At 44.5% G+C, this 57,671-nt stretch carries 53 protein-coding genes (2 of these 53 cut by a window edge); 20 read left to right on the top strand and 33 right to left on the bottom strand.

Annotated elements, in window-relative coordinates; translation table 11 throughout:
* The 8 genes from FTT73_RS08975 to FTT73_RS08940 all read right to left on the bottom strand — a co-directional run.
* On the bottom strand, window positions 1-675 hold the 5' portion of the coding sequence (locus tag FTT73_RS08975; protein ID WP_005096049.1) for a hypothetical protein. Its footprint begins 405 nt before the window's first position; the window shows 675 of its 1,080 coding nt (coding positions 1-675); the start codon lies at window positions 673-675; the stop codon falls past the left edge of the window.
* A 142-nt stretch (window positions 676-817) separates the two neighbouring features.
* Window positions 818-1,273, bottom strand: a complete 456-nt coding sequence (locus FTT73_RS08970; protein WP_180191301.1) for a bacteriohemerythrin — start codon at window positions 1,271-1,273, stop codon at window positions 818-820.
* A 285-nt stretch (window positions 1,274-1,558) separates the two neighbouring features.
* Window positions 1,559-2,407, bottom strand: coding sequence for a class II glutamine amidotransferase (locus tag FTT73_RS08965; RefSeq protein ID WP_180191300.1), 849 nt, complete (start codon window positions 2,405-2,407; stop codon window positions 1,559-1,561).
* A gap of 132 nt (window positions 2,408-2,539) precedes the next feature.
* On the bottom strand, window positions 2,540-3,448 hold the full coding sequence (gene argB / locus FTT73_RS08960; RefSeq protein ID WP_005096046.1) for an acetylglutamate kinase: 909 nt from the start codon (window positions 3,446-3,448) through the stop codon (window positions 2,540-2,542).
* A 10-nt stretch (window positions 3,449-3,458) separates the two neighbouring features.
* Window positions 3,459-4,877, bottom strand: a complete 1,419-nt coding sequence (locus tag FTT73_RS08955) for a phosphomannomutase/phosphoglucomutase (RefSeq protein ID WP_074384136.1) — start codon at window positions 4,875-4,877, stop codon at window positions 3,459-3,461.
* 379 nt (window positions 4,878-5,256) lie between these two features.
* Window positions 5,257-5,709 (bottom strand): dUTP diphosphatase, encoded by a 453-nt coding sequence (gene dut, locus FTT73_RS08950; protein ID WP_005172331.1) that lies wholly within the window; start codon window positions 5,707-5,709, stop codon window positions 5,257-5,259.
* Window positions 5,710-5,756: 47 nt separating this feature from the next.
* Window positions 5,757-7,796 (bottom strand): UvrD-helicase domain-containing protein, encoded by a 2,040-nt coding sequence (locus tag FTT73_RS08945; protein ID WP_005096042.1) that lies wholly within the window; start codon window positions 7,794-7,796, stop codon window positions 5,757-5,759.
* Window positions 7,797-7,933: 137 nt separating this feature from the next.
* Window positions 7,934-8,587 carry an OmpA family protein gene (locus FTT73_RS08940; protein WP_005096041.1) on the bottom strand — a complete coding sequence of 218 codons (654 nt, stop codon included), beginning with the start codon at window positions 8,585-8,587 and terminating at the stop codon, window positions 7,934-7,936.
* Between the two features lie 253 nt (window positions 8,588-8,840).
* On the opposite strand from FTT73_RS08940, the gene FTT73_RS08935 reads away from it, so the two are divergent.
* From FTT73_RS08935 to FTT73_RS08910, 6 genes are all read left to right on the top strand, one after another.
* Window positions 8,841-9,767 carry an acyltransferase gene (locus FTT73_RS08935; protein WP_005096040.1) on the top strand — a complete coding sequence of 309 codons (927 nt, stop codon included), beginning with the start codon at window positions 8,841-8,843 and terminating at the stop codon, window positions 9,765-9,767.
* An 18-nt stretch (window positions 9,768-9,785) separates the two neighbouring features.
* Window positions 9,786-10,850, top strand: coding sequence for a hypothetical protein (locus FTT73_RS08930; protein ID WP_005172337.1), 1,065 nt, complete (start codon window positions 9,786-9,788; stop codon window positions 10,848-10,850).
* A 159-nt stretch (window positions 10,851-11,009) separates the two neighbouring features.
* Window positions 11,010-11,720: a septum site-determining protein MinC gene (minC, locus tag FTT73_RS08925; protein ID WP_005096035.1), complete on the top strand. Its 711-nt coding sequence runs from the start codon at window positions 11,010-11,012 to the stop codon at window positions 11,718-11,720.
* A 66-nt stretch (window positions 11,721-11,786) separates the two neighbouring features.
* Complete coding sequence (minD, locus tag FTT73_RS08920) at window positions 11,787-12,599, top strand: septum site-determining protein MinD (RefSeq protein WP_005096033.1); 813 nt, start codon at window positions 11,787-11,789, stop codon at window positions 12,597-12,599.
* Between the two features lie 2 nt (window positions 12,600-12,601).
* Window positions 12,602-12,874: a cell division topological specificity factor MinE gene (gene minE, locus FTT73_RS08915; RefSeq protein ID WP_005096032.1), complete on the top strand. Its 273-nt coding sequence runs from the start codon at window positions 12,602-12,604 to the stop codon at window positions 12,872-12,874.
* Window positions 12,875-13,145: 271 nt separating this feature from the next.
* On the top strand, window positions 13,146-13,433 hold the full coding sequence (locus FTT73_RS08910) for a PA4642 family protein (protein WP_005096030.1): 288 nt from the start codon (window positions 13,146-13,148) through the stop codon (window positions 13,431-13,433).
* Window positions 13,434-13,497: 64 nt separating this feature from the next.
* On the opposite strand, the gene FTT73_RS08905 is transcribed toward FTT73_RS08910, so the two are convergent.
* A complete protein-coding gene (locus FTT73_RS08905) occupies window positions 13,498-16,557 on the bottom strand; it encodes a DNA translocase FtsK (protein WP_180191299.1) in 3,060 nt (1,019 codons plus the stop codon).
* A gap of 250 nt (window positions 16,558-16,807) precedes the next feature.
* On the opposite strand from FTT73_RS08905, the gene trxB reads away from it, so the two are divergent.
* From trxB to FTT73_RS08890, 3 genes are all read left to right on the top strand, one after another.
* Window positions 16,808-17,770 carry a thioredoxin-disulfide reductase gene (gene trxB / locus FTT73_RS08900; RefSeq protein ID WP_005172342.1) on the top strand — a complete coding sequence of 321 codons (963 nt, stop codon included), beginning with the start codon at window positions 16,808-16,810 and terminating at the stop codon, window positions 17,768-17,770.
* A 92-nt stretch (window positions 17,771-17,862) separates the two neighbouring features.
* A complete protein-coding gene (gene aat, locus FTT73_RS08895) occupies window positions 17,863-18,594 on the top strand; it encodes a leucyl/phenylalanyl-tRNA--protein transferase (protein WP_005172344.1) in 732 nt (243 codons plus the stop codon).
* A gap of 21 nt (window positions 18,595-18,615) precedes the next feature.
* Window positions 18,616-19,431: an arginyltransferase gene (locus FTT73_RS08890; protein WP_005096022.1), complete on the top strand. Its 816-nt coding sequence runs from the start codon at window positions 18,616-18,618 to the stop codon at window positions 19,429-19,431.
* Window positions 19,432-19,443: 12 nt separating this feature from the next.
* On the opposite strand, the gene rimI is transcribed toward FTT73_RS08890, so the two are convergent.
* From rimI to FTT73_RS08855, 7 genes are all read right to left on the bottom strand, one after another.
* The gene (gene rimI / locus FTT73_RS08885) at window positions 19,444-19,902 is read right to left on the bottom strand and encodes a ribosomal protein S18-alanine N-acetyltransferase (RefSeq protein WP_005096020.1); all 459 of its coding nucleotides are present in this window, start codon (window positions 19,900-19,902) and stop codon (window positions 19,444-19,446) included.
* Between the two features lie 102 nt (window positions 19,903-20,004).
* The gene (locus FTT73_RS08880) at window positions 20,005-20,889 is read right to left on the bottom strand and encodes a metal-dependent hydrolase (protein ID WP_180191298.1); all 885 of its coding nucleotides are present in this window, start codon (window positions 20,887-20,889) and stop codon (window positions 20,005-20,007) included.
* A gap of 195 nt (window positions 20,890-21,084) precedes the next feature.
* Window positions 21,085-22,275: an elongation factor Tu gene (gene tuf, locus FTT73_RS08875; RefSeq protein ID WP_005095265.1), complete on the bottom strand. Its 1,191-nt coding sequence runs from the start codon at window positions 22,273-22,275 to the stop codon at window positions 21,085-21,087.
* 92 nt (window positions 22,276-22,367) lie between these two features.
* Complete coding sequence (gene fusA / locus FTT73_RS08870; protein WP_005096016.1) at window positions 22,368-24,503, bottom strand: elongation factor G; 2,136 nt, start codon at window positions 24,501-24,503, stop codon at window positions 22,368-22,370.
* 128 nt (window positions 24,504-24,631) lie between these two features.
* A complete protein-coding gene (gene rpsG, locus FTT73_RS08865; protein ID WP_004279240.1) occupies window positions 24,632-25,102 on the bottom strand; it encodes a 30S ribosomal protein S7 in 471 nt (156 codons plus the stop codon).
* Between the two features lie 178 nt (window positions 25,103-25,280).
* Window positions 25,281-25,655 carry a 30S ribosomal protein S12 gene (gene rpsL / locus FTT73_RS08860; protein ID WP_002050319.1) on the bottom strand — a complete coding sequence of 125 codons (375 nt, stop codon included), beginning with the start codon at window positions 25,653-25,655 and terminating at the stop codon, window positions 25,281-25,283.
* 154 nt (window positions 25,656-25,809) lie between these two features.
* Entirely contained in the window at window positions 25,810-27,312 is a 1,503-nt protein-coding gene (locus tag FTT73_RS08855; protein WP_159516626.1) for an EcsC family protein, read from the bottom strand.
* A 275-nt stretch (window positions 27,313-27,587) separates the two neighbouring features.
* On the opposite strand from FTT73_RS08855, the gene FTT73_RS08850 reads away from it, so the two are divergent.
* Entirely contained in the window at window positions 27,588-28,817 is a 1,230-nt protein-coding gene (locus FTT73_RS08850) for a beta-ketoacyl synthase N-terminal-like domain-containing protein (protein WP_180191297.1), read from the top strand.
* A gap of 23 nt (window positions 28,818-28,840) precedes the next feature.
* Window positions 28,841-29,293, top strand: coding sequence for a CopD family protein (locus FTT73_RS08845; protein ID WP_074384131.1), 453 nt, complete (start codon window positions 28,841-28,843; stop codon window positions 29,291-29,293).
* A 57-nt stretch (window positions 29,294-29,350) separates the two neighbouring features.
* Here FTT73_RS08845 and FTT73_RS08840 read toward each other — a convergent pair whose 3' ends face one another.
* The 5 genes from FTT73_RS08840 to FTT73_RS08820 form a co-directional block, all read right to left on the bottom strand.
* Complete coding sequence (locus tag FTT73_RS08840; protein ID WP_373686440.1) at window positions 29,351-30,589, bottom strand: hypothetical protein; 1,239 nt, start codon at window positions 30,587-30,589, stop codon at window positions 29,351-29,353.
* 172 nt (window positions 30,590-30,761) lie between these two features.
* Complete coding sequence (locus FTT73_RS08835) at window positions 30,762-32,201, bottom strand: amino acid permease (RefSeq protein ID WP_180191295.1); 1,440 nt, start codon at window positions 32,199-32,201, stop codon at window positions 30,762-30,764.
* 151 nt (window positions 32,202-32,352) lie between these two features.
* Entirely contained in the window at window positions 32,353-32,715 is a 363-nt protein-coding gene (locus FTT73_RS08830; RefSeq protein ID WP_005172374.1) for a RidA family protein, read from the bottom strand.
* Window positions 32,716-32,760: 45 nt separating this feature from the next.
* Entirely contained in the window at window positions 32,761-33,873 is a 1,113-nt protein-coding gene (alr, locus tag FTT73_RS08825; RefSeq protein ID WP_180191294.1) for an alanine racemase, read from the bottom strand.
* Window positions 33,874-33,896: 23 nt separating this feature from the next.
* Window positions 33,897-35,156 carry a D-amino acid dehydrogenase gene (locus tag FTT73_RS08820; RefSeq protein WP_005095996.1) on the bottom strand — a complete coding sequence of 420 codons (1,260 nt, stop codon included), beginning with the start codon at window positions 35,154-35,156 and terminating at the stop codon, window positions 33,897-33,899.
* Between the two features lie 138 nt (window positions 35,157-35,294).
* On the opposite strand from FTT73_RS08820, the gene FTT73_RS08815 reads away from it, so the two are divergent.
* Window positions 35,295-35,762, top strand: coding sequence for an Lrp/AsnC ligand binding domain-containing protein (locus FTT73_RS08815; protein ID WP_005095994.1), 468 nt, complete (start codon window positions 35,295-35,297; stop codon window positions 35,760-35,762).
* 118 nt (window positions 35,763-35,880) lie between these two features.
* Here FTT73_RS08815 and lysM read toward each other — a convergent pair whose 3' ends face one another.
* The 6 genes from lysM to FTT73_RS08785 form a co-directional block, all read right to left on the bottom strand.
* Window positions 35,881-36,378 carry a peptidoglycan-binding protein LysM gene (gene lysM, locus FTT73_RS08810; protein ID WP_005095992.1) on the bottom strand — a complete coding sequence of 166 codons (498 nt, stop codon included), beginning with the start codon at window positions 36,376-36,378 and terminating at the stop codon, window positions 35,881-35,883.
* Window positions 36,379-36,563: 185 nt separating this feature from the next.
* Window positions 36,564-36,800: an acyl carrier protein gene (acpP, locus tag FTT73_RS08805; protein ID WP_004646101.1), complete on the bottom strand. Its 237-nt coding sequence runs from the start codon at window positions 36,798-36,800 to the stop codon at window positions 36,564-36,566.
* Window positions 36,801-36,883: 83 nt separating this feature from the next.
* Complete coding sequence (fabG, locus tag FTT73_RS08800; RefSeq protein ID WP_005095990.1) at window positions 36,884-37,618, bottom strand: 3-oxoacyl-ACP reductase FabG; 735 nt, start codon at window positions 37,616-37,618, stop codon at window positions 36,884-36,886.
* Window positions 37,615-38,601 (bottom strand): ACP S-malonyltransferase, encoded by a 987-nt coding sequence (gene fabD, locus FTT73_RS08795; protein WP_005095987.1) that lies wholly within the window; start codon window positions 38,599-38,601, stop codon window positions 37,615-37,617. The genes fabG and fabD overlap by 4 nt, the downstream gene beginning before the upstream one ends.
* 222 nt (window positions 38,602-38,823) lie before the next feature.
* Complete coding sequence (gene rpmF, locus FTT73_RS08790; protein ID WP_004279227.1) at window positions 38,824-39,006, bottom strand: 50S ribosomal protein L32; 183 nt, start codon at window positions 39,004-39,006, stop codon at window positions 38,824-38,826.
* Window positions 39,007-39,083: 77 nt separating this feature from the next.
* Window positions 39,084-39,641, bottom strand: coding sequence for a DUF177 domain-containing protein (locus FTT73_RS08785; protein WP_074384127.1), 558 nt, complete (start codon window positions 39,639-39,641; stop codon window positions 39,084-39,086).
* Between the two features lie 97 nt (window positions 39,642-39,738).
* On the opposite strand from FTT73_RS08785, the gene FTT73_RS08780 reads away from it, so the two are divergent.
* From FTT73_RS08780 to rluB, 6 genes are all read left to right on the top strand, one after another.
* Window positions 39,739-40,401, top strand: coding sequence for an elongation factor P hydroxylase (locus FTT73_RS08780; protein WP_005095983.1), 663 nt, complete (start codon window positions 39,739-39,741; stop codon window positions 40,399-40,401).
* An 87-nt stretch (window positions 40,402-40,488) separates the two neighbouring features.
* Entirely contained in the window at window positions 40,489-41,106 is a 618-nt protein-coding gene (locus FTT73_RS08775; RefSeq protein WP_005095982.1) for an L-threonylcarbamoyladenylate synthase, read from the top strand.
* A 41-nt stretch (window positions 41,107-41,147) separates the two neighbouring features.
* Window positions 41,148-41,432, top strand: coding sequence for a hypothetical protein (locus FTT73_RS08770; RefSeq protein WP_005095980.1), 285 nt, complete (start codon window positions 41,148-41,150; stop codon window positions 41,430-41,432).
* A 322-nt stretch (window positions 41,433-41,754) separates the two neighbouring features.
* Window positions 41,755-42,549, top strand: coding sequence for a ScpA family protein (locus tag FTT73_RS08765; RefSeq protein ID WP_180000227.1), 795 nt, complete (start codon window positions 41,755-41,757; stop codon window positions 42,547-42,549).
* Window positions 42,546-43,136, top strand: a complete 591-nt coding sequence (gene scpB, locus FTT73_RS08760) for an SMC-Scp complex subunit ScpB (RefSeq protein WP_005095975.1) — start codon at window positions 42,546-42,548, stop codon at window positions 43,134-43,136. Before FTT73_RS08765 ends, scpB begins: the two co-directional genes overlap by 4 nt.
* Window positions 43,137-43,177: 41 nt before the next feature.
* Window positions 43,178-44,269 carry a 23S rRNA pseudouridine(2605) synthase RluB gene (gene rluB / locus FTT73_RS08755; RefSeq protein WP_074384125.1) on the top strand — a complete coding sequence of 364 codons (1,092 nt, stop codon included), beginning with the start codon at window positions 43,178-43,180 and terminating at the stop codon, window positions 44,267-44,269.
* 54 nt (window positions 44,270-44,323) lie between these two features.
* Here rluB and FTT73_RS08750 read toward each other — a convergent pair whose 3' ends face one another.
* Genes FTT73_RS08750 through FTT73_RS08725 form a run of 6 tightly spaced genes read right to left on the bottom strand, consistent with a single transcriptional unit; the run spans window position 44,324 to window position 53,792 of the window.
* Entirely contained in the window at window positions 44,324-46,060 is a 1,737-nt protein-coding gene (locus tag FTT73_RS08750) for an ABC transporter ATP-binding protein (RefSeq protein WP_180191293.1), read from the bottom strand.
* Between the two features lie 10 nt (window positions 46,061-46,070).
* Window positions 46,071-47,222 (bottom strand): ABC transporter permease, encoded by a 1,152-nt coding sequence (locus tag FTT73_RS08745; protein ID WP_005172399.1) that lies wholly within the window; start codon window positions 47,220-47,222, stop codon window positions 46,071-46,073.
* 7 nt (window positions 47,223-47,229) lie between these two features.
* Complete coding sequence (locus FTT73_RS08740; protein WP_005172401.1) at window positions 47,230-48,168, bottom strand: ABC transporter permease; 939 nt, start codon at window positions 48,166-48,168, stop codon at window positions 47,230-47,232.
* Window positions 48,169-48,180: 12 nt separating this feature from the next.
* Window positions 48,181-50,187 carry a M3 family metallopeptidase gene (locus tag FTT73_RS08735; protein WP_180191292.1) on the bottom strand — a complete coding sequence of 669 codons (2,007 nt, stop codon included), beginning with the start codon at window positions 50,185-50,187 and terminating at the stop codon, window positions 48,181-48,183.
* Between the two features lie 19 nt (window positions 50,188-50,206).
* Window positions 50,207-52,012: an ABC transporter substrate-binding protein gene (locus tag FTT73_RS08730; RefSeq protein WP_180191307.1), complete on the bottom strand. Its 1,806-nt coding sequence runs from the start codon at window positions 52,010-52,012 to the stop codon at window positions 50,207-50,209.
* 22 nt (window positions 52,013-52,034) lie between these two features.
* Window positions 52,035-53,792 (bottom strand): ABC transporter substrate-binding protein, encoded by a 1,758-nt coding sequence (locus FTT73_RS08725; protein WP_180078498.1) that lies wholly within the window; start codon window positions 53,790-53,792, stop codon window positions 52,035-52,037.
* A gap of 724 nt (window positions 53,793-54,516) precedes the next feature.
* On the opposite strand from FTT73_RS08725, the gene FTT73_RS08720 reads away from it, so the two are divergent.
* Together FTT73_RS08720 and FTT73_RS08715 are read left to right on the top strand one after the other, a co-directional pair.
* Window positions 54,517-57,183, top strand: coding sequence for a TonB-dependent receptor (locus FTT73_RS08720; RefSeq protein WP_180078496.1), 2,667 nt, complete (start codon window positions 54,517-54,519; stop codon window positions 57,181-57,183).
* 150 nt (window positions 57,184-57,333) lie between these two features.
* Window positions 57,334-57,671: the 5' portion of an energy transducer TonB gene (locus FTT73_RS08715; RefSeq protein ID WP_180050581.1), read on the top strand. It continues 364 nt past the right edge of the window; the window shows 338 of its 702 coding nt (coding positions 1-338); it begins with the start codon at window positions 57,334-57,336; the stop codon falls past the right edge of the window.

Here is a 57,671-nt window from a genome sequence, read left to right as displayed (position 1 = left end):
AGCAAGCAATTGTGCGATCCAGATCGGCAAGACCGTCTTGCTGGCGACATCCTGCTGTTGTACAGCACTCAGGCTAGACTGCCAGTACAAGCCCATGCCTAGGCCACTTGCAACCAGTGCCAATACGGTGGCATTGCCCCATTCCGAGAATTCAACTGGCGTGACTTGCCATGCAGGTAGCGCAGTTCCCATCACATTTGCCAAGATCAGAGATGCCAGTACGCCAATCGCCGTAATGACTAACAAAATTTGACGCGGCAGCAGTGACAAGACCAGAGCGGCAATTACCAGACCTATAAACAAAAGATTCGGTGCAAGATCAAGAGCAGCAAGCGCCAGAACATTGCTGGCATTGTTCAGCATGGCACCGGCCAGAAAAGGAATAAAGATCACACTGAGCCAGCCGACTATACGCCATTTTTGTGAGGCATCTGCTTCACGGGTCAGCGTTGACAGTGCCTGTAATGCCGTTGTTTTAGAGCGCTTGGCCAAAGCAATTTCCAAGTAGCAGATGGGAAGCGCCAGAATCAGCATAGTGGCTAACCAGAGCATCCAGAAATCCAGCTGACGATCAATCTGTATACCCGTTATCGGTGCGAGCGTCGCGATGATAATAAACGATAAACAGAAAGCCATCAGCGGTGATAACCATTTTGACATAGCATTGTCCTGCATGATGCATTCCTATAAAAATCTAGCGCTATTTTGCCTTGTGAAGCGGTGAAAATCAAAAACAAAAAGCAAACCACCATGACAGTGATTTGCTGCGCAAAATTATAATTAAATTATAATTCTTGTTATCTCATTCTATCTTTTATTATGAAAAGAAACGGGCGAACCAGTTTTTACCGGTTTTCTTTTCTTTTTCTTTGATAATGCCCATCATATTTTCTTTTACAGCCCCAACATAATCAGCGTCATCGTGCTGAATATGATTGATTAGCCATTTTGATAATACTTCATGCAGTTCATTTTCAATTGACTGCCCCAGTTCAAAACGGTCACGATACGATTCAATTTTCTTGATAAACAGATCATGCACACGTTTATGTGGAACCCGATATTTATAGCCGGCTTCTTCCTGAAGAGATTCTTCAAAGGTAAAATGCGACTGGGTATAATCGATAATATTGTCGAGAATCTGTTTAATACGGGCACGTTCGGTACTTGCATCAATTCCATCAATTTCATTGATATAATCGAGAATTCGTTTGTGCTGATCGTCAATCACATCGATACCAGTATTATAGTCTGGAACCCATTTCATTTTCATTACGATCACCTATAACTATTATTAAGGACTTACCACATAAAAATCATCATATAACGTATTGATTTAAATAAAAATGAAGTAAATTAGTCGGCTTTCTTCCTTATTTGGCAAAAATAGATCAACTCCTTGTTTTTATTTGATATATATTTTAAACCCGAGTATAAGAATCAGATATTTTTTAATCAATCTACTATTTTTAATATTATTATTTCTATTTTATTTAAATAAGAAAATATTAAAAAAGCGGGAATTTATTCCTGCTTTTTTTAAATAAAGACTCTGCTTTTAATATAAATCTGCTTTGGTTACACGTTTTAAGGAGGGATCAAGACGTTCCCGCTCTAACCGCTCCACTTGAGTCAGCTGCGAACGATGCTTGGCCCCATCTTTAAACAGAATCATTTCGCCAGGCTGAAAAGAGGTCCATTCTTCATTTTGCGTCAATGGCTCGGTAGTAATGACGGCTACCCTGTCCTTAGGCGTGGTGACCTGACTGAAATCGACTTCAACATCAATATCAATGAGTTGTGCCGGTCTAAACGGGTATTCACGCACCAGCCAATGCAACTTGGTAATGGCATAGCTAAACAGTGCCTGACCATTGGAAAGGCAGAAATTAAAGGTACCATGTTCCGCAATCGTAGGCGAAATTTCGGTTAGCAGATCAAAGACCTGATCCAGACTTGGTTCATCATAACCAAAGCGTTTGACCAGCTGATCGAGCAAATAGCAAAAAGCGCGCTCACTATCAGTATTGCCGACTGGGGTAAAACGGCCACTCAGCACCGGAAAATACTCATGCAAATCGCCATTATGGGCAAAAATCCACTGCCGGCCCCACAGTTCGCGGCTAAATGGATGCGAATTTTCCAGATTGATTTTGCCTTGGGTGGCTTTACGGATGTGCGCAATCACATTACGGGATTTGATCGGATAGTTACGCACCAGCTCGGCAATCGGAGATTCAACCGCAGACTGGTTATCGACAAATAGGCGACAGGCTTTATCCTCAAAAAAAGCAATTCCAAAACCGTCGGCATGATCCGAGGTAATTCCGGCCCGCTGGGAAAACCCACGAAATGAAAAGGTAATATCCGTCGGGGTGGCACAATTCATTCCGAGCAGTTGGCACATGGTCTGGTTTCAGCTTTCTATTTTCTTAGATGCTTATTGTGCATGACTACCCGAGTCATTTCAAATAGCTATCAGTTATAAATAGAGATAAAAAAGAGCCTCAATTGAGGCTCTTTTCCGCAAAAAAACAACTTATGGACGAGGTGGATGGGCACGGTTGGTAATCAGTGTACCAACGCCATGATCGGTAAAAATTTCCAATAAGCTGGCATGTGGCACACGACCATCTACAATATGCGCGCTCACTACGCCGCCTTTGACCGCATCCAGTGCACAGCCGACTTTAGGAATCATGCCACCATAGATCACGCCTGTTTCAATCAGACGGTCAACTTCCTGAGTGCTTAAACCCGTCAGCAGGTTTTTATTTTCATCCAGAACACCTGTAATATTGGTCAGCAGAATCAGCTTCTCTGCACCTAGGGCTTCTGCGACTTTACCTGCCACCAAGTCTGCATTGATGTTATAGGTATTGCCTTCTTCATCCACGCCCAGCGGTGCAATCACGGGAATGAAATCGCTGTTGGTGAACATTTCCAGCACATCGGTTTTTACGCCAACGACTTCACCGACCAGACCCAAATCAATTTGCTGAACCGAACCATCTTCAGCCACTTTTTCCATCAGCAGTTTTTGTGCACGAATCAGGTTGCCGTCTTTACCGGTCAAGCCAATGGCACGACCACCATGCTGGTTGATCAGGTTCACAATCGATTTATTGACACTACCGCCAAGTACCATTTCCACGACTTCCATCGTGGCAGGATCAGTCACGCGCATCCCGTCGATACGGTCTGATTCACGGCCCAACTGTTTCAGCATGGAATCGACTTGTGGCCCCCCACCATGCACCACAATCGGATTAATACCAACCGTTTTTAATAATACGATATCACGTGCAAATGAACTTTCCAGCTCAGGATCGGTCATCGCATTACCGCCGTATTTTACTACCAGGGTTTTACCCGCAAAGCGTTGAATATACGGCAAAGCTTCTGTCAAAATCTGTGCTTTGTCGATGCCTGTTTGTTGATTTGGCATTCGCCTCTCCTTATTGAGCATCTAAAATATCTTGAGCGATCTGTGGATAACGGTCACGCAACATGGCTACAAACAGCTGACGAATTTCATTCAGGCCCTGAGCATCATTGGCATCAAAGCGCACTGTGAAATACTCACCTGTATTGGATGCTCGAATGATGCCAAAACCATCCTCAAAATCAAGACGTATCCCATCAATTTTACTGATTTGCGCACGAATTCTTTCAGATTGCTGTTCAACAAAGTCTAAAAGTTCAACCGGATGCACATGATGCGTTGCAATATAAAGATCTTCGGTCCCATGCCGTTTCGGATAAGCCGCTAAAGCTTGTGCAAGACTTTGACCAGTTTGATCCAGATATTCCATGACTCTGAGCGCTGCATAGAGTCCATCATCATAGCCCCAGCCACGGCCATCATTAAAGACATAATGCCCGGCATATTCTCCACCAAAAATCGCCTGCTGCTGAGATTGTGCCAGATAAGTTCTCAGAAATGAGCTTCCGGTACGAATCATCACCGGCTCACCGCCCAAACGTTGCACGGTGTCTCGCACCAGGGTTGAACATTTGACATCATAAACAAACTTGCGTGGTGCTGAGTCAGTGAGGCAAATTTCGGCAAACAGGCACAGTAACTGATCCGCCGTGATAATCTGGCCCTGTGCATCAATCAAGACCACGCGATCGCCATCGCCATCCAGGGCAATGCCCAGATCAGCCTGCTGTTGCATGATGCTTTGGCGTAAAGTCTCCAGATGTTTGTCTTGCGAAGGATCTGGTGCATGGTCTGGAAAATGCCCATTGGCATCACAACGCAAAGCCATCACCGCACAACCCATTTTTTGAAGCACCAGATTGGCACAGCGCCCGGCTGAACCATTCAGACCATCCAGAACCACTTTAAATGAGCGCTTCAACTGGATATCTTTTAATATACCATGCTGATATTTTAGACAAAATTCTGGAATAACTTGATGAGTCTGTTCGTCTAGGCAAAGCTGCTGATTGCTATAATGTGGTTTGGCCAGATGAGCCACCTGCTGGATCATCTCTGGGCAAGGCGGCTCACCAGAGACAATCCATTTAATACCATTATCTTCTTTGGGATTGTGACTGGCCGTGACCATGATGCCATTGCCATCAAATTGCCGTGCGGTGAAATACAGCATCGGACTGGAACAACAACCGACAATGGTGGCTTCAATCGAATAAGCTTGAAAAATACGGCGAATGGTTTCTGCAAAAGCCGGACTGCTAAGCCGTGCATCATAGCCAATTGCGACACGTGTCTGTCGCGCAGCCTGATATTGCTGTGCTAAACCGTGAGCAATTGCATCGATAATCCCAGCACCCAGTACACTGACTTTACCGCGTATGTCATAGGCTCGAAAAATGTGCATAGGGAATAGATGATTCATAGATCCCATAAAACTGTTCTTTTCACTAAATATAAGGAGATATAAAATGACTTATTTCATCATCATGACTTTAAACATTTGTTTTTGTTTTAAGACCCGCTACTTTTAAACCATTTCAATGTAACAATCAATTATAAAAATATTACCGTTAACTGAATAATCAGAAAATTTCTGTGATGAAATAGTCCTTATTTAATTATATTTATTTTTAATTTCCCCGGCTAAAATTAAAATAAAGATATAAATTTCAATTTTGAATAACTCTATTTATATAGAAAATAAATTTTTATTTTTAACTCCATTTTAAGCGTCACATTATGTTTAGGATTTACTTGTTCCATTTAAGAAATGACCTACATCCATTCATTGTTTGCAGGTCATCTTCTCTTTAGTTTTTACCGGTATGGCCAAAACCACCAGCACCACGCTCAGTGGCTTCAAATTCACTGACCAGATCAAATTCAGCTTGTACTACCGGCACCAGCACATATTGCGCCAAACGTTCACCCGGCTCCAGACTGAAAGCAGTCTGACTACGGTTCCAGACCGATACCATCAATTCACCCTGATAATCTGAATCGATGAGACCTACCAGATTACCCAGCACAATCCCGTGCTTATGACCTAAACCTGAACGTGGCAAAATCAGACCTGCAAAAGCAGGATCTTCGATATAAATCGCCAAGCCTGTTTTCACTAAAACGGTTTGACCCGGTTCAATCACTGTCGTTTCATGGACGCAGGCACGCAAGTCCAATCCTGCTGAACCTGTGGTGGCATAAGTCGGTAATGGCCATTCCTGACCGAGACGCGAGTCAAGGACTTTCACCTGAACTTTCATGTGTTCATTCCTGTTGTTGCATTTAAAATATGTATAAGCGTTGAAGTTTATCGTTTGATAAGATTGCGCAAATTATCCAGATAATGCTGCGCCTGTAATTTCGGATCGATATTACCCGCCAGCTTTTTCTTGCGACCTAACCATTCCAGTTCATCTTCCGGTAATTCATCCAGAAAACGGCTTGGAGTCATTTGCTTCATCTGTCCGCCAGCCTTGCGCTGTTCGGCCAAGGTAATGGTCAGACCCTGACGTGCACGGGTAATCCCGACATACATCAGGCGACGTTCCTCTTCAACCGTCTCCGCAGCAATCGAGTTCTTATGCGGCAGAATTTCTTCTTCCAGCCCGATCAGATAGACATAAGGGAACTCAAGCCCCTTAGAAGCATGTAAGGTTAACAAGTTGACTTTGTCAGTATCTTCTTCTTCCTGTTGCTGCTCCAGCATATCCAGCAGCACCATTTTACGAATCACGCTTTCAATATTTTTTTCATCGACATCTTCAGCGCGGTTAATCAGGCTTTGGATGCTGCTGTAAAGCACTTCAATATTGTCGAGCTTGGTTTTTTCCTGTGCCGGCGTGGCTGCAGTTTCCTTGATGTAATCGATATAACCTGCTTCAATCATCATCTGACGGATGATCGGTACCGGTTCATCATCATCAAGTAAATTGCGGGTAAAGCCCTCAATGAAGTCGGCAAACTCTGCCAACTGTGTGGTGGCCTTTTTCGGAATCGCCATGGTCAAACGCTGATCCGCTGCCGCAGCCAGCAGTGACAGGTTATTTTCCTGAGCAAAGAGACCCAGTTTTTCCAGTGTCACCGGCCCAATGGCACGTTTTGGCGTATTGATAATCCGTAGGAAAGCGCTGTCATCTTCAGGGTTAATGATCAGGCGTAAATAACTCATCATGTCCTTGATTTCGGCACGCGCGAAAAAAGATTGACCGCCAGACAATTTATACGGAATCTGCATCTGACGGAGATGGGTTTCTAAAATACGCGCCTGAAAATTGCCGCGATATAATACCGCATAATCTTTCCAGCTTTTCCCATTCATCAATTTATGCGTGATCAGGTCTTTGACCACGCGTTCTGCTTCATCATCATCATTACGGCAAGTAATCACCCGGATCACTTCACCATGGCCTTTGTCTGACCAGAGTTTTTTATCAAAAATATGCGGGTTATTGCCAATCACGGTGTTGGCTGCTTTAAGAATACGACTGGTCGAACGATAGTTCTGTTCCAGTTTAATCACTTTTAAATTCGGGAAATCTTGTTGCAGCAAGGCCATATTTTCCGGTTTGGCGCCACGCCAAGCATAGATGGACTGGTCATCATCGCCTACGGCGGTGAACTGCCCCATTACGCCAACCAGCAATTTCACCAGAATATACTGTGCAGTGTTGGTGTCCTGATATTCATCGACCAGCAAATAACGCACCCGGTTTTGCCATTTATCCCGTACTTCGGCATTTTCCTGTAGCAGACGTGTCGGCATCACGATCAGGTCATCAAAATCTACGGCATTATAGGCACGCAGATTACGTTCATAAAGCTGATATAAATGCGCAAACTGGACATCTTCGGCAGTTTCACAAGTGGTATGCGCCTGCTCGGGTGGAATCAGATCATTTTTCCAGTCCGAGATCATTTTCATGGCTTTGGCAATCAGTTCTTTGCTTTCTGCACCGGATAAATTGTCACGATGCATCAAATCCATCAGAATACGTTTGCAGTCGTCAGCATCCAGAATCGAAAAATTATTTTTAAGGGGGGTATGTTTCAGCTCCAGACGCAGCATATTCAGGCCAAAGGTATGGAAAGTCGAAACTGAAACGCCTTTACTTTCTTCACGGGTTAACAATTTGCTGACACGCTCTTTCATCTCACGTGCCGCTTTGTTGGTAAAGGTCATTGCAGTAATACGATGCGCAGGAATCCCGCAATGCTTGACAAGATATGCGATTTTTCGCGTGATCACTGAAGTCTTGCCTGAACCCGCTCCTGCAAGTACTAACAAGGGTCCTTGAGTGTATTTCATGGCTTCAAGTTGCTTGTCATTTAACTGACTGGCGAGTGACATATGGCTTCCTCTTCTAGATTCGGCTCCGATTATAGTCATCTCTGCCTCAGTTGCCTAATTTAAAATACGATTAATCAGGTCAATGTTCAGATATAAAAAAACCACCCGAAGGTGGTTTTTTTATATGCGTTTAAAGATTATTGAACAGCATATACCGCGATTTCTACACGACGGTTTTGTTCTTTACCCGCCGCAGTTGTATTGTCTGCGATCGGGTTGGCTGAACCTAAACCTTGAGCATTAATACGTGTACGTGAAACACCTTGACCTGATAAATAAGTTGCTACAGAGTTGGCACGTGCTTGAGACAACGGGATGTTGATTGAGTCATTACCGGTACTGTCTGTATAGCCAGTGACCAAAATACCGCTGTTGTTATCTTCGGTTAATACTTGAGCCACTTTGTTCAAAGTGCCATAGAAGTTTGGTTTGATGTTCGATTTGTTGGTATCAAATGTAATGCTACCTGGCATTACAAGGTTAATCGAACCATCTGCATTACGGTTAACATCTACGCCAGTTCCGGCTGTTGCTTGACGTAATTTTTTCTCTTTGTTATCAAGATACACACCCGCTGCACCACCAACAACAGCACCAATCGCTGCTGCACGGTTGTTTTGACGGCTGGTATTCGCATTACTTTTAGAAACACCGTAACCTGCTGCAGCACCAATTAAAGTACCTAAAGCAGCTTTATCATATTCCACACCACCGAGGTTATTACCAGTTGATTGACAACCTGTAAGTGCTACGGCCCCTGCTACAGCTGCTGAAATTACTAGTGCACGCATCGCATGACTCCTTATTGTATGCTTTGTTGTATAAGCGAAATAATGATTTAAATTGAACGGGATAACCATTGAATTTTTGTTAATAATAAATCGTTTCGCAATATTTTGTAATGTTTATATGTAACTAAAACAATGGACTTCATCACAATATCTTCATAGTTAGGCCTTTAGGCTTTTTTATTTACCTCACTCTCATTATATTATTCAAAATATGAAGAAATTTAAGCGATTAATCTCTGGGGACTGTTTTGATATGTCATCGAATAGCAATAAACAAGCAACTTTAAAAAAACTTACACGTGGCTTGGCTGTCACCTCAGTGATGACAGGCAGTACTTTTTTTCATGGCCCTCCGGTTCTGGCACTGGGTTTTACCAAGTTTTTTAAAAAATCTGCAAAAGTTGATGAAACCAATATCAAGATTACCAACAGCTGGTTAGGCGTCAATAATTGGCTGATTGACAATGTGCTCAACAATACCGAATGGCAAATAACAGTAGATGAATCACTTGATTTAAATATGCAGGGCCGTTATTTGATGACCTGTAATCATCAAAGCTGGGTCGATACCACCGTCAATCAGTACTTCGGCTTGACCCGTATGCCGCTGACGCGTTTTTTTACAAAATGGGAACTTATTTTTATTCCTTTTGTCGGTCAAGCCTTTAAAATTTTAGGTTTTCCGATGATGAAACGGCATAGCAAGGAACAGATTGCTAAAAATCCTGCGCTAAAATACCGCGATATGGAAGAAGCACGTAAAGCCTGTGAGCAGCTGATCAGTCAGCCCTTTACCCTGTTAAATTATCTGGAAGGCACGCGTTTTACCCAAGACAAGCATGATCAGCAGCAGTCTCCTTACAAATACTTACTTAAACCTAAGGCCGGTGGTCTGGCTTTGGCGCTGAGTATTCTCGGCGATAAAATTGATGCGCTGGTCGATATGACCATCGTTTATCCGGACGGTATTCCGGGTTATGGTGAATTTTGGTTAGGTGAAGTGCCACGAATTGCGGTAAATTTAAGAAAAATTGAGATTCCTGACTGGGTACTCGGTGGCAATTATGAAGATGATGCTGAATACCGTGCACGTTTCCAGAAATGGATTGATCAAATCTGGACTGAAAAAGATCAACTAATAGCGCAAATGCAGCAGAACTTTGACCAAAGCGCTGTCTGATTTTTTGCCTGAGTAACTATGAAGAACGACAACCCCGACATCACCTCTAGCTCATTTAAGTTTATTCGTAAAGGCACCTGGGGCTGGAAAGTTGCGCTGATTTACGACATTTTTATGATGGTCTTAATCATCATTAATCTATTTTGTCTCAGTGCCAACGCCATTTTAATGAGCGATTTTGGTCAATGGTTGTTTGACTTCATTCGTTTGCCGGAAATCTTGCAGTTTTATAAAAGTGATTTACGCCCTTGGGTGGTCATTACTGAGGGCTGGTTTACCACCTTCCTGATCTGTGAATTACTGGCACGTTGGGGCATTGCCATTGTTCAGCGCCATCATCGGCGCTGGTGGTTTTTTCCATTCGTACATTGGTATGAAATTCTCTCCATTATTCCACAACTGCGCTTTCTGCGTCTGTTACGTGCGGTCGCGATTGGCTATAACCTGCATAGTCACGGTTATAAAGTCATTCCCGAGCGCTGGTATCGTCAAGGCAATTTTTATTACAACATGCTCATGGAGGAGCTTTCCAGCCGTGTGGTGCTGACTGTACTGGACGGTATTAAGCGTGAACTCAGCACCAGTACATCACATAAAAAATTGATTGATGATTTGGTAGAACATCATCGTAAATTACTGGCAGTTGCCTTGGCAGACATCTTGCAGGAATCTTTGGGTAAAGAGTTGCAGGCACAACGTTCCATGATTGCTAAAAATGTCGGGCAAGTAGTCAATCAAGCCATTGAAGACACCCCGGAACTGACCCAGTTATTGCGATTAATTCCACTTGTCGGTAGCCGGATTGAACAACAAATTCAAAGTATTGGCCAACGTCTAGGGGAAAATATCACCCAAGGTCTGATTGATCCCTTTACTCATACCGGCCAAAAAGAAAATCCGACTTTTACCCTAATTTCAGATAAAATCAGCCAGATTCAGATTGAACATAATCCACATATTGATAAGTTGGTCGAATCGGCTGTTTTTGAAACACTTGAAGCGATCCAAAAACAGGTGAAAGTCAAACAGTGGCAACAGATTTTAGAAGAACATGAGCAAAATCAGCGCTCAATAGATAGATAACATTTAAAGTGCAGAACCAGATAAAATCATCCGGTTCTGTTCGCATAAAAAAATAACTGAGATCGCTAGAGAATTACGCCAATTTGTTCTAGGATTTGCACTATTTACAACATTGCTTCGACATAAAACCAGCAAGTCAGAAGTATTTAAGGAAGAATTATGGCTGATATACGGATAAAAGGCAGAATGGTCAATGCAATACGCATTAGCTTAGATACCAATGATCATGATGCCATCCGCCAGCAACTTAGCCCAAAATTACAAGCTGCATTCCCATCTGGCACTTTGGCCGTCATTGAAAGTTCAGTTGAACAGGAACTGATTGCTCTGATTCAGCTGTTAATCGACTTAGATGTACAGCCAATGGCCGTGACTGAGGGTTTACTGGGTGATCAGGCGCGTTCCATTCAGTTCCCGGTTCTGCCACCCGATCGCCAGTTAGAAGAAGTGAAAGCCACGAAAGAACAGGTGGTAGAAGTTAAGCCAGAAGCAGCGACAAGTGATGATCAGGCAGCTGCTGCCCCGATCGTTGCGCATGTGACCTCATATCATGATGAAATTCTGCGGACGGGCCAATGTATTGTGCAGCATAATGGCGACATTATTATCAATGCCGGCATCAACAGTGGTTCAGAACTGATTGCTTCAGGCAATATCCATGTGTATGGCAGCGCACGTGGTCGTGTCATTGCAGGTGTCGGGGGGAATACGGCAGCTCGTATTTTCTGTCACAGCCTTGAAGCAGAACTGATCTCGATTGCGGGAACCTATTGCGTAGCGGATGATATTCCCCCGCATGTCGTTAAGAAATCAGTGCATATTTACTTGAATGATCAACAAGAGCTTGTATTTGAAGCTCTACAATTTTAATGTATAAATAAATACCAAAAACCCCATTTTAAACAGGGGATTTGAACCATAACAGGAGTGGATTCGGTGGCGAAAATTGTTGTCGTAACGTCAGGCAAAGGTGGTGTAGGTAAAACTACAACAAGTGCATCTTTTGCAACAGGTTTAGCCCTACGCGGTCACAAAACTGTTGTGATCGATTTCGATGTAGGTTTACGTAACCTTGATTTGATTATGGGCTGTGAACGCCGTGTAGTTTATGATTTTGTGAATGTTTTAAATAACGAAGCACGATTACAGCAAGCACTGATTCGCGATAAAGATATTGAAAATTTATATATTTTACCTGCATCACAAACACGTGATAAAGATGCCTTAACAGATGAAGGTGTTGCTCGTGTAATGGATGAACTTTCGCAGGAATTTGATTACATTATCTGTGATTCACCTGCCGGTATTGAACGTGGTGCTATTTTGGCCATGTACCATGCTGATGAAGCCATCATTGTCACCAATCCTGAGATTTCATCAGTACGTGACTCTGACCGTATCATTGGCATGCTTGACAGTAAAACTAAAAAAGTAGAACAAAACGAAGGTCGCATTCGTAAGCATCTGTGTATTACCCGTTTCAACCCGGAACGTGCCGATAAACAGGAAATGCTGACGATTGACGATATTTCTAAAGATATTTTACGTGTACCGACCTTGGGCGTTATTCCTGAGTGTCCAAGTGTTTTACAGGCATCGAACGAAGGTAAGCCGGTGATTCTTTTTACTGAGGCTGCAGCAGGTCAGGCTTATGATGACCTCGTGGCACGTTTCCTTGGCGAAGAACGTCCTTACCGTCATATCGAGGTAAAACCTAAGGGCTGGTTAGCACGACTATTTGGAGCGTAGACATGGCAGGATTCTGGAGTAAACTTTTTAGTGGCGAGGATAAACCATCAAGCGCACGGACTGCTAAAGACCGTTTGAAGGTTATCGTTGCTTCCGAACAAGGCTTGGGTCGTCGCTTGAGCCAGGACAAAATTGATCAGATGAAGACAGAAATCATGCAAGTGGTCAATCGCTATGTACGTGGTGTCGATGAGCAGCATATTCAAATGTCGGTACGTTCTGAAGCCAATATTGAAATGCTTGAGATGAATATCAATTTACCTGAAGAACGATAATCTGATTTTTGATTGGTCAAGCAAATTGATTCAAGGCAAAATATGAGGCCGGATTAGTAAATACTGCTTTACCCGGCCGCAAGTCGAGAAGCTAGGCTTTGAGTGGACTGGATCAGTAAATTAAAGCACGGCTTTTAAGGATTTACTCAATCCCAAGACTAGAAACAATGCTTCTAGTCGACAGAGTCAGCTCAAAAGACACTGTCTCTTGCTCATACAAATTTTGCCTTTTTTCATGCCGAAAAAACTACATTAGATTAAGGAAATTGCGATGGCATTATCTCAACCAGCGACCTTTAACGAAGAATGGTCAGATGAGCGTGTATTTGCCTACCTGAATCAGCTTCCTCCTGCAGGTGTAAATGCTGACTTTCATGTGCTTTATCATGCTTTCAAGCATATGCGTCCATTTGATTATGAACGCCTGTTGACGAAATTTGTCGCTGATGGCCGTGATGTCAATGCAACCAATCCTGAAGGGCAACGCATTCATGACGTGATTGCCACCTTCCCGCGTCAAAGTGCCGAGTTCTTGGCGGTATTGGCGAAGTTTGCCTGATTTTAGCTACCGTATTAAAAAAGCCTGCAATTGCAGGCTTTTTTATGGTTCAGCATAGAGAAACTTAAACCAGAATCTCGCGTTTACCATTGGCACCCATGCCACTGACAATACCGTTCTCTTCCATCTGGTCAATGATCCGCGCAGCACGGTTATACCCCAGACTAAATTTACGCTGTAGCGAAGAGGTTGAAGCCTTACGGGTTTCGAGTACAAATGCTACGCACTGATCATACAGTGCATCTCGATCTGGGCCACCCTCTCCACCCTCTTCAAAACCGCGACTTGATGGTTCCTCATCATACGGCGTCAGGATTTCATCGACATAATTGGGCGCACCACGTTCACGCCATGCATCACAAATCCGGTTCACTTCATCATCGGCAATAAAGGCGCCATGCACACGCTCAGGCTCAATTTTACCAGGCCCCAGGAAGAGCATATCACCATGACCGAGCAAGTCTTCTGCACCGCCTGCATCCAGAATAGTACGTGAGTCAATTTTTGAGTTGACACGCAGTGCCACACGGGTCGGAATATTGGCTTTGATTAAACCGGTGATCACATCCACCGATGGACGCTGAGTGGCAAGCAGCAAGTGAATACCGGCCGCACGGGATTTTTGTGCCAGACGCGTAATCATTTCTTCAGCTTTTTTACCGACCTGCATGATCATGTCAGCAAATTCATCCGCGACAATCACAATCGAAGGCAACGGCGTTAAACGCGGTGCACGCTCACCCACCACTGAATCACTGGCCTTCCAGGTTGGATCGATCAGGTCTTCACCATTGGCAATCGCTTCTTCGACCTTGCGGTTATAGTCACTGAGTTTACGAATTTTCAGGAAAGACATCAGTTTATAGCGACGTTCCATTTCATTGACACACCAATTTAATGCGTTGACTGCATCTTTCATATCGGTGACGACAGGCGTCAATAAATGTGGAATATCATTATAGTTGGCCAGTTCCAGCTGCTTTGGATCGATTAGAATCAAACGCAACTGTTCAGGGCTGTATTTGAGCAACATCGATAGAATCATCGAGTTGACTGCCACCGACTTACCTGAACCCGTGGTACCCGCCACCAGCATATGCGGTGCCTTGCCCAAGTCAGCAATTACCGGATTACCGGAAATATCCTTACCCATTGCCATCGAAAGAATGCTGTTCGGATCAGTGAAGGCTGGAATGGTCAGAAGCTCGATCAAACGTACCATTTCACGGCTGCTGTTCGGCACTTCAATCCCGATATACGGTTTACCGGGAATCACTTCAACCACACGTACCGATGCCATCGACATCGAGCGTGCCAAATCTCGGGAAATATTAGTGACTTTAGAGGCCTTCACACCCGGCGCCAGATCCAGTTCAAAACGTGTCACCACTGGGCCCGGCTGTGCTTCAACCACCTTGGCTTTGACATTGAATTCCTGCAGCTTGATTTCAAGCAGTTCAGATAAACGCGACAATTGTTCTTCAGTGAAATTCACTTTTTTATTCGGATCGACTTCATCCAGCAGGTCGAGACCCGGAAGAGGCGATAAATCTTTACGGCGCTCAGCCACCTGCATCGCACGTGACATCGGACGGCCTGAAGCATCAGTTAAAGGTGCATCAAAATCAAACTCGTCTTCATCTTGTGGTTTTCCAGCCGTTTCTTGCCAGGCTTCTACAAATTCTTCTTTAGATAAAGCCTCGCGTACTGCGGCATGAGTTGCAGAAGAATCAGATACCGGTTGTGCTATAACTTGATGCTGAATCGGGGCCTGTACAAAAGCAGAAGATTGCGCATAGTTAGAGCTGCGTACCGGTTGGCTTGGTCTTGGCTCATCTTCTTCAATCAGCAAATCACCCAGGTCATCCAGATCGGCTTGCAATGCACTATTTTTGACTGCATGTGCTGTTGCGACAGATGCCAGAACCGGCGCCGCGCTTGTAACTTCTTCGGCAAAGCTCTGGGGGTTTGCAGCAGGCGCAGCATTAAATGGACTATGCACATCTGTCGCCGTTTTCCCTTGTGGAACGGCAGCCAGAAGTTCATCAAAGATTTCATCATCATCCCAGTCCAGCCCAGTATGCGTAGCAGGCGCTGTTCTGGCTTGAACATGTTGAGACGGCACAGCTTGAGAAACCGCCAAGTGTGAGGCTGGAGCACTATGCTGCTCTTCTTCGGCAGCTTTAAGTAATGCATCAATATCCTGTTTATGGCGCTGATCTTCACTGGAATGTAAGGCACGCCATACTTCGCCTGTTGCCACGACGCGGTCTGGCTGTTGCGGCACTTGCGGTGCTTGCTTCAATGTCTCGACTGGCTCAGGAGCCTGCTGTACAGCCTCAGGAATATCGTCATGTAACTGTGGCTGCTGCGATTCTTTATCAGCAAAATCATCAAATAAGCGTTCAGCAACCTGATCACGCACTACCGGATCGATGTCTACCAGTTCATGCTCAGGTGCAGGGGTTACTGCGACCATTTTCTTCGCAGCATTCACTGGCTCTTTTTTAACCACAGGCGCAGTCCGGTCAAAATCGGACATACCTTCAGGGATATTGCGATAGAACAGATCCTGTAAATAAGCCGGTGTTGCTTTGAGACTGCTCCAGGTCTTGTTCCACTTCACCCCAAAGGCCAGTGTAAATAACATCACCCAAAATACCAACAGGAAGAATGCAGCACCATATACCGTCAGCAACTGTTCTAAACTCTGGCCTAATTCATAGCCAATAATACCGCCGGAAGAGTTATCCAGCGTATCGGCAGGCACTTGCCAGAATAAAAACAGCAGTGCTGACGTGGTCAATAACAGGAAGAATTGCGCAGCATAGCGGAATGGCCGGTTCAGGAAGCTACGTGGCCACCAGACCTGAACCGCTTCCATAAACAGATAGACAGGAATCAGCAGGCTTGCCCAACCGAGAAAGCCAAACAAAAGGTCTGCAATCCAGGCACCCGCAACCCCACTGGCATTCGAAACGGTCTGCGTATCACTAGAGATATGCATCCATCCCGGATCAAATGGCGTATAGGTCACTGTTGCAAGAAACAGATAAATCCCAAATGAGACTAAAAATAATGTCATTACTAAGCGCTGTGCATAGGCACTCGACACCGCTGTCATATACTGTCCTGTAACCAATTCTTCATGAATATTCTTTTGCTTCAATGCTTGAAAAAAGCGACGCAATAAAAGGCATATTATGCACCTGTTCTGTGAAAAAAGATGCACTATTGTGCAAGCACACTGTGTACTTATTATATATAGCCCAAATCGATTTCAATGATCAATAATATCGACTTTAATCTCACCCCACTGTTATACAGTTTCACGTATAATTCAATAAATTTCTAAATAAAAAAGGATACAGCTGATGAGCGCACGTCACTCACGACTGATTATTTTAGGTTCTGGCCCCGCAGGCTACAGCGCAGCAGTCTATGCAGCGCGTGCAAACCTAAAACCAACCCTCATTGCCGGTTTGCAACTGGGCGGCCAATTGACCACGACCACGGACGTGGATAACTGGCCAGGTGATCCTGAAGGCTTAACCGGTCCAGCATTGATGGAGCGTATGCAGGCGCATGCAGAGCGCTTTGGCACTGAAATCGTGTATGACCATATCAATGAAGTAGATCTAAACCAGCGCCCTTTCGTATTGAAAGGCGATATGGACGAATTTACCTGTGATGCTTTAATCATCTGTACCGGTGCAACAGCTCAATATTTAGGTCTTGAATCTGAAGCTGCCTTTATGGGTCAAGGCGTCAGCGCTTGCGCCACTTGTGATGGTTTCTTCTACAAAAACCAGAAAGTCATGGTTGTGGGTGGTGGTAACACCGCTGTTGAAGAAGCCTTATACTTATCCAATATCGCTTCGCATGTGACTCTGGTTCATCGCCGTGATTCATTACGTTCTGAAAAAATCTTGCAAGATCATTTATTTGCTAAAGAAAAAGAAGGCAAGATCAGCATTATCTGGAACCATCAGGTCGATGAAGTTTTAGGGGATGCACAATCTGGTGTGACCTCAGTACGTATCAAGTCGACCCAGGATGACTCTACTCAAAACGTCGATGTAACGGGTATGTTTGTTGCCATTGGCCATAAGCCAAACAGTTCAATGTTTGACGGTCAGTTGCAGCTGCGCGACGGTTATATTCAGGTGCAAAGTGGTACTGCGGGTAATGCAACCCAAACTTCGGTACCGGGCGTATTTGCTGCGGGCGATATTGCTGACAGCATTTACCGTCAGGCCATTACTTCTGCAGGTTCAGGCTGTATGGCTGCACTCGATGCAGAAAAATATCTTGATGCGATGGGCAAACTAGACTAAGCAGCAAGAATAAAAATGCCGTCCATTATGGGCGGCTTTTTTATTGCTAGAATTAGCTTATGATTCATCTATAGTTTTATTTCAGGTTTGCCATGCATCTACTTCCTCCCTCACAATTTATCTTTCCTGACCCGATGCAGGTTGACCCTGAAGGCGAAGGACTGATTTGTATTGGTGCTGACCTCTCCCCTTCCACACTTTTTGAAGCCTATACCCATGGCTTATTTCCCTGGTTTTCTGAGGGAGAACCTATTTGCTGGTGGAGTCCGGAACCGCGCTGCATTATTCGGCCCCATGATTATCATCCAAGTAAATCCCTGATCCGCAATATGAAAAAATGGGATTATCAAATCACGGTCAATCATGCTTTTGAAAGGGTGATTCGTTCCTGCTCATTGCCGCGTGCTTATGCAGAAGATACCTGGATCAGTGAAGATATTATCGCAGGATACTGCGACATGTTCGATGCCGGATATGGCTATAGTATTGAGATCTGGGATGAAAATCGCATTGTAGGTGGGCTTTATGGTGTAACGATTGGACAGGGTTGTTTTGGTGAGTCCATGTTTAGTACGCAGACCGATGTTTCTAAAATGGCTTTTTATACTTTAATGCTGATTGGGCAGGAAAATAAGCTGCCCTGGATTGACTGCCAGTTGGTCAATGACCATCTTTTAAGCCTCGGCGCCTGTACACTTTCTCGCCAAGACTATCTTAATTCGTTACAAGATGTTGTAAAACAGCCTGCTATCGATTGGAAAAAGTATCAAGAGGGTGTATTTTCAAGTAAAACAATAGCGCAAAACGCGCGACTCAGTGAATGAAAATAACAGAGGGTACTTGTTATGAACTCTTATCAGCCAAAGTCCCTACTGAACGATTTACAGTATTATATTACGCCGCCGCACGATTGCAGCTACTTGCCCAATAAGTCGGCACGTATGGTTTTTCTGGATCCTGCGCATCGCATTGATGTACTGACCCTGTCAGAACTGTCGCGCACCGGTTTCCGGCGCAGTGGCGATTTTGTTTATCGTCCGGAATGTCATCTGTGTCGTCAATGCTTATCTTCACGCGTGCCAGTGGCTGAATTTTCCATGAACAGTTCACAAAAAAAAGCCTGGAAACGCAATCAGGATCTTCGGGTGAAAATTACCAGTCCAGAGCAGGCCGGTGATACGCATTATGCGCTGTATGAACGCTATATCAATGAACGCCACGCAGATGGGGACATGTTCCCCCCGAGTCGCGATCAGTTCGAAAAGTTTTTATTGCAAAGTTGTACGGATAGCTTCTTTTTAGAATTATGGCTGGATGATCGCTTGATCAGTGTTTCCACCTGCGACTTGCTAGATGATGGCATCTCGGCTGTATATACCTTCTTCGATCCGGATGAAAATCGCCGCTCTCTCGGTGCATTTGCAATCTTGAAGCAGATTGAACATGCGCAAAAACTTGGCTTGCAATTCATCTACCTCGGTTATTGGGTGCCACACTCCAACAAGATGAATTATAAATCTCAGTATCTGCCGCTAGAACTCTTGATTGATGGCCAATGGCGACGTTTAAACCGTGCGCTGAGTGAGCTGGAGATTCAGCACCTGGGAAACTCATTGATGACGACCTTACCCAGCGGATGGAATCACCAGATTATTAAATAAGGTCGTCAGTTTCTATTTGAACAGGCTAGCAAAGTCATCCGTACATGCCTTGACCATAATGATGGCATGTTCGCGTGTTCCGTTTGAACCCGGATAATAATTTTTGCGTAAATCAATCTGATGAAAGCCTGACTTTTCATAAAGCTTGATGGCAGCAATATTAGTTTCGCGCACTTCCAGGAAAATCTGCACCGGATTATTTTTCAGCATGGCGACTGAGGCATCCAATAATTGATAACCCAAGCCCTGACCTTGCTGAGCCGGATCAATTGCCATAAGCAGTAAATTGGCTTCATCCAGCACCGGTTGTAAAATACAAAATCCCAGCACCTGCCCTTGCTGCTCGATCACGGTACTTTGATAAGCAGTCACTGCATCTTCAAACTGTTTTAAAGTCCAGGGATGTGATTGAACAGATTTTTCAATCTTTGCAACGGCTGCTACATCCGCTGCTTGCATTAAACGAATCATCTTCGTTCATCTTATATAGAATTAACTTCCGCATTATAGAAACTTCATCCAAAAAATCGAGTAAAAAAAAGAGCAATTTCAATCGCTCTTTAATTTTCAATCCTATTCAAGTCCGAGTTTGGCTTTCCAGACTGTTAACAGGCCATGTGTATCATGATCATTTGGATGAAAGCCAGGTTTAAAGTACATTAACATTTCACGACCCATGCCCGTAATTACCCCTTTTGATGGGCTATACGCGTAGGTATATATCGATTTCAGCGATTCCAAATTCAATTGATTGTCCTGCTTGAGTAAACGGGCCAGAAAATAGCTTTGTACAACAGCTAAGGTTGCCATCGAAATGACCAAAGATGAGGTCCGTAGCGCATAGGCTTTTAAACCGTTACCAAAGACAGCTTCAAACACATCATAGGCCACCGCTTTATGTTCATTTTCTTCAATCGCATGCCACATCCACATATTTTTCATGGTTTCATCAGTCATCAGTTCCTGGATATGAGCGTTACTTAACAACTGCGTTGCGATGGTCGCGGTAAAATGTTCCAGTGCTGTGGTTGCAGTCAAATCCACCATTTCTTGGCTAATGCCAACTGGCTTCAGCAGTTTGGCCATGACTTTACGCGTGGTCTGAATCACCTGATCGGTATAATGATCCATTGTCTCGACATCATGTCCATAGCGCTGTGCGGAGGCATTAAAACCGACATGTTCATGCGTGTGCATAGCTTCTTGACCAATAAAGGCAGAAATTTCTTTTTGCAATTCTGCATTATCTTTGATCGCTGGATGCTGACGCACGGCCCGAACGCTATCGATAAAGAACTTTTCACCTGCCGGAAACAGTGCAGATAAGGCGGTCATAAAATGCGTTAAACCGGCTGATCCATGCATCCAGTATTCCGGGACATGATCAAAATCAAAATTCATACGACGAACAGGAAAGCTTGCACCAGCACGCTCTGAAATTTTTACTTTTACGTTCATTGTAGGCTCCTTTCAAGCACAGCTGCCTGAATCTATTATTTGTTTTATTGAGCCTAGTTTTATTGATTTTTATCGTATAAATAAGTGCAGTTTAGGTCATCACACTATCAGTTAAGGACACTCATGAGTGATTGTCTGACAAAAATCCAGACAAAAAAAACGCCTCAAAGAGGCGCTTTTTTAAACAATCAGCGATTATGCAGTTACTTTAGCAACTACACCAGCACCCACTGTACGACCACCTTCACGGATCGCAAAACGTAGACCTGGGTCCATTGCGATTGGGTGGATTAGCTCTACTGACATCTCAACGTTGTCACCAGGCATAACCATTTCCACGCCTTCTTTAAGCGCGATCGCACCAGTTACGTCCGTAGTACGGAAGTAGAACTGTGGACGGTAACCGTTAAGGAATGGAGTGTGACGACCACCTTCTTCTTTAGAAAGTACGTATACTTCCGCATCGAATTTAGTGTGTGGCTTGATCGCACCTGGTTTAGTCAATACTTGACCACGTTGTACGTCTTCACGCTTAGTACCACGTAGAAGAACACCACAGTTCTCGCCTGCACGACCTTCGTCAAGCAATTTACGGAACATTTCAACGCCAGTAACTGTAGTTACTTGAGTATCACGGATACCAACGATTTCAACTGATTCGCCTACTTTAACAATACCAGTCTCTACACGGCCAGTTACTACTGTACCACGACCAGAGATTGAGAATACGTCTTCAATTGGCATAAGGAATGGAAGGTCGATTGCACGTTCTGGCTCTGGAATGTAAGAGTCAAGTGCTTCAACCAGTGCAACAACAGCGTCTTCGCCATACTGACCAGCTTCACCGTTAAGTGCAGCAAGTGCAGAACCGCGGATCACTGGAGTGTCATCGCCCGGGAAGTCATAAGTAGAAAGAAGTTCACGAACTTCCATTTCAACCAGTTCAAGAAGCTCTTCGTCATCTACAAGGTCGCATTTGTTCAAGAATACAACGATGTAAGGTACACCTACCTGACGAGAAAGCAGGATGTGTTCACGAGTCTGTGGCATAGGACCATCAGTCGCAGCACATACAAGGATCGCGCCGTCCATCTGAGCAGCACCAGTAATCATGTTTTTAACATAATCGGCGTGGCCCGGGCAGTCTACGTGAGCGTAGTGACGAGTTGGAGAATCGTATTCTACGTGTGAAGTATTAATTGTAATACCACGTGCTTTTTCTTCTGGTGCAGAGTCGATTGCAGCGTAATCACGCGCTTCGCCACCGAATTTCTTCGCACATACAGTTGCAATCGCAGCTGTTAAAGTTGTTTTACCATGGTCGACGTGACCAATTGTGCCCACGTTAACGTGTGGCTTATTACGTTCAAACTTAGCCTTAGCCATGAGATCTTCCTTTTTAAACTACTCATGCAGGATCACTGCATGAGCACTTGGGTTTAACTATGAATTAGTTTGGGCTTATAGTAATCGAAAGATTACTCGTCGTCACCTTTTTTACCGCCAGACTGGAACTTAGAAATGATGCCTTCAGCCACGTTACGTGGAGTTTCAGCATATTTAGCAAATTCCATAGAGTAAGTCGCACGACCTTGAGACATAGAACGCATATGAGTTGCGTAACCAAACATCTCAGCCAATGGAACTTCAGCACGAATGGCTTTAGTACCACCAGGAAGATCGTCCATACCTTGAACCATACCACGACGACGGTTTAAGTCACCCATGATATCGCCCATGTAGTCTTCTGGAGTTTCTACTTCAACTTTCATGATTGGTTCAAGCAAGATTGGATCTGCTTTCATGAAACCATCACGGAATGCGTAAGAACCTGCCATTTTGAACGATAATTCGTCAGAATCGACATCATGGTAAGAACCGTCGAACAATGTCGCTTTGATGCCCACTACTGGATAACCAGCAAGTACACCATTCTTCATACGTTCTTGTATACCCTTGTCAACCGCGCCGAAGAATTCTTTAGGTACTACACCACCTACAACTTCTTCAACGAATTCGTAGTCTTTACCAGCGTCTTCAGCAAGCGGTTCTAGACGTACGTATACGTGACCGAACTTACCTTTACCACCAGTTTGACGTACGAATTTACCTTCTTGTTCAACTGACTTTTTGATCGTTTCACGGTAAGAAACCATTGGTTTACCAATGTTGGCTTCAACACCGAATTCACGCTTCATACGGTCAACAATGATGTCAAGGTGAAGTTCACCCATACCAGCAATAATGGTTTGACCTGATTCTTCATCAGTACGTACGCGGAATGATGGATCTTCTTTCGCCAAACGACCTAAAGCAACTGACATTTTTTCTTGGTCAGCTTTAGTTTTAGGCTCAACTGCAAGTGCAATTACTGGCTCAGGGAATTCCATACGCTCTAGTGTAATTACGTGGTTTTCATCACATAATGTATCACCAGTCGTTGTGTCTTTAAGACCTACACATGCCGCGATGTCGCCCGCACGAATTTCTTCGATATCTTTACGGTCATTCGCATGCATCTGTACGATACGGCCAACACGCTCACGCTTCATTTTTACTGGGTTATAACACGGGCTACCCGCTTTAAGAACACCTGAGTAAACACGAACGAAAGTCAAGTTACCTACGAATTTGTCATTCATGATTTTGAATGCAAGTGCAGAGAACGGAGCTTCGTCAGACGCTTCACGAGAACCTTCAGATTCGTCTTTGTCGTCAAGGATACCCTTGATCGCTTCAACGTCAGTCGGTGCTGGCAAGAATTCAATTACAGCATCCAACATACGTTGAACACCTTTGTTTTTGAATGCCGAACCACAAAGCATCGGTTGAATTTCGTTTGCCAATGTACGCTTACGGATACCAGCAACGATTTCTTCTTTAGTTAGCTCTTCGCCTTCTAGGTACTTGTCCATGAGTTCTTCTGATGCTTCCGCAGCAGCTTCAACCATGTTCGTACGCCATTCTTCAGCAGTAGCAACTAAGTCAGCAGGGATGTCGCCATATTCAAATTGCATACCTTGAGATGCTTCATCCCAAATGATTGCTTTCATTTCGATTAGGTCAACAACACCCTGGAAGTTTTCTTCTGCGCCGATTGGAACAACGATTGGCACTGGATTACCGCCCAGACGTGTTTTAACTTGTTCAACAGCACGGAAGAAGTTCGCGCCAGTACGGTCCATTTTGTTAACAAACGCAATACGTGGAACTTTATATTTATTTGCTTGACGCCATACCGTTTCTGACTGAGGCTGAACACCACCTACAGCACAGTAAACCATGCACGCACCGTCAAGAACACGCATAGAACGCTCAACTTCAATCGTGAAGTCAACGTGTCCCGGGGTGTCAATTACGTTAATACGGTGTTGTTCGAACTGGTTCGCCATACCTTTCCAGAAGCATGTTACAGCTGCTGAGGTAATGGTAATACCGCGTTCTTGCTCTTGTTCCATCCAGTCCGTAGTTGCCGAACCTTCGTGAGTTTCACCAAGTTTATGGCTCTCACCTGTGTAGAACAAAATACGTTCAGAAGTGGTTGTCTTACCTGCGTCAATGTGCGCAGAAATACCAATGTTACGGTAACGAGAAATTGGGGTTTGACGTGCCATGATTTCTAGCATTCCTAAATTTTGTTGTTTAAAACAGGACGCTTTAAGCTGCATAGCAACTTAAAGCGCTTTGGTGACAAAACCATGACGGTTTTAGCACTTTCCTGAATAGGGCCTGTTTTATCTGCTTAGAAACGGTAGTGAGAGAATGCTTTGTTGGCTTCAGCCATACGGTGCACATCTTCACGTTTCTTAACCGCAGCGCCTTTACCTTCAGATGCATCAAGCAACTCGCCAGCAAGACGTAAAGCCATAGTTTTTTCAGAACGCTTAGCAGCAGCGTCTACTAACCAACGCATAGCTAGGGCAGTACGACGGGATGGGCGTACTTCCATAGGTACTTGGTATGTAGCACCACCAACACGGCGTGCTTTTACTTCGACCATAGGACGAACTTTTTCAAGAGTAGTCTCGAAAAATTCAACTGGGTCTACTTTAGATTTTTCTTGAACGCGGTCTAAAGCACCGTAAACGATACTTTCAGCAATAGATTTTTTACCATCTTGCATTACGTGGTTCATGAATTTAGCGATTGTTTGGCTGCTGAACTTAGGATCCGGAAGGATTTCACGAGCAGCGACTACGCGACGTCTTGGCATTTTAAACTACCTATAAAGATGACACTTCAGGTTTATCCAGCATGAGCACAAAGTGTCATGTGCATTCGCTGGCCTTACTACACGTCGCTTGAATTTCACAAAATTAAATGCAGAAATCAGACAAGCGAGACGATAAAGGATTGCGGTTCTACGTTCTTAAAATTTAATTCTCGACGAATTATTTCTTAGGACGTTTAGTACCGTATTTAGAACGAGACTGGTTACGATCTTTAACACCAGCACAGTCTAAAGAACCACGAACGGTATGGTAACGTACACCTGGTAAGTCTTTAACACGACCACCACGGATAAGAACAACACTGTGCTCTTGCAGGTTATGGCCTTCACCACCGATGTAGCTAGAAACTTCAAAACCTGAAGTTAAGCGAACACGGCAAACTTTACGCATTGCTGAGTTAGGTTTTTTAGGTGTAGTTGTGTAAACACGTGTACAAACACCACGGCGCTGTGGACAAGCCTTCAACGCAGGAACTTTAGATTTTTCAACTAAAGTCGTACGACCCTTACGGATCAACTGATTTGTTGTTGCCATTTGGCAATTCTCCCGTTAATAAAAAGCCCCAAAAACATACTGCTTTTTGAGGGCATGCAATTGTAATTCAAGATGTAAAATTGGTCAACCTGCTCAGGTCGACCAAATATAATAACAACTATACGCTATGCTGCTATTTTCTCTCAGAATTCATTTACTTTTTCGGATTCTTCGCAGTTTTTTTTGTAACATCTTGAGCTTTAGATGTTGTTGAGGCTGTTTCAGATGCAGAATCAGGATCCTCCTGCCCCTCTAGCCCCTCATTTTCCACGGTCTCCGATTCATTTTCAGCAGTATTATCTGCTTGTATCTCTGCTTCCACGTCAGGATCAAAAGAAGTTTTGGTTAAAGCAGGCTGTTGCGATTGTTTATCTGCCACAGGTTCAACCAATTCATCACTGAGGGCATCTAGACCTTCACTGACTTTTTCATCTTTTTTCACTTCAGCTTCTTCAGAACTGAGATCATTCTTTTCTTTCTTAACCAGTTTGACCTGAGTAATTGTATCATTGCCTTCAATTGCAATATCCTGATCCAGAATTGGCTCGTCTTTTGGCGCCTCGATCGACTGAGATGAACTGTCTAATAATTTAGGTGCAGCCTGTTGCAATAAATTGACTGCTTTTTCATAGGCCGCATAGGGAGACAATTGCGAATCTTGATGCTGAATCAGATATTGTCGAGCATGTGAGAAAGCTTCTTGAGCTTTCTGATTTACATCATCAACAAAACGGTGACTATAAACTGCTCCGATTCCAGCACTTGCCAATGGTGTCAATTTCGTTAATTTTTCTAAAATAGAAATTTTTGGCAGATTGTTCACCCATTCCCATTTTGCCTCGCCCTCATGGTTGTTTAACCATTGCTTGATGGCATTCATATCATTATCAGAACCCAGCATGGCCTGAAGCTGGGAAATATCGTGGGTTTTAATTGTATTACTCAGCGCTTTTAAACCCAATAATAAGGTTTGCTTTTCAGCAATCAGGCCGAGGTCCAGCTGTCTAAAGATATGTTGTACGATTTCCTGATCATCATCTTTGCTCAGGTCAAAACCATAAGAACGACCGACCTGATAAATGGTACGTAGCGCCATTAACAAAGAAGCCGGAATATCAATCGCTGTACCAAGCACCCCAGAAGCACCGCTGATTGCACCCTGTACCGTTGCAATCCATTTGTTTTGCTCACCCAAAGCCTGTGAAATTCGCTTGGAACGATCGACATCCTGAGTCAATTCTTCCAAGTCTTTTGCCCCTGCTTCATTCAGAATGGTATCGACCGAACTGCTCTGGTTACTAAACTGGTTAAGGCGGTCATAAAAATAGTCTGATACTTTCTCCGTCAGTTCAGGAGAAACAAAATGCGCCACGTTATTGACGGTATTAAAACGGTGTCCTAGAAGCTGGCGAGATACATTTGGCAGATGTTCACGAAGCATTTGCTGTGGATTATCATATTTTTTAGCCGAAAAAACGCTTTTTGTCTTCGCCGAACCGTCAATCACCTGACCGGAATTTGACGGCTTAAGCGCTTTCGTCACCGAGTCTGGTGCAACATGATTCAATAAATCTAATCCGGTTGAACTGAACTTTTTCGCCACTCCAAAGGCATTCGAAATCAGACCATTAGATTGTTTATTATTAGCATTTACCATTTTTTACCTCAGCATTCACGTGCTTGTATTTGATATAAATACTAGGTGTAGTCAGCATTTATCTCAACTTTATTCTGTGTCATTTAGTAAAATCCCTACATGCCGACTCACAAACCCAACCGACTGTCACACGGCATAACATTTGCCATAAGATTTCAAAAGTCTTTCTGCTATCATGTTCTCCATCATGAAATAAGGCTAGAGGCCGGATTTGGCGATTTTATATAGCCCATTTTCTGCCACTGGACGTAGAGCTAAACTATAAGGATCTGTAGATGAAACGTGTTGTCATCACTGGCATGGGTATTAACTCGTGTATTGGTAATACATTAGAGGATGTAAACCATTCTTTACAAAATGGGATTTCAGGAACACGTTTTAATCCGACTTATGCTGAACTCAATTTCAAAAGCCATGTGAGTGCTGCGGCCGAACAGGATTTCGACGGTATTGACCGTAAACTCAAACGCTTTATGGGCGTATGCGCAATGTATGCCTACAATTCGGCACTTGCTGCAGTTGAACATGCCGGTTTAAAACAAGAAGATCTGGCAAATAATCCACGCTATGGTATTGCCGGTGGTTCAGGTGGTGGTTCAACTGCCTCAGTGGTTGAAATGAAAGAACTTCTAGATACCAAAGGTGCGCGTAAAATTGGCCCTTTCTTTGTACCACGCAATATGACCAACACCATTACTGCAAACGTCGGTGTCACTTTTAAACTACAAGGCGTAGCACATACCATTACCAGTGCATGTGCAACCTCTGCCGATGCCATTGGTTATGCTTATAACCTGATCCAACTGGGCAAACAAGATTTGATGCTGGCTGGTGGCGGTGAAGAAGATCACTGGTCACAAAGCTTATTGTTTGATGCGATGGGTGCGCTTTGCTCTAAATACAACGACACGCCTGAAACTGCATCTCGTCCGTACTCTGCTGACCGTGACGGCTTCGTGATTGCCGGTGGTGGCGGTTTTGTGGTGCTTGAGTCACTTGAGCATGCACAAGCACGTGGTGCAAACATCTTGGCTGAAGTGGTGGGCTATGCGGCCAACTCGGATGGTGCAGATATGGTTGCACCAAGTGGCGAAGGGGCTACACGCTGTATCCTGATGGCACTTGAAGAAGCCAAACAACATGGTGTTGAATCGATTGATTATGTGAATACTCATGGTACATCTACACCTGCTGGTGACGTGACCGAGCTTCAAGCGATGGCACGTGCATTTGGTGAAGATAAAGTTCCACCACTGAGCTCAACCAAGTCTATGACTGGTCACAGCCTGGGTGCTGCTGGCGTTCAGGAAGCAATTTACTCGATCCTGATGATGCAAAATGACTTTATTGCTCCAAACATTAACGTGACCGAGCTGGATGAAGGCGCAAAACCATTTGATATCGTGCTTGAAAAACGTGACGCAAAATTGAATACTGTGATGAGTAACAGTTTCGGTTTCGGCGGCGTAAATGCTTGTCTCATCTTCAAAAAATGGGAAGGCTAAGCCGCCCATTTTAGGGTGACTTGATGGATGCTCCTTCTGATGCTTTCCTTTGGGTAAAAGCATTACATATTATTGCTGTGGTGTGCTGGTTCGCTGCGTTGTTCTACTTGCCACGGCTGTATGTTTACCATGCCATGAGCGAAGATGCCGTAAGCCACGCGCGTTTTCAGGTGATGGAACGTAAGCTGTATCGTGGCATCATGTGGCCTGCCATGCTGGCCACCCTCATTACAGCGCACTTTCTGGTCGATTGGGGTGATGCAACACGTCACTATCATGAAGCTGTATGGTTTTACCTGAAAGTGGGTCTGGTGGGTTTATTGGTGATTTATCATCTGGTATGTGGCTATTACCGCAAAAAACTGATGGAAAATGCCCATTACAAGTCACACAAGTTCTGGCGTTATTTTAATGAAATGCCAACCCTGATCTTATTTGCTGTGGTAATTTTGGTCGTGGTAAAACCGACCTTCTAACGCATAGAGCAAAAATAAAAAATCCCTGATTCGTCGGGGATTTTTTATTTTGGCATTCTAGATTTTTACACAGCCATCCTGCTTCAGATTCAGTTCAGACAATTTCTGTTGAGAAAATGGCAGTGCTATACATAACTTTCCATCTTGCTGAAAATAACGTCGCCCTGCTGCATTTTGATTCAATAGCTCTGTCTCTATACTGCCTGAATTGACTGCATTAAAAGTCATAATTTTATTGTTTAAGACATGATTCATCACAATATATTTTTCAAAGTTGGGCTTACTGACCTGCGCTAGAACATGTCCAATCGCATTTTTTAGTCGCCATTTAGACAATGAAGAAGGCTCACTTGTCGTAAGCCGCTCTTGCAGTTCAACATACGGTGTTTCCGAAAGCATCCAGTACACCTCATATTGTGCTGCAATTGCATTAAAGGTGGTATTGGGTAAATACAGCCATTTTAGCTGTACAGGGCTGATTTCAGAGGCATGTGCCAGATATTGGGTCAGCAAATAATGTCCCATTAATTCATTTTGCAGACTTGCTTTTAAACCCAATTGATCTGAATCCAGATTGTTAAGCATGACTGGATTGCTTTCATTTTTTTGCTCGATCCCAATCAGATCAATCATTTGACTGAGCCAATTCTGTAGCAGCATTTTTTCAACCAAAGACAAGCGGTTCCGGCTAAAATCTAAAACCTGATGAAACTGCTGTGCATAATCCTGCACTTTAGAGCCTGAATCAAGCTGGATGTGAGCCAGTTTCAGCAACTGTAAATTTTGAATATAGCGATAATCAGGCCCGACTGCCTGCGGCGGAATCACCAATGAAATATAATCCTGGTGTTCCAATAAATCTGAAAACCGTTGTAAAGGAATACGCTCACGCTCCAGTAAAGCGTGTAACGATTTTTTATGTTCTACCACCAATGCAGAAAACTGCTCAGCTGAATTAGCCAAACGCATTTGCAGATTTTCAAGAAGTTCTTTTTCCTGTTCAGAAAAACCAGCTCGGCTCAGCTGACGGTTTAATCCTGAGTCAATCTGCAAATTTTCAGCAGCATTCTGATCTTGAATATAGTTTGCCCATTCCCGATGGTAACGATAACGACCCAGTGCCTGAGGGTGAACCTCATCTTTGGCAGCAATTCCCAATAAGTAAAAATATGAGTGTTGCTGAACATTTGCCCTATAGATTAAATCTGGCTGAATAAACTTTTTTGCCGTATCCGTTAAAGGTTGATCTGTACGCAGCCACTTTGCAGTAAATACCAACAGAATGGCTATTCCCACAAGAATGCCAAGCGACCATAACCCCAGCCTGTTTTTACTCCATCCCCTCATATAGATCCTTATTTTTAATTATAAATTTTTCTTCAATTCTAAGGGCACAGGACGAAGTTCACAAATGATTCATCACACCATAAAAAAATCCCCGATCAGGCGGGGATTTTTTTGAGCTATTTCATTGTGTTTCTAATGCCGCTTTTCTCGCGGCTGCGACACGCGGCCGATACAGTACATAATAAGTTACTGTCAAAATAATCAACCATAATGGACTGATTTTTAATGCATTGAATGTATCTGGCTCCAAACTTAAAATGACCAGAGCGAAAGCCAGAAAAGTTAGTACGATATAGCTCATCCATACCCCGCCCGGCATTTTAAAGGTGGAGTTGGCATGCTGTTCAGGGCGTAATTTACGGTAGCGTAGATAACACACCATAATTAAGCTCCAAATACTAATAAACAAAATCACGCACAGCGACGTCGCTAAAGTAAAAGCTTCCAAGGTATTGGGCACAAAGTACTGCAAAGCTGCACCAGCCATAATAAAGGCACATGAGAACATTAAACCCTTGGCTGGTACAGAACGTTTCGATAGATGCGCCAAAGCGGCAGGTGCCTGTTGACCACGCGCCAATCCGAAAAGCATACGACTGGTGGAGAATACACCACTATTCATGGAAGACATGACGGATGACAAGACCACCAGATTCATGATGATCGCCGCCGCACCAATACCGGCATGCATGAATAAGCTGATAAAAGGACTTTGATCCGCAGGAATTTTAGCCCATGGGGTCACTGACATCACTACAAACAATGACAACACATAGAACAAGATAATACGCGTCGGAATCGCATTGACGGCTTTGGGTAAATTTTTCTCAGGATCTTTGGTTTCAGCTGCCATCGTACCGAGCAATTCCACACCGACAAAGGCGAATAAGGCAATCTGGAAGCCTGCCAGGAAGCCATCCGCACCTTTGGGGAACATACCACCCGACCAGACATGGCTAAAGCTTGCAGTACTGCCATCTGGTGCCTGAAACTGGTTCAACACCATAAAGCCGCCAATAAAAATCAGGCCTAAAATGGCTAAAATCTTAATCAGGGCAAACCAGAATTCAATTTCACCAAACAGTTTGACCGTCAGCAAGTTCAAACCCAGAACCAGCAATACACAGCCGACACTGATCAATGCCTGCCCGATGGGGGTAAAGGCCACACCCTCAGGCAACCAGAAACTCAGATAATTAATAATCGCTGCTAAATCGGCAATCCCGACCAGAACCCAACCAAGCCAATAAGACCAGCCAATATAATAGGCCGCGCCCGGACCAATCAGGTCGCGCGCCATATCAATAAATGATTTGTAATGTAAATTAGCCAACAATATCTCACCCAATGCGCGCATCAGGAAGAAAAACATAAAGCCAATAATCATATAAATAAATAAAATTGAAGGGCCGGCCAAAGAGATAGTTTTACCCGATCCCATAAATAAACCGGTACCAATTGCACCACCAATGGCAATTAACTGCAGATGCCGATTGGATAGCTTGCGTTGTAGCTCATGTTGCGACGGCGCTGCGTCATCTTTAGCGGATGTTGTATTCATGTTTAGTTCCTTTTTCGCATCAGACCCTTGCCCATCTGATCGGATTTCTTCCTGAAATCCTGAATGCAGATGAAGTTCCATTTAAAAAGCTAAATGACCGGAGCTGATGTCCTTACAAAATTGAGTTGGGAGATATAAAAATCAAAACAACTCAAGCCTGTGCTGCAATCACTGCAATTTCAATCAGCCAGTCAGGATTGACCAGATCTGCCTGAATGGTGGCACGTGCCGGAGTTCCCTGTCCTTGCAACCAGTGAATCCAGATCTGGTTCACGGTTTGAAAATCTTCCAGATTTTTCACAAATAGTTGTGCCGACAGCAGTCGGCTTTTGTCTGTTCCTGCCAGCTTGAGCAGCTGATCAATTTTCGTCAGCACTTCCTGCGTTTGACCGCTAATATCCTGACGGGTGCTATCCGGCACCTGCCCTGATACATACACGGTCTGGTTGTGAATGGTGACAGCACTCATGACCTGATTGCTGTTAATACGCTGGATATCGGTGTGTTCCATCATCATATGTCCTCTCAATTTCTTCCGTTATTTGGTCAATATTTAGTTTTAGCTTTCAATCCGAACCGGTACACGAGCCGTAATCGCACACATCAATTCATAGCCTACGGTTCCTGAACCGGCCGCGACCTCATCAATTGATAAAATTTCACCTTGCGAAGATTTCCCCCAAAGTACGACTTCACTCCCCACAGTCGCCTGAGGGACAGCGGTCAGATCGACGGTAAGCATATCCATACTGACCCGACCAAGAACTTGAGTTCGCACTGAATCCACCAGAACTGGTGTACCTGTGGCTGAAATGCGCTGATACCCATCGGCATATCCACACGCCACTACACCAATGCGCATCGCCTGCTCCGCAACGAAGTTAGAACCATAACCCACACTTTCATCAGCCTGAATATACTGAATCGCAATGATTTCACTGCGCAGGCTCATGCCGGGCTGCAAATTCCAGTCATCAATAGTATGGTCAGGATAGTCAGGCGAACTGCCATACAGCATGATGCCACTACGCACAATGTCAGATTGAATGTGGTGATGATGGCGCAGGATGGCTGCACTATTACTGACAGAAGTTTTTCCGGCTAAAGACCCAGTGATTTGCGTGAACATTGAATATTGATAATCAATGCCGTTCTGGCCAAAGCGCTGACCATCTGCATCGGAAAAATGCGTCATATGGCTAACTGAGCGCACATTGCCCACTGTCTGGACTTGCTTAAAAATATCCGTATATTCGTGGGCCTGAAAACCCAAACGGTTCATACCGCTGTTAAGTTTTAAGTACACATCAAATTTTGCGTCTGGATTGATCTGCTGAAACTGCGTTAACCAGGTGATTTGATGCTGGCTATGTAGACTAAAACTTAAATCTAATGCAGCACAGACGTCTAAATCGTCTACAGCAAAAATTCCTTCGAGCAGTAAAATTTTGCCCTGCCAACCGAGCGCACGCAGACGCTGCGCTTCAGCCAAATCCAGCAAGGCAAAACCATCGGCTGATTGAAATACTGAATAGACTCGCTCAATACCATGACCATAGGCATTGGCTTTAACCACAGCATAGACTTCTGCATTTGGCGCTGCGGCTTTGGCGATCTTCAGGTTATGCTGCAATGCATCTAAGTGCACTACAGCTTGAATTGGGCGTGGCATAGCTTCTTCCTTGAAACAGCAATTTAGGCCGCGTGTGAATAACGTCCGAGTGAAAGTCCTTCAGTGCTGATTTCGGTTTTATGATTCAACACAATGTCACTGATTAACTTGCCCGAACCACAGGCCATGGTCCAACCCAGGGTGCCATGTCCAGTATTCAGGAACAGATTTTTAAAACGCGTTACACCAATAATCGGGGTACTGTCTGGGGTCATTGGACGTAAACCGGTCCAGAAACTCGCTTCTGCCAGATCCCCGCCTGGGAATAATTCCTGAGTGACCATTTCCAGAGTGGCACGGCGATTGTCTTTCAAATTGTGGTTAAATCCACTTAGTTCGGCCATACCGCCAACACGGATCCGCTGGTCAAAACGCGTGATGGCAATTTTATAGGTTTCATCCAGCACCGTAGATTGTGGTGCAAAGTTGGCATCAACAATTGGAATGGTCAGTGAATAGCCTTTGACTGGATAAACCGGCAAATCCAGATTCAAAGGTTTTAAGAAATCACGTGAATAACTACCGAATGCCAATACATATTTATCAGCCGTCAGCACTTCACCATTGACCACCACCCCCTTAATTTCATCGCCTTCAATCACCAAACGCTCAACATTTTGGTTAAATTTAAACTGCACGCCCAATTCTTTGGCAACATTGGCTAAGGCATTGGTAAATAAATAACAGTCGCCTGTCTCATCATTGGGTAAATGCAAGCCGCCCACCAGTTTATCCTGGGCATGCGCCAGGGCTGGCTCAACTTTGGCCAGATCAGCGCCCAACAACAATTCATGCGGTACGCCGCATTCTCGCAATACCGCAATATCACGTTGCACCATCTCTAATTGCGCTTCGTTACGAAAGACTTGCAAAGTACCTTTAGAACGGTGTTCATAACTGATCCCGGTTTCTTTACGCAATTCACGTAAACAGTCACGGCTATATTCAGCCACACGGGTCATACGTTCTTTGTTAATCGCATAGCTGGCTGGATTACAGTTTTTCAGCATTTGTGCCATCCAATTCAACTGCCACATACTGCCATCTAAATTAATGGCTAAAGGTGCATGATGCTGGAACATCCATTTCACTGCTTTAAATGGAATGCCTGGTGCTGCCCATGGCGTCGAATAGCCCGGAGAAATTTGTCCGGCATTGCCAAAACTGGTTTCTTCAGCCGGCCCGGTTTGACGGTCGAGCACTGTAACTTCTACACCCTGCTGCGCCAGATAATAGGCACTCGCCACACCGATTACACCACTGCCTAAGACCAAAACGCGCATCTTACTACCCTCAAATTTTTCTAGTTGATTTAACTAGTATATTTTTGGATCAATAGTGAATTTAACTATATTGAGATGATATATTTAGTGAAATAAACATTTTTTTCGGGCAGAATTAAAAAAAAGAGGGAAATATTGATGCGTAAATTAGACCGCATTGATCGCATGATTCTGGATATCTTGCAACGCGATGGCCGGATTGCCATTAGTGAGCTGGCAGCACGTGTGAACCTGTCAACCACACCCTGTTCAGAACGGGTAAAACGGCTGGAGCGCGAAGGCATTATCATGGGTTATTACGCGCGCTTAAATCCGGAACTGCTAGAACGCAATTTGTTGGTCTTTCTGGAGATTAAGCTTTCTGCCAAATCGGGTGATGTATTTGATCAGGTGGCGCGGAATCTGACCGAAATTCCAGAAGTACTGGAATGTCATTTGATTTCCGGTGACTTTGATTATCTGGTCAAGGCACGTCTCAAAGAGATGAGTGCCTATCGGCGTCTGTTAGGCGATTTGCTAAAAAAATTACCTGCTTCTGCTTCCTCACATAGTTATGTGGTCATGGAGGAAGTAAAAGAAAGTCTCTATCTGGATCTTGGCGGGTAATTATTTTTATCTTTCAACATTCAGCGCTCAAGCTGTTTCCAAAAAAATAATGCCCCAAATGGGGCATTATGGTGAACAAGATATTTAGATATTTAGATATTTATTTTCGACTTAAAAATCAGGCCGGAATACGCAATACCTGTCCCGGGAAAATATCATCAGCATCTTTGAGCAATGGGCGATTGGCCTCAAAGATCTTATTGTACTGATTGGCATCACCATAAAATTCTTTCGAGATTTTTGACAAGCTATCCCCCGATTTTACCGTATAGAATTTGCTTTCCGGTTCAGGGCTGCTGACCGTAAGCTGATCATCCACTTTGGCCACATGATCAATATTCCCCACCGCCAGAATAATTTTTTCACGATCGGCCTGACTTTGCACCTGACCTCTGACCGTGGCCAGATCCGAGGTTGAATTATAACTGATGGATAAACCAGTGATCGGAAGACCCAGACCTTTTACATGACCAAGTAATTTATTTGCGACTTCTTGGGCAGAAGGCTCTGCGGGCTGTGCTGCTGCGGCTGGAGTAGTATTTGCTGGTGCGGCCTGCGGCTCTGCGGCAGCTGTATTTTTCTTACCGATACCTTTTACAAAATCAAAAAGACCCATATGGAACTCCATTCTTGTCGTTAATGTCATATCACTCTTATTTTTATAATGAAAATAGCCAAGGCATAGTTAGTCATTGGTGACAGAAAGGTAATCGATTGTAAAATTTCCATTTAGGTGAAAAGCAGACACAAAAAAACCACCGAGAGGGTGGTCTTTATGCTCAGCAAAGCTGAAATCGGCGATTAACCCAGTTTCTTAGAAACATAGTCAATTGCAGATTGAACAGTTGTGATTTCGTTAGAATCTTCATCAGGAATCGTGATGTCGAAATCATTTTCGAAAGACATAACCAGTTCAACTAGATCTAGAGAATCTGCACCTAAGTCATCCATGAAAGACGCTTCGTTTTTAATCTCTTCGATTTTGATACCAAGTTGTTCTGCAACTGCTTGCTTAACACGTTGTTCGATATCGCTCACAGGAATTCTCCTCATTGCTTGTGGCGTTTTTAATGCCGTTAGTTTAATTGAATCTAAAAAATTTGGAAAGTTTATACTTGAGCTTAGCTCATGTATAAGCCCCCATTTACATGCATAACTGTACCAGTAATGTAACTGGCTTTGTCTGAAGCCAGGAAACTTACAGCATTTGCGATATCTTGTGGGTTACCCAAACGGTTTAACGCCACTTGCTCAGTCATTTTTTTACGAATTTCTTCGCTTAACTGTTCCGTCATTTCAGTTGCAATAAAGCCTGGTGCGACCGAGTTAACCGTAATCTGACGGCTACCCATTTCTTTGGCCAAACTACGACTGAAGGCTTCAATTCCGGCTTTGGCAGCAGAATAGTTGGCCTGCCCCGGGTTGGCAAAGTGTGCCACCACAGAGCTGATGTTGATGATGCGTCCGAAACGTGCCTTGGTCATGCCTTTCAGCACACGTTTAGACAGACGGTAAACGGCTTTCAGGTGAATATTTAAAATATCATCCCAGTCATCTTCAGACATGCGAAGCAATAAGTTGTCTTTGGTAATACCGGCATTATTAACCAACGCCAGCACTGGACCATAGTTCTGTTCGATCTCCGTCACCAGTGCATCAATCGCAGCACCATCACGTACATCTAAAACTTTGCCCGCACCATTTTCAGCAAACTGTGCAGATAATTTTTCAGCGCCCGCTTCAGAGGTCGCAGTACCCACGACAAAATAACCATCCTGAATCAACTGTTGTGCGATCGCAGCACCAATACCACGACTTGCACCTGTTACCAAGGCAACTTTCGGTTCCTGTGTCATGCAATTTTCCCTTCTGCCGTCAATACGGTGTTCAATGCATCTTCCAGACGAGATTTGCTATCCAGTGGAAGTGCTTTTTCGATATTCGGTAGGCGTTTCGCCAAGTTACTCAATACATTACCCGGACCACATTCAACGATGTACTGAATGCCTTCATCTTGAAGGAATTGCAGGGTTTTGGTCCATTGTACTGATTCATAAAGTTGCGCTGTTAAGGCCTGACGCAATGCAGGGACATCAGCCGCAGCTTCAGCGCCTACATTTTGTAATACAGGAATGCATGGCAGCTCAATGGCGGTTTGTTCCAATGCAGGCGCAAACTGTTCTGCCGCAGGTTTCATCAGTGAACAATGCGATGGAACCGATACCGGCAATGCAATCGCCTTAGCGCTATTTTCTTTGGCCAGTGCCATCACTGCTTCAACGCGATCTTTATTGCCTGCAACCACAACCTGCCCTTGGGCATTGTAGTTTGCCGCTTCAACAGAACCTTCACCTGCTGCCGTGGCCTGTGCACACAGCTCAATCACTTTGGCATCATCCAGACCTAAAATAGCAGCCATTGCACCGACACCCTGAGGTACAGCCGTCTGCATCAGTTTACCGCGCAGGTTGACCAGTTTAACTGCATCACCCAGGCTTAGGCTACCCGCTGCCACCAGCGCGCTGTACTCACCCAGTGAATGGCCTGCCAGATATTTCGGTGCCACACCACCAGATTCCAGCCACACGCGCCACAAGGCAATACTTGCAGTCAGCAATACCGGCTGGGTAAATTCAGTTTGATTTAAGTTTTCGCCAGTTTGCGCAATCTGCCACAGATCGAAGCCGACAGCTTCAGAGGCTTCTGCAAATGTCTCGCGAATAGCAGAAAACTGCTCTGCAAGTTCAGCCAGCATGCCGGCTTTTTGTGAGCCTTGACCCGGAAATACAAATGCAGTTTTCGTTGCTTGTGCTGCTTGTTCGAGTTGTGTCGCAGACATAATAAAATCCTTTCATTCAAGAGGTATCATCTTCAGTTGTAGCAAGAAGACTGGCCAATAAAGCCACCTAAATCATTGTGGAGCGCAATTTAGCATGTAATTTTGCTGGCGGTAATTGCCAAATACAACAAAAAACCGATGCAAGCAAAAATCAAGGACAAAAAAAAGGGAGCTAAATGCTCCCATTTTTTCTACTAAGCTTGACGCTTAATACATCATCAATTATTCAGCAGATGCTTTAGCGAATAATTGACGACCACGGTAGATACCATCTTTAGATACGTGGTGACGACGGTGAGTCTCGCCAGTAGCTTGGTCTACAGTTAATGCATTCTCGGTTAAAGCGTCATGTGAACGGCGCATGTCACGGCGAGAGCGACTTTTACGGTTTTGCTGAACGGCCATGATGGCTCCTTACAAAGATCGAAAAAATGGATCAGAACAAATTCGATTGTCTTATACACAAGAGTATAACACAAAAATTAGTTAAGTTTACCCTTCAGAGCTGCCAAAACATCAAACGGATTATCTCGTTTTTCTTCGACAACTTCTTCTATGGCAGGCTGATGCTTATGTTCGCAAAACTCATGTTTAGGCGACAACGGCACCAACAATAACAGTTCATCTTCTATCAGCGCGAGCAAATCAGCGGTCGCAGGTGCATCATAGTCACCTTTGGTCGTTGCTTCACTTTCACCTAGGACGATGAAATCAGCATCCTCATCCAAGCGCTCTATCAGTGACTCATCATCCACAAGTGCCAAATGGAACGATGAAACCAGTTCAATCTCTACAGTTTCCAGACAACGCTGGCATTCCATAGGAACTTTTGTTTCAACGTGACCATCTAGCCATGCAATACGATGATAGGCATCCATTGATAGCTTACAGTCTATGTTAATCAATTGATCATCAATTGATCCAACAGCTTCACGAGCGATACGAACAAAGCGGGATAAAGGCAGTTGACCTGACCATTTAAAGCCCTGTTCAGCCCATTTAAACGGCTCAATCTGTGCCGGAAAGGTATTTGCTGACATAATTAAGGCGGCAATTCTACAAATTCATCAGTACTCTGTCAAAGATTAAGATACAATTTTGTACTTATTTCGACAGACCATTTGGGTAACTCAAGTCATGCATCTGTTGCAGCCGCAAACAGAAGTGAATGTTTCATCACTCGTTAGCACAATTCCAAGCCTTGATTCTGACAGTTCAACACAACAAGTGCAACTCTCGCCATGGACGAATTTATCGTCAGAAGCGCAGCAGGTGGACTGGCTCATCTTACACTTTAATCACTGGTTTTCCCATTTAAATGTGACTTTAGTCCGTGGCGAATTTGAACCTGAATATTTTCCTGCCGATGCCGATACTCCTGCCCGGATTCAGTTTGCACATGGATTCTTTAATAGTGCCTTGCATGAAATCAGCCATTGGACAATTGCCGGGGATAAACGCCGGGAACTTCCGGATCTTGGTTACTGGTATGCCCCGGATGGGCGTACAGCCGAACAACAAGCGCTGTTTGAACAGGTAGAAATTAAACCGCAGGCAATCGAGTGGATGTTTGCCCAGGCCTTTGGGCGTAAATTTCGGGTGTCGCTGGATAACCTGACTGGTGACGGCGGTGACGGAACCCGCTTTAAAGATCATGTCTATGCACAAGTGCAGGCTTATTTTCGTGGTGAGGCAAAATTGCCACGGGATGCACAACGCTTTATTCAATGTATCTGTGCCTGTAGCAGAGGTGGCAAAAGTTTACAATCTGATGAATTTATACGTGAAATGCTTGATTAAATTACACAAATCTACCTTTTTGGTGATTGCCAGACGCTGCCTGAGCGCCACATAATAAGCCATCAGCCCAAGCTTGGAGTAGCCTCTATGCTGCATTTACGCGTACACCCCGATAACCCGCAACCGCGCTTAATCAGTCAGGCGGTAGAACGAATCCGTGCTGGCGATGTGGTGGTCTATCCCACGGATGCTGCCTATGCGATTGGTTGCCAGATTGGGAATAAAAGTGCCATGGAACGCATTGCGCAGATTCGCGGACTTGGCCCAAAACATCAATATGCAATTTTGTGCTGTGATTTATCCGATATTGCCACCTATGCCAAAGTGGACAATGCCATGTATCGCTTACTCAAAAACAATACACCAGCAGTCACCACTTTTATTTTACCGGCCACCAGTGAAGTGCCGAAACGCTTGATGCATCCCAAAAAGAAAACCATTGGCCTGCGCATTCCGAGCAATCCGGTGTGTCAGATGCTGCTCAAAGAACTGGGTGAGCCTCTCTTGACCTCTACCCTGATTTTGCCGGACCAGACCGATCCGCTGGATGATCCTTTTGAGATTGAAATGCAATTGGGCAAACGCATTGATGTGTTTATCGATAGCGGTTTAGGTACATTAAGCACCACCTCGATTATTGATTTATCTGGTGATCATCCAGAAATTATTCGTCGTGGCGTGGGTGATGTCAGCGCATTTGAATAAAGAATGCCATCTTATTTCCAGCCGACTGCAGGAGTCAGTCTATGGATTTATTTTATATCCTGCTGAATCAGCATGAATTCTCTGCCCAATATTGTATCTATGCAGAACTGCCTTGGACACTTCAATCCAGGGCCATCATGATCGAAGCATATCCTTCGCCCAGTCCCACTCTAAACATTGATGCTACTGAATATCAGTTTTTCATGAATTTGGCTTTGCTTCGACAGCTATTACAGATCTATTCAAGCCAGAACCTATGCCTGGCAGAGACTTGCCAACGTATGATTGAGTTTGCACTGAGTGAATATCCTTCCTCACCGCGCTGAAGTTCTTAGCACTCAGATAGGTATTAATCATATCGCAGGATACTAAAACAGATACTAAAACATGGATATGGTCATAGCTTCCACCCGTAACACATTGACTCTTTGCCCCGCTTATCTGGCTGTTTTTTTGGGGCCTTCTTTTAAATTGCAAATAAATTCCATTATTTTTTCAAGTTTTTATGCCTTTGACTCCTTATTTAATTTATTTAGAGTTACTTTTCCAGTACAATGACGGCACTTAATTCTATGCTTTTTCTTTCGATGAGATACCGAAGATCAAGCCTTTGCATGCCTTTGAAAATTCGCGTGGCCTATAATTGTAATGACTCAAATTATCCATAACACAATGGAATCTGCTCCGCACATTCGGGTTCTGGATGAATGGCAGGATACTATTCCAGAGGATCTGTATATTCCTCCCGCCGCATTTGAAATCTTGTTAGAACATTTTGAAGGCCCACTCGACTTTTTAATTTACCTGATTCAAAAAAACGGTTTTGACCTGTTGCAAGTCGATATCGCGCCGATTGCAGCGCAATATTTATCCTATATGGATGCAATGAAATCCCTGAATATTGAGCTGACCGCAGATTATATGGTGATGGCTGCTTTATTGGCAGATCTCAAATCGCGTCTGTTATTGCCTAAACCGAAAAGCCTGTCTGCGATTGAGCAAGATCCAAAACAAGAACTGATCGACCGTTTAGAAAATTATTTAAGAATTAAACAGGCAGCAGAACGTCTGGGGCAAATGCCTATTCTGGAACGTGATACATTCCTGACCCATGTCAGTCTGGGCGACGTTCAGCAGAATAATGAAGGCTATTCGATCGATTTACTGCGTGATGCCTTGTTGTGTGTTTTTAACCGTCCTGAACCGGTGATTCATCAGGTGCAACAGGAACCGGTACTGCTCGAAGAACGGATTGCCTATATTGAAAGCTGTCTGGAATCTGGCGAAGTCTTATCTTTTGCCGATTTACTCAAACCGAGTCAGGGACGCATGGGTATGGTGGTGACCTTTATGGCAGTGCTGGAGCTGACCCGGCAACAAAAAATCCAGATTATTGCTACAGGTATTGAAGCCCCGCTCGCAGTTCAAGGAGCCAGTCAATGACACTAGAGCCAAATACGCTGTTTTCTGCAGAAGATCATCTGCATGAGGTGTTGATGCAGCTTGAGGCGATTATTTTCGCCAGCGACTCTGCGGTTTCATTGGCGCGTCTGAAAGAGGCTTTTCAGGATCGCTATAGCAAACAGGAATTACGTCAGTATTTACAACAACTTTCCATGTTAATGCATGGCCGTTCGATTGAACTGATTGAAACAGCACAAGGTTATCGTTTTCAAGTGCGTGCAAAATATCGTAATATTATTGCACAGACCTGGCCTGAGCGACCAACTCGCTTGTCGCCAGCCTTACTTGAAACACTTGCAGTGATTGCTTATCACCAGCCGGTGACCCGAGCCGATATTGAACAAATTCGTGGTGTGACGAATAACAGTCAGATTTTGCGTACGCTGTTTGACTGGAACTGGATTAAAGAATCCGGATTTCGTGAACTCCCTGGAAGACCTGCGTTGTTAATGACAACGCCACAATTTTTAAATGCGTTTGGCTTGAATTCTTTAGGCCAATTGCCTCCCCTGCAGGATGCCAAGGAAGCTTTTATGGCCCTCGATGCAAATGCACCGAAGTCATAAATAGGTGAACTGTTGATAATTATTTCTAAGGTTATGCTGTCATGAGTGAAAAATTGCAAAAGGTGCTTGCACGCGTTGGTTTGGGTTCTCGCCGTTATATGGAAGAAGTCATTGCCGCGGGTCGTGTAAGCGTCAATGGGCAAATTGCCCAAGTGGGTGAACGAATCGAACCAGGTGATGAGCTTCGCATCGATGGTCGTAAGGTTGCATTTCAGATTGAAGACGAAATTCGTCGTCGTGTGATTATCTATTATAAGCCTGAAGGCGAAATCTGCTCACGTAGCGATCCTGAAAACCGCCCGACCGTGTTTGAACAGTTGCCTGCGATTCCGGGCGATCGCTGGGTGATGGTCGGCCGTCTGGATATTAACTCGACCGGTCTGTTACTGTTCACCAATGATGGCGAACTTGCCAACCGCTTGATGCACCCATCCAATGAAATCGAACGTGAATACGCAGTTCGTGTCATGGGTGAGGTGACACCACAAATCAAAAACACCATGCTTAAAGGCGTGGTATTAGATGACGGCCCAGCGAAATTCGAATCGTTCTCTGAACTCGGCGGTGATGGTATTAACCGTTGGTTCCAGGTCGTAGTAAAAGAAGGTCGTAACCGCGAAGTACGTCGTATCTTTGAATCACAAGGTCTGAAAGTAAGCCGTCTGCTGCGTACCCGCTACGGTACTGTGATTCTGCCACGCGAACTGCGTACCGGTCGCTGGATTGAACTGGATAAAAACGATATCGACAACCTGACCAAAGCTGTGGAACTGAAACCACGTCAAGGTACAGGCCTGTTTGGTATGGCGAAACGTCGTAACGAGCGTATGCAGGATAAACCGATGGCTGCACGCCGTGGCGGTTTCTTGCGTCAGCAACGTCGTGACAGTGATGAACAACAACCACAGAATAACCCTGGCCGCGAGCGTCGTGATGACAATGCCTATGGTCGTCGTGACAGAAATGAAAACCAAAATGGTACGCAGTTCGTTCGTCGTGACAACCGTGATGGCAATACTCAATTTCCTCGCCGCGAAACTCGTCCAGATCAAGCTTTTGGTCGCCGTGAAGAGCGTGATGAAAATGCGCCACGTCGTCCATACGGTGTCAATAAAGGCTTTAAAAAGTTTTAATTGATATAAACAAAAAAAGTCAGGCAAATGCCTGACTTTTTTATGCATTATGTATCAGGCACTTTGTGGAATCCCTTGTGGAATGGCACTGAGTAAACGCTTGGTATATTCATGCTGTGGTGACTGATACAATTCATCTGAATTGGCAATTTCCACCAGTTCCCCATGATTCATCACCATGATCTGATCTGAAATATACTTCACCACCGATAAATCATGTGAAATGAAAATATAACTGAGTCCAAATTCATCCTGCAAATCTTGCAGTAAATTCAAGACCTGCGCCTGTACTGAAACATCCAGTGCCGAGACCGATTCATCACAGATTAAAATTTCAGGTTTTAAAGTCAGGCAACGCGCGATCGCAATTCGCTGACGCTGACCACCGGAAAACTCATGCGGATAGCGATAAAAAGCCTGAACAGGCAAGCTGACCCGCTCCAACAGGTCCAAAGCCATTTGCTTGCGTTCTGTATCATCCTGACCAATTTTATGAATCTGCATTGGTTCCATCAGGATTTGCCCCACGGTAAAACGCGGATTTAAAGAGGCATAAGGATTCTGGAAAATGATCTGGATTTTACGTTGATACTGGTTAAATTCCTTTTCAGACATGGCCAAAATGTCCCGCCCCTGAAATAGCGCTTTACCGCCTGTTGCCTGTTGCAAACGCATCAATAGCAAGCCAATGGTGGTTTTGCCCGAACCGGATTCTCCGACCAGCCCCAAGGTTTTACCTTTGGCCAGCTGAAAAGAAACCCCTTTCACCGCCTGAAATTCATCTTTGCCAAACAGACCTTTGCGGCTATAAAAAGATTTTTTCAGATCACGTACATCCAGAATAATTTCTTCTCCGCCCTTGAGTCCGCGTGAGCGTTGCGGAAGTTGAGTATTCAGGTGGATATCGTCCAGCCAGGTTGAACCATCCTGTTTCATAAAATCACTGATCATCGGCAAACGTAACGGACGTTGCGACAATTGTGGACGGCAATGCAATAAAGCCCGGGTATACATATCCTGAGGTCGATCCAGTACGTCCTGAACCAAACCCTGTTCACGAATTTCACCATGTCGCATCACAATCACCTGATCGGCAATTTCCCCCACCAAAGCCAGATCATGAGTAATGAACAGCATCGACATCTGACGGCGCTGACGCAGAGATTCCAGCAAGTCCAGAATCTGCTTTTGAATGGTGACATCCAGGGCAGTGGTCGGTTCATCCGCAATTAACAGCTTGGGTTCACAGGCAATGGCCATGGCAATCATGACCCGCTGCTGCTGCCCCCCCGAAAGCTGTCCCGGATAGGCATCGATTTTAGTTTCAGGTGCAGGAATACCCACTTCTTTGAGCAGTTCTAAAGTACGTTGCCGCGCCTGTTTTTTATTCATACCCAAATGGAGTTGCAGGATTTCTGCAATCTGCATGCCTACCGTAAATACCGGATTGAGCGAGGACATCGGCTCCTGAAAAATCATGGCAATGTCTTTACCACACATCTCGCGCATGTCACGGGTTTTGAGCTTAAGCAGATTTTTCCCTTCAAAGATAATCCGGCTGTCTTCGGAAATACGCGCGCTTTCCGTCGGGAGCAAGCCCATGGTCGCCAGTGAAGTAACCGACTTGCCACTTCCCGATTCTCCCACCAATGCCACCGTAGTATTGGCCGGAATTTCAAAAGAAACCCCTTTTACGGTTTCGATATATTGTTTATTTTCACCTTTAAAACTGACACGCAGATTTTCCACGCGAAGTAACGCAGGTGCTGTACTTGGATTGATTTCAGACATGGTTGCGCTCCTATTTCAGTTTCGGATCTAATGCATCACGGAGTGCATCGGTAAACATCGAGAAAGCCGTCACCAGTATTGCCATGGCAATCGAGGCTGCGGCCAGTTGCCACCATTTTCCTAAAATCAGCTCACTTTGCGCTTCATTCAGCATACTTCCCCAAGACACTACTCCGATTGGCACGCCAAAACCAAGGAAGCTGAGAATCACTTCAGATTTGATAAAAGCCACCACCAGAATGGACATTTGTACCAAGGCAATATGACTGACATTTGGAAAAATATGTACAAACATACGCCGTAAATTACTCACCCCAATCGCCTTGGCAGCCAGTACATATTCACGCGCCGTATGTTTCATGTACTCGGCACGAACCAGACGGAATACTCCCGTCCAGCCGGTCAGACCTAAAATCAGGATGATTGATAAAATCCCTTTCTGTTGTAACACCGCAGCAATTGCCAGAACCAGCAGTAAATAAGGAATTGAAGTAAAGACATTATAAAACCAGTTAAGGAGATCATCGACCCAGCCACCAAAATAACCGGCAAGTGCACCAAGTACGGTGCCAATGATCACAGCGACCAAAGCCGCAACCAGTCCGACCAGAATCGAGGTTTCCGCACCTTTAATGGTTTTCTGTAAAACATCCTGTCCCCATTTATCCGCACCAAAGATCAGACTCTGTTTTAATTCGCTGTCCTGATCCATCAGCTGACCACCGAGCTGCTGGTTAATGACGTGCATGTCTTCTGCCAGCGGATCTGTTACACCATAATAATCGATGCTGCCCCCCATACTTTGCTCTGCAGCAATTTCAGCATTGAGTTCTGCAATCACCTCTTTTAAAGGATCGACTGGATTGACCGGTAAAACGACCGATTCTGCTTCCTGTTCTTCACCGGAAACAGCCGGCACCGGCGCTGCACTGATAAAACTTGGCGGTGCATAACTGACCGCCACTTCTTTATTCCAGTCCTTGGCAATAAAACCGCTCATGGAAAGCAAAAGTAGCAGCAGATAAAACAGCACCACCAACAAGGAGAACATGGCAATCCGGTCACGTTTCAAACGGCGCATGGCCAGTTGCCATAATCCTGTCGAAGTAGACTCAGGCACGGCTTGAGCGTGTTGCTCTTTTTTAAATATCGCACTCAGCATAATTCACCTACTTCAACTGTACGCGTGGATCGACCCATTTATAGATCAGATCGGCAATCAGGTTGAATATCATGGTCGCAGCGGCAACATAGACCGTAATCGCTTTAATCACCGGGAAATCCGAACGCTCTACGGCAATAATCACTTCACGACCAATCCCCGGAATACCGAAAAAACGCTCAATCAGGAAAGCACCGATCAGCAGTGCCGGAAGCCCCGCCATCACATCGGTAATAATCGGAATCGAGGCATTGCGTAGCACATGCACGCCCAGAATCCGGCTCTCGCCCAGACCTTTGGCCCGTGCAGTACGCACATAGTCCTGATTGACTTCATCCAGTACGAAACTACGGTACAGACGTAAGGTCGGGGCAATACTCACCACCAGCATAATCAGTACAGGCAACAAGGCGTATTTAAAAAGATTGTCAGCGAAATTATCACTCCAGCCCTGCACCGGAAACCAGCTCAGCTCATAAGCGAGGAAGTACTGAAACACAATGATATAGACCAGAATACTGATCGACATACCGATGGTACACAGCATCATGATCATGCGATCGGTCAGACTGCCGCGAACTGACGCCACACCCAAGGCCAAAATGATGGAAATAATGGTTTGCAAAATGGTCAGTGGAATCAGAATGGTCAGTGAGGGTCCCAGACGCGTACTAATAATTTGCGCCACCGACTCGCCGGTACTCCAGCTCACCCCATAATCAAAGGTTAAAATCTGCTTGATGAAAATCCACAGTTGCACATAATACGGTTGATCCACCCCAAGCTGTTGCCGGATGTTTTCAATCTGTTCTGCATTGGCCATTTTACCGGCGAGGATATAGGCAGGATCGCCCCCCACCCAGTTAAACAGCAGAAAAATCAGCAAAATCACCCCGAGCATGGTGGGGATCATTTGCCAGAGCCGTCGAATAATATATGCCAGCATCGCTTGCCTTCCTTAATTTTTTCCAGAGATTTCATTAAAGAAAGCTTTGCTGTCCGGATCACGACCCAGAAAGTCTTTCACCATCTGCTCACCATGTTTTTGTCCGCCTTGCGCCAAGACCGTATTGCGATAATGCGCACCGACTTTTTTATCCATCAACTGATCGCCAAAGGCAGAGAGCATATCCAGCGCAATCACCTCGGACCACATATAGCTGTAATAACCTGCCTGATAGCCGCCCATCACATGCCCAAACTGTCCCGGGAACTGCTGACCGGGTACATAACCCAAGGCAGTTTTGCTTTCCATCTCTTGCCATAATTTTAATGGGTCGGTCTTGAGGGCATCTTTACTGTGTAAGGCCATATCGTACTGCGCATATAAAGTCTGACGCGCATAATGCAGACCGCGACCATAGTTTTTTACGTCTTTGAGACGCTCAGTCATGGCAGCATCGACACGTGGACAAGCCGGTTCACAATAATCGGCCACTTTTGATAAGGTTTCCAGACGGCGTGCCCACTCTTCATACATCTGTGAAGGTGCTTCCACCAAGTCACGTTCTACCGATGTACCAGACTGTTCGGAATAGCGGGTTTTCGATAAAATCCCGTGTAAGGCATGCCCCATTTCATGCACAAAGGTTTCCAGCTCGTTGCTGTTCAAACCTTTGCGGTTGAAGTTGGTGACCAGTACCGACACCGGACGACGCTGATTCAGGGTACTGCCACCATAGGCGCCCCAGACGGCCGCGTGTCCATATTTACCTTCACGCGGGTATTTATCGACATATAATCCGCCCAAGAATTCACCTGAGGCAGTGTCATGTACCGCATAATATTCCACTTCATTGTGCCAGGCCTTGACTTTCATCGGCCTGAAATCAATCCCGTACAGTTCTGATGACACAGCAAATAACCATTTTTGTGCCGCTTCGGTCGGGAAGTAATCGCGCAGTTTTTCCTGATCGACCTTGTATTTGGCCTGACGCAGTTTTTCACTCCAATAGCCCTGATTCCAGCGAGTAATGTCTGCTTTCTCTCGTGGAACTTTTAAGGTCTCGGCTTTGAACTGGCGTAACTCCTCTACATCTTGTTTCTCTAAAGGTGCGACTTTGCTATACACATCCTCTAGAAAAGAATTCACCGCTTCTGGGGTTTTTGCCATACGAAATTCAAGGGCTGAATGTGCATAGCTTTCTTTATCAAAAAGTTGAGCCATCTCATAACGCAGATCAATGGCTTTTTTCATAAATTGCAGGTTTTGCTCTGTCCCACGGCGGGTATAAGCCGTCTGATAGCGTTTGCGTGCTTCATCACTTTCTGCCAGCTCCATAAATGGCTGGTATTCCGGATAGTCAAAGCCAAGCAGATAATTGCCTTTTTCATTTTTCTTTAAGCCCGCCATATAGCTGGCTGGCAGACCTTTCATTTCTGCTGGGGTAAATTCGACTTTATGCGGATTATCACGTACATTTTTGGCGAAATCCTGAGACAGCTTGGTCGATTCTTCGATGATGTCTTTCAGGCGCTTTTGTTTTTCTGCACTGAGTTGTACCCCGGTTTTTTCAAACTGCTCCAGAATATCTTGTAAGAATTTTTGATCAATCGGATCACTGGCCTTCAGTTTCTTGAACTGGGCATACAGTTTCGGATTCTGGTACAGCGTGGTCTGGTACTTGCTGATTTTCAGCTCACAGTCATCTGCTGCCTGACGCAATGCAGGGTCTGGATCGACATTACTATACAATCCGACTGCTGCACCAAAATCCCGGGCTTTGGCATGCAATTCATCCCATTCAGCCAGATAAGGCCCTGCCTTGGCCTTATTTTTAATTTTCTGATTTTCAAATATCTGAATATCTTTTTGCATGCTGGCCAGATTGGCATCACATAAAGATGGAATCTCTGCTGCCTTAAATAATGGCAGCAGCTGCGCTTGAGCCTGTGCCGCTACCCCCTGATATCCCCCCATCATGACTAAACATAAGCTACTTAATTTTAAGGACTTTGATTTCATATTTATCTCCAGATTTTTCTTACTTTTTGCTATCAATATCGATGTACATCCACTCTGAAGACAGAATCGGATGGTTTTTATAACCAATGACCCGAGGTTGCGACAAGACATTACGATAGGTGCTATATAGCATCAGTACCGACATATTGACTTCCAGAATCCGAGACATTTTGCGATAGATTGCATCACGTTCAGGACTGGCTGGCATACTTTGGGTTTGCTCATACAGGCGGTCAAATTCAGGATGTTTGAAGCAGGCATTGTTGGTGACATTGACATTTTTGCCATAAAAAAGCTGCATGAAGTTGTCGGCATCCGGATAGTCAGCAATCCAGGCCGAGCTTTTAAACATGGTCTTACACTGTTTTTCCAGCTTGATCGCCTCGGCAAATGGCATGGCTTTGCTGACCATCTTGATCTGAATATTGTCCAGGGCTTTTTTCCAGAATTCTGCCTGTTGCTGACCACGACTGGTATTACCGACAATCAGTTCAATCTCTAAAGGCTTACCATCGGGTTGTCTGCGCCAACCATCGGCCCCGACTTTGTATTGATAACGGTCAAGCAGCATATTGGCCGCCTTGACCGAATAGGGAATACTGCTTTTATAATCCGGTGAATAACCAACCACTCCGGGTGGTACCGGCATCTGTAACTTATTGGCATCGCCCTTGAGCAAGACACTGATCATATTGTCGGTAGAGTAAGCCATGGCCATGGCACGACGTAGCGCAATTTTTTCCTTGCTGAACCCACCGACCACAGGATTCTGCATATTCCAGTAATGGTAGCCAATCAGCGGATCGGTAATCCTAGATAACTGAACCCCTTTTTGTTTTAAGGAGGGTTTGAGTAGCCCATTTTCAAGCGCCTGAACCACCATGTCGCCGTCGATTTCAGTCATGTCCAGTTCATTTTTATTAAAGGCCAACCAGCGTGACTGGGCTTCTTCAATGACCCGGATATCAATCGTGCCAATTTGCGGCATTTTTTTGCCTTGCAATGCATCCACAATGGGCTGGTCTTCGCTGCTACTGGCTTTAAAATTCCAGACAAAACTCCGGTAGTTCGGACTGGCTTTTAAAATAATGCGTGAACCCGGAGTCCAGCGTGACAATAAATAAGGGCCTGTACCGACTGGTTTGTCCATCGCAAAGCCTGCTTTATTACGGTACTTTTCAATAACTTCACGGGCAACTGCAGCTGCTGGGCCATGTGCCAGTAACATCGGAAAGTTTTGATCCGGTTGGGTCAGTTTCAGAATCAGGGTATAACGGTCTGGCGTTTGAATGCCTTCAAAGGGGTTTTCATAGACTTTGCCATTCTTTTTGCCTAAGGCGACCCATGCTTCCAGCCCTTTAATCCGGCCATCCAGCAACCAGCTATTTGGTGAATGCAAGTTGGGATCGATCAGACGTTTTAATGAATAGGCATAATCATAAGCCGTCAGTTCACGTTTCTGACCTTTAAAAACGGGATCATCGGCGAAGTAAATGCCTTTTTTGATTTTGATGGTATAGGTGAGACCATCTGCACTGACTTCTGGCATGGCAACCGCGGTATTAGGAACCAGCTTGGCTGGGGTTGCCAGATAGTCATAGCTAAACAGGTTTTCAAAAATCGCGCTATTAACCCGGGCTGAATAGGCATCGTGCGTGGCGGCGGGATCAAATCCGGTTTCTGCCACCGGAAAAACATCCCGAATCACCTTGTTAGGATCTGCAGGATTAACGGCCCATGCAGAAACGATCCCCGAACAGAGCAAACTTCCCAGCAGAACACTACCTGTCAGTTGCTTGAATTGCTTTGATAAATTTCCCTTCATCATACTCTTCATCTAAATAGGTTTATTTTTTGACTGGTTCAATATCGAGATATTGCCAAACGGAGTTCATGATTGGATGTGCCTTAAAGCCTTGAACCTGAGGGTGAATCAGCCAGTTACGCACCCGGGTATTGTGTAAAATCCAGGGATTATCGGCTTCGATTTGCCGGTTCATTTTTTCATAATAGGGCGTACGCTGATCTGGTGGCAGTTTCATAGCAGCCTGATACAGAGCATCATAGGCTTTTGAGGTATAGCAGCTCAGGTTGCCCTGCTGTGCATTTGGGCCATATAAGAGTTGAGCAAAATTTTCACCCTCCGGATAATCTGCAATCCAGGCACCGCCCCACAGCATATGTTTACATTGCGTGGCTTCTTTCAGGTTGTCGGCGAAATTGCTGATTTTAAATTCAATACGTAGACCAACTGCATCCAGATTTTTTTTCCATAATTCGGCTGCAATCACTGAAGAGCTGGAACTGGTCGAGTTCATTTTCAGTGTCAAAGGTTTGCCATCAGGCAAAGTCCGATAGCCATCTGCACCTTTTTTATAACCGAAACGGTCGAGCAGCTTGTTGGCCAAGAGCGGATTATAGGCAATACTATTTTTATAAGCTGGATTATGCCCATTCACGCCTTCGGGAATGGTCATTTCAGCTTTATCTGCATGTCCCTTATACAGCTGTTTAATGGCTTCATTCTGGTTATAAGACAAGGCGATTGCCCGACGCAGAGCGGTTTTTTCTAGTGAATTTCCACCGACCACAGGATCGCGCATATTCATGATGGTATAAGTGATTTCTGCGTCTTTATTTGGATAATGTAAAATGCCTTTTTGCTTGTATTCGTTTTTGAGCTGTTTATTGACCAGGGCCTGTTCGGCACCGCTTGCAGTGAGCCGGTCATAATCCAGTTGACCCGATTTCAGCGCCAGCCAGCGCGATTGTTCTTCTTCAATAATACTGACCTTGACCATCCCAATTTGCGGCATTTTTTTGCCGCTCATTTCTTTCACCAGACGTTGATCCCATTCGGAACCATCGCCCTTAAAGTTCCAGACAAAACCGCGATAATTCGGGTTGGCAGTCAGTTCAATACGGCTACGCGGCACATATTTGTGTAACTGATACGCCCCTGTTCCAACCGGATGCTGACCTGCCCGATGACCATAATGTTCGATCGCTTCCCGTGCGGTACCACTAAAAGCAACATAGGCCAGAATGTAAGGAAAATTCAGGTCTGAACGGGTCAAGGTAATTTGTAAGGTATATTTATCTAGAGCTTTTAAACCGGCAATCGGAGCATCATAGTTAAATTTACCCGTTTTTTTGGCCTGCTGAATGACTTGATCTGCGCCAAGAATTTTGCCTTCAATAAAGGAAAAAGAAGGTGAATGATTTTTTGGATCCATCACCCTTTGCATGGAATAAATATAATCCCGGGCGACCAGTTCACGCTTCTTGCCCTGAAAGGCCGGATCCGGACTGAAATAAATTCCTGGCTTGATTTTAAAAGTATAAACTTTGCCATCCTGTTCAACCACGGGTAAAGACTCGGCGGTATTTGGGGCCAAAATTGCAGGCCGGGCCAGATAGTCATAACGCAACAAAGGCTCAAAAATGGCCTCAGCCACGCTACCACTATAAAAATTATAGGTTTTGACCATATCAAAACCATCATCAGGCGCTTCGAAAGCCAGGTTTAAAACTTTATCCGGATGTGCAGATGATTTTGCCCAGGCAGTTTGCCCCGAGCTCATAGCCAAGGCCAAAATCGTCATGCTAAAAAGTGCTGATTTCAAATTTGTACCTATTCTTTATCTTGAAGTTTTATTGCTATAGGAAGTTTTAAATACATCATCCCATATTTGCTTCAATGGATGGGTCAAAGCTGGACAGATGGAATAAACTGAACAAAGCGAATTTCATGCCATCCTCGAAAAATAACGACTTTTTCCTGTTATTAACTCAAAAAAGCTTATTTTTATTAATCATTTAAAACATTATCAATAACATAATATTTTCCATGAATCATTAATTTAATATTTATTCTTAAAATCTAGCTCCAAGCCTAGTCTGCACAAAAATAAACCAGACCTGTTTCATATTATTGCATCCTCCCACTACTTCAACCCAAGAAAATACATACATAAGCAAATGAAATATATAGTTATTATCTTATTAAATTATTGTATATTTTATGTAAAAATCATGCACCATGATTAAACTTTATTCAATTTCCCTTTCAGTTTTAGATTCCATTCTTATTCATTAAATATTTATTTTTTACTTTCTCATGGTTTCCTATAGAGACTTTCTTCAGATTTTAAACCCTACTCTCTTAATATTTCTTCATCAGAATTTAGTAAATCTCTAAAAAAACCAAATTAAATATAATTCTTTCAATCACTTAATGTTTTTTAAAGTTAATAATTTATAAGTTGGCATTCGCTTTGCTTAAGTCCTCCCAGCACTACTTCACATAACAAAAGGGTGAAAATTACGATGAAAAAAAACAAATTGGTCGGATCTATGGGGGCTCCAACAGTTGGCAAGACAATACTCAAGTTAAGTACGCTTACCTTAAGTATGATGTGTTTTTCTTTAGCACATGCAGCAGATGAAGCAGAAAATTCTGCGGCACAACCGACCAAAGTTCAGAAAGTGACAGTGACGGGGTCGTCGATTAAAGGGGTTGCAGCACAAAGCGCATCACCAATTACTGTACTGAAAGTTGAAGATCTGGTGAATCAGGGGGTCACCACGGTTGAAGAAGCCATTAATAAAGTCAGTGCTAACCAAGCCGGCTTCGCTGTTTCCCAAAATATCGGTAAAAGTAATACTTCGGGTTCAGCTGCCAACCTGCGTGGTATTGGTACCGATAAGACTCTAGTTTTATTAAATGGCCGTCGTTTAGCAAATAGCCCTTTCAGTACCTCTGAAGTTAACCTGAATATCATTCCACTGGCGATGGTTGACCGTATCGAGATCCTGCGTGATGGTGCTTCTGCGGTATATGGTGCAGATGCAATTGCCGGGGTAATTAACTTTATTATCAAAAAAGAATACCAAGGTTTTGGTATTTCGGGCGGACTGCAAGCACCGGAAGAAAAAAATGGCGACAAGTATGATGTTTCGATTTTCGGTGGTTATGGGGATTTGGACGAACAGGGATTTAACGTTTATGGTGTAATCGACTATCGTACTTCCGATATGATTATGGCCAAAGACCGTAAAGTCAGCCGTCGTGGTGGCTTGATTCCTGAACTCAACATGTCAATTGGTTCCGGTTCGGGCTTTCCTGCTAACTTGCAATCCTCAACTCTAGGCATAGTTAACCCTTATATTAATCAGAACTGTAATAATGCTCCAAATATGTTCATCTCAGGGAGTCGCTGCCTGTTAAATACTCAAGCACTCATTGGCATTACTCCAGATGAAGAAACCTTTTCTGCTTTAGCCAAAGGTACATTTAAACTCACCGATTCATTAAATGCAGTTGCTGAATATATTTATACCGAAAGTGAAGTGACCACTTCAATTGCCCCAGATGTATGGGCTGGAACCCTTTCTATTCCAGATACCAGCAAATATTACCCGGGCCAAGGTATTACGCCAGGCATTGCTGGTCTTACAGATACAAGAGTCCCACTTTTTTTACGTTCACAGTCAGGTAACCGCGTTTCTCAATCAGTGAATGAATCAAACCGGTTCTTTGCAGGAATCGAAGGTGAGGTTTTAGGTTGGGATGTAAATGGTGGCGTAACTTATGCCAAAAGTGAAGCAACTGACAATTTCGTCAGTGGTTATCTGAACCAGAGTCAGGTTCAGGCTGCGCTTAATGATGGCACCTTAAATCCATTTGGTCCTCAGGCAGCTGCAGATGCTGGAAAATGGTCGACCTTTGATGTAGCAGGCGCGACCAATATGGCTAGCCTGGATTCCACCACCGTAGATTTCACTGTCAGTCGTCCAATCTACGAACTACCTGCGGGTGAAGTTGGCTTTGCCTTGGGCGGAAGCTTTACCACCCAGGACTGGGAAGCCAAGGTCAATGCAGATCTGGTTCGCCAGGTTCCAGGAAGCGGTATTGATCCGGACAAGCCTTCAAGCCAAGGTGATCGTGATATCACTGCAGTATTTACAGAATTACATATTCCGATCCTGCCGAGCTTAGAAGCTCAACTTGCGGCGCGTTATGATGACTATAGTGACTTTGGTGACACTTTTAATCCAAAAGTATCTCTACGCTGGGAACCAATGAAAGAACTGATGTTCCGTAGCTCTTATAGCACCGGATTCCGTGCACCAAGTATGTGGGAAATTAACTCCTTACAAAGTGAAACCAATACCAGCACCAACTTTAATAACCCGCGTTTTTGTAATGCAGACGGCACACCAAACAACATCGAGTTTTCCGATCAATGTGGCATGCAGTTCAAGCGTAAACAGGGGGGTAATCCGGACTTACAGCCAGAAGAATCAACCTCTTTTACAGCCGGTTTCGTGTATGAACCGATCAAGAATCTGGTCTTCACTGCCGATTACTACAATATCGATATTGAAGGTCTAGTTAGCTCAGTTACACCTAATGATATTTTTAATGATCTTGATCGCTATGGCAACCTGATCGTTTATGCACCAGATGGCCGTATTCAGTATTTAAACACCACCTTACAAAATATGGGTGGCTTAAAAACTGAAGGGATTGACCTTAGCCTGAATTATTTAACCCCAATGACAGCGACCGGCCGCTTCGGTTTCGGCATTGATGGGACCTATGTCATCAAAATGGATGAGCAAGAAGAACCGGGTGGCTCATGGAAAGGTTTGGTGGGCATCTATGATGATCCTGCAGTCGTTCGCTGGAGACATATTGCCAATATTAACTGGTCTTATGAAAACTGGAAAATGAGACTAGAACAACAATATATCCGTGGTTATGAAGACTTTTCACAAGAACGTGATGTAAGTGCTTATACGCTTTATAACTTTGCAGGAACCTATAACGGATTCAAAAATCTGGAGCTAACTGCTGGTATCCGTAACATGTTTGATGCAGAACCACCTGCTTCTGATGCAACCAATAATGCCCAATACGGCTATGATCCTCGTCATGGTGACCCAATGGGCCGTACCTACTTCTTACGTGGTACCTATAAATTCTTTTAATTAATCTTTTCGCAAACACTGCTGCCAAGCGGTGTTTGCAGTTTTCCCCGTTTAATTTTAGTCGAACAAAAAAATAATGCTGCCTGTAACCAAAAACAATTTTCTCATCAGTGCACTATTTCCTGTTTGTCTTAAATTCTAGGAGTCATGATGGGCACAAAGTTTGAAGACTTAGAAAAAAACTCCGCCAAGAAACTGACGGGTATTGGGGTGGTGGTTTTTTTGCATATCCTGGTTGGCCTGGTACTCATGGCGGGTATGGCAAAAGACATTATTAAACCGGCCGAACAGCCGGTTGAGCTGATGATTATCCAGGATATTAAGCTACCTGAACCTGAACCACCAAAAGAAACCCCGCCAGAACCACCGAAAATAGTGGAAAAAGTGGCACAAGTGCCTGAGCTAAAACCGGTTGAAAAAGTGGTTCCTGTACAGAAAATGCTTGCTACACCCACACAAGCAACGACTGTTGCAGTACCTACACCTGT

This window comes from Acinetobacter sp. YH01006, assembly GCF_013420445.1.
GTDB lineage: Bacteria > Pseudomonadota > Gammaproteobacteria > Pseudomonadales > Moraxellaceae > Acinetobacter > Acinetobacter pseudolwoffii.
The sequence above is the reverse complement of the archived record's forward strand: the minus strand, read 5'-3'. Positions and strand labels throughout refer to the sequence as shown.

Excerpts from the sequence above, each read along its gene's own strand:
- FTT73_RS08730 (WP_180191307.1), bottom strand. The coding sequence starts at position 52,012 with ATGAAGGGAAATTTATCAAAGCAATTCAAGCAACTGACAGGTAGTGTT.
- argB (WP_005096046.1), bottom strand. The coding sequence starts at position 3,448 with ATGCCAAATCAACAAACAGGCATCGACAAAGCACAGATTTTGACAGAA.
- FTT73_RS08855 (WP_159516626.1), bottom strand. The coding sequence starts at position 27,312 with ATGGTAAATGCTAATAATAAACAATCTAATGGTCTGATTTCGAATGCC.
- rpsL (WP_002050319.1), bottom strand. The coding sequence starts at position 25,655 with ATGGCAACAACAAATCAGTTGATCCGTAAGGGTCGTACGACTTTAGTT.
- FTT73_RS08765 (WP_180000227.1), top strand. The coding sequence starts at position 41,755 with ATGACTCAAATTATCCATAACACAATGGAATCTGCTCCGCACATTCGG.
- FTT73_RS08970 (WP_180191301.1), bottom strand. The coding sequence starts at position 1,273 with ATGAAAATGAAATGGGTTCCAGACTATAATACTGGTATCGATGTGATT.
- dut (WP_005172331.1), bottom strand. The coding sequence starts at position 5,709 with ATGAAAGTTCAGGTGAAAGTCCTTGACTCGCGTCTCGGTCAGGAATGG.
- FTT73_RS08780 (WP_005095983.1), top strand. The coding sequence starts at position 39,739 with ATGCATCTGTTGCAGCCGCAAACAGAAGTGAATGTTTCATCACTCGTT.
- fabD (WP_005095987.1), bottom strand. The coding sequence starts at position 38,601 with ATGTCTGCGACACAACTCGAACAAGCAGCACAAGCAACGAAAACTGCA.
- FTT73_RS08850 (WP_180191297.1), top strand. The coding sequence starts at position 27,588 with ATGAAACGTGTTGTCATCACTGGCATGGGTATTAACTCGTGTATTGGT.
- FTT73_RS08830 (WP_005172374.1), bottom strand. The coding sequence starts at position 32,715 with ATGATGGAACACACCGATATCCAGCGTATTAACAGCAATCAGGTCATG.
- FTT73_RS08935 (WP_005096040.1), top strand. The coding sequence starts at position 8,841 with ATGTCATCGAATAGCAATAAACAAGCAACTTTAAAAAAACTTACACGT.
- FTT73_RS08930 (WP_005172337.1), top strand. The coding sequence starts at position 9,786 with ATGAAGAACGACAACCCCGACATCACCTCTAGCTCATTTAAGTTTATT.
- FTT73_RS08940 (WP_005096041.1), bottom strand. The coding sequence starts at position 8,587 with ATGCGTGCACTAGTAATTTCAGCAGCTGTAGCAGGGGCCGTAGCACTT.
- aat (WP_005172344.1), top strand. The coding sequence starts at position 17,863 with ATGCATCTACTTCCTCCCTCACAATTTATCTTTCCTGACCCGATGCAG.
- FTT73_RS08815 (WP_005095994.1), top strand. The coding sequence starts at position 35,295 with ATGCGTAAATTAGACCGCATTGATCGCATGATTCTGGATATCTTGCAA.
- rpmF (WP_004279227.1), bottom strand. The coding sequence starts at position 39,006 with ATGGCCGTTCAGCAAAACCGTAAAAGTCGCTCTCGCCGTGACATGCGC.
- FTT73_RS08720 (WP_180078496.1), top strand. The coding sequence starts at position 54,517 with ATGAAAAAAAACAAATTGGTCGGATCTATGGGGGCTCCAACAGTTGGC.
- rpsG (WP_004279240.1), bottom strand. The coding sequence starts at position 25,102 with ATGCCAAGACGTCGCGTAGTCGCTGCTCGTGAAATCCTTCCGGATCCT.
- FTT73_RS08835 (WP_180191295.1), bottom strand. The coding sequence starts at position 32,201 with ATGAATACAACATCCGCTAAAGATGACGCAGCGCCGTCGCAACATGAG.
- rimI (WP_005096020.1), bottom strand. The coding sequence starts at position 19,902 with ATGATTCGTTTAATGCAAGCAGCGGATGTAGCAGCCGTTGCAAAGATT.
- FTT73_RS08945 (WP_005096042.1), bottom strand. The coding sequence starts at position 7,796 with ATGTCACTCGCCAGTCAGTTAAATGACAAGCAACTTGAAGCCATGAAA.
- FTT73_RS08750 (WP_180191293.1), bottom strand. The coding sequence starts at position 46,060 with ATGTCTGAAATCAATCCAAGTACAGCACCTGCGTTACTTCGCGTGGAA.
- FTT73_RS08770 (WP_005095980.1), top strand. The coding sequence starts at position 41,148 with ATGGATTTATTTTATATCCTGCTGAATCAGCATGAATTCTCTGCCCAA.
- FTT73_RS08785 (WP_074384127.1), bottom strand. The coding sequence starts at position 39,641 with ATGTCAGCAAATACCTTTCCGGCACAGATTGAGCCGTTTAAATGGGCT.
- FTT73_RS08725 (WP_180078498.1), bottom strand. The coding sequence starts at position 53,792 with ATGACGATTTTGGCCTTGGCTATGAGCTCGGGGCAAACTGCCTGGGCA.
- FTT73_RS08965 (WP_180191300.1), bottom strand. The coding sequence starts at position 2,407 with ATGTGCCAACTGCTCGGAATGAATTGTGCCACCCCGACGGATATTACC.
- FTT73_RS08905 (WP_180191299.1), bottom strand. The coding sequence starts at position 16,557 with ATGACAGCGGTGTCGAGTGCCTATGCACAGCGCTTAGTAATGACATTA.
- FTT73_RS08880 (WP_180191298.1), bottom strand. The coding sequence starts at position 20,889 with ATGAACGTAAAAGTAAAAATTTCAGAGCGTGCTGGTGCAAGCTTTCCT.
- alr (WP_180191294.1), bottom strand. The coding sequence starts at position 33,873 with ATGCCACGCCCAATTCAAGCTGTAGTGCACTTAGATGCATTGCAGCAT.
- FTT73_RS08910 (WP_005096030.1), top strand. The coding sequence starts at position 13,146 with ATGGCATTATCTCAACCAGCGACCTTTAACGAAGAATGGTCAGATGAG.
- tuf (WP_005095265.1), bottom strand. The coding sequence starts at position 22,275 with ATGGCTAAGGCTAAGTTTGAACGTAATAAGCCACACGTTAACGTGGGC.
- FTT73_RS08740 (WP_005172401.1), bottom strand. The coding sequence starts at position 48,168 with ATGCTGGCATATATTATTCGACGGCTCTGGCAAATGATCCCCACCATG.
- minC (WP_005096035.1), top strand. The coding sequence starts at position 11,010 with ATGGCTGATATACGGATAAAAGGCAGAATGGTCAATGCAATACGCATT.
- FTT73_RS08775 (WP_005095982.1), top strand. The coding sequence starts at position 40,489 with ATGCTGCATTTACGCGTACACCCCGATAACCCGCAACCGCGCTTAATC.
- FTT73_RS08735 (WP_180191292.1), bottom strand. The coding sequence starts at position 50,187 with ATGAAATCAAAGTCCTTAAAATTAAGTAGCTTATGTTTAGTCATGATG.
- FTT73_RS08890 (WP_005096022.1), top strand. The coding sequence starts at position 18,616 with ATGAACTCTTATCAGCCAAAGTCCCTACTGAACGATTTACAGTATTAT.
- FTT73_RS08820 (WP_005095996.1), bottom strand. The coding sequence starts at position 35,156 with ATGCGCGTTTTGGTCTTAGGCAGTGGTGTAATCGGTGTGGCGAGTGCC.
- trxB (WP_005172342.1), top strand. The coding sequence starts at position 16,808 with ATGAGCGCACGTCACTCACGACTGATTATTTTAGGTTCTGGCCCCGCA.
- scpB (WP_005095975.1), top strand. The coding sequence starts at position 42,546 with ATGACACTAGAGCCAAATACGCTGTTTTCTGCAGAAGATCATCTGCAT.
- FTT73_RS08955 (WP_074384136.1), bottom strand. The coding sequence starts at position 4,877 with ATGGGATCTATGAATCATCTATTCCCTATGCACATTTTTCGAGCCTAT.
- FTT73_RS08745 (WP_005172399.1), bottom strand. The coding sequence starts at position 47,222 with ATGCTGAGTGCGATATTTAAAAAAGAGCAACACGCTCAAGCCGTGCCT.
- minE (WP_005096032.1), top strand. The coding sequence starts at position 12,602 with ATGGCAGGATTCTGGAGTAAACTTTTTAGTGGCGAGGATAAACCATCA.
- fusA (WP_005096016.1), bottom strand. The coding sequence starts at position 24,503 with ATGGCACGTCAAACCCCAATTTCTCGTTACCGTAACATTGGTATTTCT.
- fabG (WP_005095990.1), bottom strand. The coding sequence starts at position 37,618 with ATGACACAGGAACCGAAAGTTGCCTTGGTAACAGGTGCAAGTCGTGGT.
- rluB (WP_074384125.1), top strand. The coding sequence starts at position 43,178 with ATGAGTGAAAAATTGCAAAAGGTGCTTGCACGCGTTGGTTTGGGTTCT.
- FTT73_RS08845 (WP_074384131.1), top strand. The coding sequence starts at position 28,841 with ATGGATGCTCCTTCTGATGCTTTCCTTTGGGTAAAAGCATTACATATT.
- lysM (WP_005095992.1), bottom strand. The coding sequence starts at position 36,378 with ATGGGTCTTTTTGATTTTGTAAAAGGTATCGGTAAGAAAAATACAGCT.